Genomic DNA, 57,671 nt, shown 5'->3' with positions numbered 1-57,671 from the left:
TTTGACATAACAAAACTTCCTTTCTTTCGCAATAGCATACAAAAACTTGCGGCTATCGCTCATAGCTTTGTTATAATTATACTACACAATGCTCTTTCTGTCAATTATTTTCACAGGATTTTCAGATATATTTTTCCGAGTAAAAGTGCAGAAATTCCTCAAGGCAAAGCCCGCCTGCGGCAATGATACGAGCGGCTTCAACGCCCACATAACGATAATGCCACGGCTCAAAATCAATGCCGGTCATCTGCTCTTTAAGGCGAGGATAACGAAGGATAAAGCCGAAATCTGCGGCATTTGCACAAAGCCACCGAGATTCAGGCGTCTTGTAAAAATCGTCGCTCACATCATTGTCACCCTCTCTGCCGAGATCCACAGCAAGCCCGGTGTTGTGTTCGCTTGACCCGGGGAGAGCGAGAGTTCTGCCCACCTTTTCCACAGCCTTTTCATAACTCAGACCGCCCCACATTTCGTGAGATACTTCACGCTCCCAAAGCATCTGCTGATATTCAAAAGAGCGATAGGCGGAAATAATTTTCAGCTTTATGCCGTCAGCTTCCGCCTTTTTGAGCAGAAGCCTGAGCCTGTTTCCTGCCTGAGATTCCATAAACTTGCCGTTCACCTCTGTCAACTCCACACGATCATAAAATCCCATATCTATGGGATTGAATTTATCCACAAGCATAAGATAATCCATATACTGACCTCCTTGTCCTGATGGGGAGAAATGTTTTAACTTAGTATATGCAGATGTGTGCGGAGAGTATACACGCTTAATGAGGAATGAGGAATGAGGAATTAGCATAGCTGACCAAAGTTGTACACAAGCATGAGGTAAAAATAAAGCACCGAGCGAAGCGACTTTGCGGCACAACAAACCTGCCCGAATAATCTGTAGGGGCGAACATCGTTCGCCCGTTCTCAGAACTTGTAAAAATTCAGAATTGTAGGGGCTTGGCTCAATTTCGGTTTCACCGAAATGCGACAGCCCGATATTTCTCGCCCGTTGAATTGTTGAAAAATATCACACAATGTCACCCCAAAATAATTTGGCATCAAGGATATGGCAACCACAGCATCGCTCCCCTACACATTTCAAAAAGCGGTGCAAAATTACATCATATCACAAATTGCAGCGTAAAATGCCCGTCACGGCGAGTGACCTATATCCAGCACCCGTCCACTCTGACGACCTGCCCGTGAATGTAATCTGCTCCCTCTCCACTGAGAAAACGCACAACATTCGCCACATCTCTCGGCTTGCCTATCCTGCCTGCCGGTATGTCATCAACTATCACACGAACATCTTCCTCCGTCAGCTCGCCGTTCATTTTCGTGTCTATCATTCCGCAGGATACGCAGTTCACCCTTATACCGCTTATAGCAACTTCCCTCGCCAACGCCTTCGTAAATCCTATAAGCCCAGCCTTTGCCGCCGAGTATGCAACCTCGCAGGAAGCTCCCTTTTCGCCCCATACGGAGGTTATATTTATCACATTTCCACTGTGTTCCCTTATCATCTCAGGAAGCACCGCCCTGCTCATACGCATTACGCCAAGCAGATTAACGTTCATCATCTCGCATAGCTTCTCGTCAGTCATGTCAGTGAAAAGCTCTATATCCGCTGTGCCTGCGTTGTTTACAAGAAGCGTAACAAAGCCCAAACTGTCCCTGACTTCCGCCACGCATTTATCTATACTGTCCTTGTCGCCAATGTCGCAGTAAAAAACCTCTGCACATAAGCCACGCTCTTTAAGCTCAGATACCAAAGCTTCCGCCGCCGCCCTGCCATTCTTGTAGCATACAGCCACCTGCCAGCCGTCCTCAGCAAGCGCCCTGCATATCTCCGAGCCTATCCCACCAGAGCCACCTGTTACCAATGCTGTCTTTTTCATAAAAATACCCCCACAGATCATGATATACTGTAATTATATCACACCTGCGGAGGTTTTTCAACGGCTACTTTTCGTTCTCGTCTACCCATTTTCTCGCCCAGCCTGCATTCTGCTCCTGACGATTGTATACTCTGCCGTTTGGCGCAGTGTAGTTGTCCGTCACAACATATTCCTGATCTGCCGAGATAACGTCATGGGGCTTGTATACCTTCGTTCCGTCTGAAGCCTGCGGGAAACGGCTCTTGTCACGCTTTTTCATGGCTATCACTCTCCTTTTTATGTTATTATTCTGCCCGAGGCTTTTGTGATTATCAGATGAAAAATCTGCATAACAGTTGAAAATATCACGATAACGTGGTATAATCATCTTATACTATTTTTATCGGGAGTATTAAAATGGAAAAATACAACAAACAAAAAGCTATACTCACCGCACTGCTGAAATGGGTGGAAACAGAGTTCTTCGGAATTTTCGTATTTCTCTTTTTTATCGCAGTTGCAAAGCCTTTCGGAGCATTGGCAAATATAATTTTCGGTCTTACAGGACTTCTCACAGTGGTCTGCCTTATGGCTGACTTTGGTCTGAAACAGGGAGAGGAAGCCAGAAATAAGGTCACATTCCACGGTGAAAAGGATTGCCCTAACTATGGCTTCACACTTGGTCTTATTGCAAGCATACCATGCTACATAACAATGATACTGCTGATGATATCAAAATTCAGCGGTTCGTTCAACTTCATGCCTGCCTATAAGCTTCTCGACGCCTGCTTCTATCCTCTTATAGATTGGGCTGCCCACTCCGCCGACGTGAAAGATATGTCCCCGTTTGTTTTCATCATGACCGTCATATTCCCTCTTCTCTATCCATTTGCCACATGGATAGGCTTCAAAATATCCTACAAGCAGATAGACGTAAAAGAGCGTGTGGTCTACAAGCACAAATAAAATCAAGCCTGCCGTATCAGTCCGATACGACAGGCTTTTATCTTTTTTATCGAAAAAACTCAGTTCTCCACTATACATTAAACTATTTCATTACTGAAAATCTATCTCTATATCTTTTAGCGTCACATAGTTTACTCCATTGCAGTTTTTATCGCTTGCAGTGTTTGCGATAAGCGTTATCTTTGCCGTGCCTTTCACGTAGTCGGCACCAATATCCGTCTTGTTGTCATACGTGTAGCTCTCTCCGGCTTTGAGCAAAGTGTTCATGGTGTTTCTGTCGCCATTTTCGCCATAGCTCGTGGAATTGCCCTTACTGTCCTCTGTGGTGATATACTGGTCAGTCGTGAAGTCAAGCGCCATGTCCTTGTCCCAGTTGTTTGTGTAGGTAATATGGCTTATGAACTCGCCTCCGCTTACCTCATAGGAGTATTTCGCCGTGAGCCTGCCGTCCTTTGTTGTAAAGGTATTGTCCCCAACGTCCTCAAAATAGTCGATATATCCAATATCAACTTCGTCAGCCATATCAGAATCGTCCTTGGCAACAGAAGTCACAGCTTTCTCACTAGGGTCAACATCGTCAGCGACCTCAGCGTTTTTCTTTACGTCAGTGTATTCGCAGTTCTCATTGAGCCAGTTTTCAAGCTTTTCTGCCTTTTCACCGCCTATGTCAAATTTTAATACATCTCCTGCAAAAAGCTGAACATACAGATCTCCGTTAGCAGTAAAATAAGCCGTACCGTTGGCGTCAAGTCTTTCTACATAGAAGCTTATTGTTATTCCGCCCTCAATGTAATATTCATCATCATTTGTTACCGACAAATTAATATCAGGGTCGCTCTCATAAGCATCGCCCTCATAGACCGCATTGTATGAACCATTATCGTCCTTTAACAAGTCAAGCAGCTTTGAGATGTCAGTATTAGTATACTTTCTGAGCCTGCCCGTTTCTGCATCATTGTAAGCATAGTCCACATGAGCCGTTTTTTCAAGACTTACGTCATTTATTATGTCATCAAGGGTCATATCGACTTTGTAATCAGGTGAGTATTTCCAATCATCATACCACGCCACAGAGCCGTCATCAAAGACCACCGCCAGATAAACGCTTGGTGACAAGTCCTTTATTGAATAAATATCCGCTTTTGTTGTTTCCTTTTTGTTTGTCTCATAGTTTTCCGTTTCAAGAGTCATGGTGGTGAGCTTGCTGTCAAGAAAAGACTTATCAACATGTCCCATTGAAACATATTCCACATCGTTATATTCAAACGTCTCATATTTTGCATTCATTGCATATTCGTCCCAAGGAACTCTATATGACACTGTTGCTTCCTCGTCTGCCATCTGCTGGTCAGCCGAAGCCTTTGCCTTTATATCTTTGTCCGACCTGCCTGCAAACATCATAACACCCGTCGCCGCAGCGATAACACCGCAGGCCGCCACAGCCGCCCACTTTGTCCATATGGTTTTTATCTTTATGCCGCTGCCGCTCTGTCTGCATTCTTCAATGTAATGCTCGTCAGCATTTTCCAAAGCCTTGAAAATATCCTCTCCTGTTGTTTTCATAAAAGAACTCCCTCCTTTTCAAGCAAAGCCTTTAACTTATTTCTGCTTCTGAAAAGGCTCGCCTTAACTGTGTTCAGGTTCATAGCATACTTTTTTGATATCTCTTTTATAGGCGTTGCAAACCAATATCGCTGGAGAAATATATTTCTGTCTCTCTCCTGCAACTCGCCAAGAAATTCGTTTATAAGCCCCTCAAGATGTCTGCCATCGCAGAGACTCTCGGTGGTGTCATTGTCAGGTATGCACTCGTCAAGCTCCTCCAAGACCGCCGCTATCTCACCTTTTCCACGCTTTGCGGCCTTTGACGCACGATATCTGTCAAATGCGATATTTCTTGTTATCCGCCCGAAAAATGCCGACAGCATTCTGGGTTTCTGTGGCGGAATGGAGTTCCATGCCCTGAGCCAAGTTTCGTTAACGCACTCCTCCGTGTCCTCCCTGACTCCAAGAATATTGTAGCCCACAGAATAACAGTATCCGCCGTATTTTATATCCGATTGTGAAATAGCCTGCTGATCTCTGCTTTCATAAAGCTCAATTATCCTGCTGTCCTCCATTTTTCCGCCCCCTTACATTTAAGCAACACCTCACAAGGCACGCCTAACTTCATTGAAAGTCCTTTCATCTATAATGACGAGATATCCGCCAAAAGGTTTTATGAAAACATAAAATAATTATAACATATGATAAAAAATTATGCAACACAAAAACGGCGTCCCACATCACTATGGAAACGCCGTTTATATGAAGAATGATTTTATGACAACTCGTTAAGAAGATCCATGTACAATTCGTTGTAATCTGTTCTGTTATCCTTCAGGAATGCGATAGCCACACGAGGGTGACGGTTGAGCGCACCTGTGAGCATATAAGGCACGTCATAGCCCCACTGTGAACCTTTTGCCCTCTCCTCAGCAACGTACTTTTCAACAAATTTCAGTGTAGGAGTAAGCTTGTAGTTAGGGTTTCTCAGGAAGCTGAGCATCTGCTCCATGAAGCAGTTTCCTGCACCTCTGCCCATTCCGCTCATTGTAGCGTCCGCAAAGCTTGCGCCGTGAGAAATGCTCTCGATAGTGTTTGCAAAAGCGAGCTGCTGATTGTTGTGCATATGAACGCCCACCTTTTTGCCACTAGCCTCAGCCACCTCGCAATACTGCGCAGTAAGTCTTCTCACCTGCTCTGGGAAAAGTGAGCCGTAGCTGTCAACAAGATAAATAACGTCAACAGGGCTTTTTGCCACAAGGTCAAGAGCCTGTGCGATATCGTCCTCACGGCTTGCAGAAACAGCCATGATGTTGATAGTAGTTTCATAGCCCATATCGTGACAGTAATTTATCATCTCCAGCGCACCAGGCATCTGATGAGTATATGTTGCGATCCTTATCATGTCGATAACGCTCTCACTCTTTGGCAGGATATCTTTCTTGAAATCACATCTGCCAACGTCAGCCATAACAGAAAGCTTCAGAGGGCTGTCATTCTCGCCCACGATAGCTCTGATATCCTCCTCATCACAGAACTTCCACTTACCGAACCCCTTGACGTCAAAAAGCTCCTTAGAAGCCTTGTAGCCGAACTCCATGTATTCAACGCCTGATTTTATGTTAGTTTTATAGAGTTCTTTTACAAACTCGTCTGAAAATCCAAAATTATTTACAAGACCTCCGTCACGGATAGTTGCGTCCAGAAGCTTTATATCAGGACGATATGACATAAGGTCACCTTTCTGATTTATTGTCTTTGCCTGATTTGCCATTGTGATTACTTCCTTTCCAAAAGCAGGTTCTTATCACGCCTGTATAAAATTTATCACTTTAAAGATTTTATGCTTTTAAGCTTTTATGTATTAAAGTATAACACTATTTTTCTTCCCTGTCAATAGCACCAAAGCCCTTTAAACACATTTTTTACATTTTAATAATATTTCCCGTCATTTTACACCCAACTTTTATATACTTCTCCCTATGAAGCTTCTGCCCATTTGTAAAATTCGCCGAAAAATCATCATACGACTTGACAAAATAACCCCCTCAGAGCCACGCTCCAAGGGGGTTTTATCTTTCTGTTCTCTATTAATCCATGACCGCATTAGCAAGCATAAGCTTGATACGGTTCTCCTGATTGACCTTTGTCGCACCCGGGTCATAGTCGATAGCGACTATGTTTGCGTCCGGATAAGCCTGCTTGATAGTTCTTGACATACCCTTTGCAACAATATGGTTAGGCAGACAGCCGAATGGCTGAGTGCAGATTATGTTCTTTGTGCCTGTTTCTGCAAGAGCCGCCATTTCAGCAGTGATGAGCCAGCCCTCGCCCATTTTTACGCCCTGACTGATGTACTTGTCAGCACACTTTCTAAGGTGTTCAAAATCATGAGGCGGCTGGAAAATGCCCTGCTCGTTGATGACCTTTATCTGCTGCTTCTGGAACTTGTAAAGCACGTCATAACCAATGCCGTACATAAGAGTGCGGCTGGTTTTCTTGTCATAAAGCTTCTCGTCGTTGATAGCGTCCGACGCACAGTAAAGCACGAAGTCCAACAGTCCCGGCACATTAGGCTCACAGCCCTCAGACAGCAGAAAATCGTTAAGGTGATTGTTCGCAAGGGGTGAATACTTAACGTATATCTCTCCCACGATACCGACCTTAGGCTTCTTCTCCTTTGTCCTCGGCAGTGCCGCAAAGTCTTTGAGCATAGCATTGTAAATGCTCTTTGTGTGCATATATCTGCTCGGGGTAGCAAACAGCTTTCCAAGCCTGTGCTGCCACCTTGCCAAAAGCTCGTCCGTAGAATTTTTCTCTATCTCGTAAGGCTTGCACTGATTGTACAAAAGCATGAGCATATCACCGTAAAGCACAGCATAAATAAGCTTCATTGCAATGGCAGGGGTGATATCTATGGAAGCGTCCTTTTCAAGTCCGCTGAAATTCAGCGACAGAACAGGTACTTCAGGGAACTGCGTTGACAGCGCCTTTCTTATAAGGTGGATATAGTTTGAAGCACGACAGCCGCCGCCCGTCTGCGACATAAGCAGAGCCGTGTGTTCAAGGTCATACTTGCCGCTTTTGAGAGCGTCCATAAACTGTCCGATAACAAGAAGCGCAGGATAGCAAGCGTCATTATGTGTGTTTTTAAGTCCCTCGTCTATAACGTTTCGTGAGCAGTTTTGCAAAAGCTCCATGTTATAGCCGTATTTTTTGTATATCGCCATGATAAGCTTGAAGTGTATAGGAAGCATATCAGGTATAAGTATAGTGTATTCCTCACGTCTTGACTTGTCAAAACAAGACCTTTTTACTCTGTCCGAGCCTGCGTGTTTTATCTCTTTTCCAGCCATTACATTGCCTCCTTGTCCATTTTCTTCTCAGCATTTGCGCTGGCTTCTTTTTCCTCCAGTGCCGCCGCCAAAGACCTGAGTCTTATCTTAGCCGCACCGAGATTCGTTATCTCGTCTATCTTTAGCTGAGTGTAAAGCTTGCCCTTTTCTTCAAGTATCGCTCTTACCTCGTCTGTTGTAACAGCGTCGATACCACAGCCGAAGGATACCAGCTGAACGAGCTGCATATCATCATTCTCGCATACATACTCTGCCGCTCTGTAAAGCCTTGAATGATAAGTCCACTGATTGAGAACGTCAAGGGCAGGAGTGTCCACCTTCATCGCCACGCTGTCCTCAGTGATGACCGCAAAGCCAAGAGAAGCGATAAGCTTGTGTATTCCGTGGTTTATCTCAGGGTCGATGTGGTAAGGTCTGCCTGCCAGAACGATTATCTTCTGACCCTTAGCCCTTGCCTCAGCGATTATCTCCTGCGCCTTAGACTCGATATCCCTATGGTATCTCACCTGCTCAGAATAAGCCTTGTTAAGCACTCCAAGCACCTGCTTTGCAGTGATGTTATACTTTGAAAGCGCTCTTGCCATTGCCTTTGCAACGTGCTTTTTGATGTTTATGTCAAGATAAGGCATGATGAAATTATCATCATTCAGCTTGTCATTGTTAGCCTTTAGAAGCTCAGGATAATAAGCAACAACAGGACAGTTATAGTGATTGTCCGACTGACCCTCGTCAGCATTGTAGCTCATGCAAGGATAGAAAATAAAGTCCACACCCTTGTCAAGGAGGCTCTCTATATGGCCGTGACAAAGCTTTGCAGGATAACATACCGTATCAGACGGAATAGTTTGCTGACCCTTGTAATATGTATCTCTCGTTGACTCCTCAGACAGCACCACCTCAAAGCCAAGGCTTGTGAGCAGTGTTGAGAAAAACGGCATAAGGTCATAATAAGACAGCGCAAGCGGCAGACCTACCTTTGCAATAGGCTTTGCAGGCTTGTTGTCAGCATAAGAGAGTATCTTGTTATACTTATACTCTATCATGTTTTCCGTTCTGTCGGTTATCTTTATGCCTGCACCCTTTTCACAGCGGTTTCCGGAAGTAAATCTTCTGCCGTCATTAAATCTTATTATAGTAAGGTTACAGTGCGCACCACAGCCACCGCACTGAACGGCTCTTGAATTGTAAGCAAATTCTTCAAGCTGTGCCTTTGTAAGAACGCCTGACTTGCCGTCCCTGCCCTGAGATTTTTCTTTTGCGAAAAGCGCACAGCCGAACGCACCCATAAGTCCCGCAATGGCAGGTCTTATAACGTTTCTGCCAAGCTCCATTTCAAATGACCTGAGCACAGCGTCGTTAAGGAACGTTCCGCCCTGAACGACTATATTCTTGCCAAGCTCGTCAATAGACTTGGCTCTTATTACCTTGTAAACTGCGTTCTTGATGATAGACGAAGAAAGTCCTGCAGAGATATCCTCAACGGAAGCTCCGTCCTTTTGCGCCTGCTTTACAGATGAGTTCATGAACACTGTACATCTTGAGCCAAGCTCCACAGGTGCTTTTGCAAACAGACCGAGCCTTGCAAACTCTGCAATGTCATATCCCATTGCACCTGCAAAAGTCTGAATGAACGAGCCACAGCCTGATGAACAAGCCTCGTTGAGCATAATGCTGTCGATAGCGTTGTTTTTTATCTTGAAGCACTTGATATCCTGTCCGCCGATGTCGATGATAAAATCAACGTCAGGGCAGAAATAAGCCGCCGCCTTATAGTGCGCAACAGTTTCAACTATACCATAGTCAACGCCCAGACCTGCCTTTATAAGATCCTCACCGTAGCCTGTTACCGCAGAAGCCTTTATGTTAAGCTCAGGGGTAGCAAGGCTGTAGATCTCCTCAAGCTTTGAAGCGATTATATCCAGCGGCTGACCCTTGTTTGAGCAGTAGTGCTGATAAAGAAGCTTTCCGTCAGGTGTGATAAGCACAAGCTTTGTGGTTGTCGAGCCTGCGTCTATGCCAAGATAAGCGTCGCCCCTGTAAGTTCTTATATCCTCATATTTAAGGTCAGACTTCTTGTGTCTTTCCACGAAAGCATTATATTCCTCACGGCTTGCAAACAGTGGCTTGCCTACCACGATATTGTCAGTAGCCTTTGCGTTCACTATCTTGTCAAGAGCTTCGTCTATAGTCATTTCCTCCGCCAGCGTGTCAGCATGAAGTGCCGCACCGAAAGCCATATAGCAGGAAGAATTTTCAGGAAGAATAGCGTGTTCCTCGTCAAGGTTCAAAGTAGTTCTGAATGCCTTTCTCAGTGCACTGAGATATGTAAGCGGACCGCCAAGGAAAAGCACCTGACCGCCGATCTTTCTGCCCTGCGCCAGACCCGAAACTGTCTGGTCAACAACAGCCTGAAAAATAGACGCAGATATGTCCTCTTTTCTCGCACCCTGATTGAGCAGCGGCTGAATATCAGACTTTGCGAAAACACCACATCTTGAAGCGATAGGATAAGTCTTTTCAGCCTTAAGAGCAAGGTCGTTCATCTCGTCAGGGGTAACGCCCAAAAGTCCTGCCATCTGGTCGATAAAAGCACCTGTGCCACCTGCGCAAGAGCCGTTCATACGCTGTTCAACGCCCCCTGTGAGGAAGATTATCTTAGCGTCCTCACCGCCAAGCTCAACCACAACGTCAGCCTTTGGATACTTCTTGTTTACAGCGATAAAAGCAGAAAAGACCTCCTGCACGAAAGAGATACCGCTTGCCTCAGCGATGCCAAGACCTGCCGAGCCTGTTATGGCTATCCTGAACTTGTCCTCAGGATAAAGCTCTCTGATAGCACGCAGCTGCTCAGCCACCGTTTCCCTTACCTTTGAAAAGTGTCTTTCATATTTGTTATAAATAAACTCGCCCTCGTCAAGAATTACCGTCTTGACCGTGGTCGAACCTACGTCTATGCCTAAATCATAAATCTTGCCCATAGTAAAAACCTCACTGATTCTCGTTTATACACTCTTAGTTATTATATCACACTTTTTCGCAAATTACAAGCTTTTTATATTAACAAATATGTATCTGAAAACTACCTATAAAGCTAAAACGGGCGAACACTGTTCGCCCCTACAATGCAACTATTACAATGTATGGCAAAATGCGTTCGCCCGTAAATATTCATTTTTTATCTATGCTTATTCCTGCTCTAAAAGGCAATCAGTAAGATTAAGGTCATAGAGATTGTTGTAGGTAGGCTGCTGAACAGGCTCACCTGCAAGTCTGTAGAACTGCTCTGAGCCGTACTTCTTGATGAAGTTTGTGGTGTGGCAATTTATTTTCAGCTCCTCGATAAACTTCTTCATAACATTGCTGTCAGCGCCATAAGCATTCTCAAGGAAGTCAAAAGCGTATTTCAGACCATTCATAGACTGCTGTGTAACGTTGTTTGCGCCATGGAGCAGATTGTTGAAGGAGTTCTGCAAAATAACAGTACAGCGGTTTTTGTTATCTCTTCCCTCGTTCGTACACTTATCAAGATAAGCTTCCAGATTGTGGAGTATCCAGTGCTGGATCTTCTTGTTAGACGGCGAGATATTTCTTGCTCTTACCGCCTTGTCAAGGCTCTTGTTGCAGTCCATGATGTGTTCACTGATTATCTGACGGCATGAAAGACCATTGTTTATCTTCACAAGAATATCTTCCATTCTTGGGTGGATAAGTCTTATCATCTTCTCCATTTGGATACAGCTTCTCATTGTGTATGTGATGCCGTCCATAAGCAGATTCATAAGAGCCACAGCTTCCTCAGTGCCTGCCGCTCTTGCGTCAGCAATGTTCTGAGCAGTTATGCCGCCCTCGAGGATAGCGTCAACGTCATATTTCTCACGATAGTAGTTGAATCTGTCATAATATTCCGCAAAGCCCTTTGAGAACTCTGGGTTCTGTACATACTGAGCAGCCAGAGCGTGGTCAACAAGGATACCGCTCTCCTCATAAAGCTGCATCATTTCAGAAAGGTCCTCCCAGCCACGGGCAGTAACAAAGCGGTAGTTGTTCTTATCGCTTGCGTCTACCATATAATAATGGTCAGGGTGAAGCTCAAGATATGATATGATAGCTGGGTGAACGCCTGCATAGTAAGCATATTCTTTCCAAACGTCGAAATCGGGCTGACACTCGACCCTCTTAACACGGTCGAGAGTAACGATATCGAACTCAGAAACAGACTTGTTGAACTCAGGCGGGTTACCTGCTGTAACAACTACCCAACCTGCCGGAACCTGATGAAGTCCGAAAACCTTATACTGCAAGAACTGGAGCATTGCAGGAGCAAGGGACTCGGAAACGCAGTTGATCTCATCGAGGAAGAGAATACCCTCTTTGATGCCAGTGGCTTCGATAGTGTCATAAAGAGTAGCCACGATCTCACTCATCGTGTACTCGGATATCTGCACGTCAGCACCGGTGTAGTTTCTATGTACAATAACAGGAAGACCGAGGGCAGACTCTCTTGTGTGGTGGGACATGGAGTAGGTAACAAGGTTTACGCCAGTTTCCTGAGCTATCTGCTCCATGATAGCGGTCTTACCGATACCAGGTGCGCCAAGCAGGAACACAGGTCTCTGATGTTCTATGCTAATTCGGTAATCGCCAAATTCGTCTTTAATGAGATAGGCTTGTATTGCATTAAGTATCTGTTGTTTTGCTTCTTTAATATTCATAAACATTTCTCCTCAGTGCAGTCTGAAGCTGTGAACAAAAAGCACTGCACAATTAAATAATCTTACCATTTTATTATAGACTATCTCCAAATTAAAGTCAATAGTCATCACAAGTTTTGTCAGCTTACACAAACAATTGAAAATATTTTAGTTATTCTGTATCAAAGTCATAAAATTTAACTGTTAAAATATTGATATCAGAACAGAATTTTCAACAGACTTTTAAGTTTTTTCAAACGTTTTCGCCCATGCCCCGCCCGACCCCATGACCTCACTGCTCACTTGGTTTTGACATCTCCCAAACAATGTGCTATAATAATAAGGTATAAAATTTTTCTCTCGGAGGTCATATCTATGCTTTATGAAATAAAAAATGATAAACTATCTATCTCAGCCGACACTTTCGGTGCTGAGCTTCACTCTATCAAACTGGACGGCAAAGAATATCTCTGGCAATGCGGCGACGCTTGGAAACGCTACGCTCCTATTCTCTTCCCGTTCATATGCTCCCCTAAAGACCGCACCTACAAGGCAGGCGGTCAGGAATATCACATGGCTGCAAACCATGGTTTCGCCCGTGACAGCGAATTTACATACGCTGGAAGCACCAAAAATTCCGTAAGCTTTCTCCTAAAAGATAATGACGTGACCCTCGCTCAGTATCCTTACCACTTTGAGCTTGAAGTCACCTACTCCATAAAAGGTTCAAAAGTCACCGTCACAAACACAGTAAAAAACACTGATGAAAAGGCTATGTACTTCTATCTCGGCGGTCACCCTGCTTTTATCTGCGATATCCAAGGTGGCAAATGCACAGTTGAGTACGAGAAAAACGAGCATATCGTTCAGCCTATCCCAAACGGCGAGAGGACTATCCTTGACGGTGAAAAGACTATCACTCTCACAAGAGAGCTTTTCGACTATGACGTTATCATGAAAGACCACCCTGCTTCAAAGGCTGTCACCCTGAAAAAGTCTGACGGCGGCTTCGTAAAGCTGTCATTCCCACATTCTGACTGCATTGCAGTATGGACTTCCACAGGCAACCCTGACGCTCAGTTTATCTGCCTTGAGCCTTGGACTAGCGTGCCTGTTTACGAGGACGACGCTTTTGAGGATATCGAAAACAAGCCTCACGCTATCAAGCTTGCACCTGAAGCTGTTTACACCTACAGCTACACCGTGGAGGTGGGCTGATGAGGGCGGTAATACAGAGGGTCACAAGTGCAAAAGTTGAGGTCGAGGGCAAGGTTACAGGCGAGATAGGAAAGGGCTTTCTGATACTTTTCGGAGTAGGCCAGGAGGACACTGAGGCTGACTGCGACAAGCTTGCAGACAAGATATCAAAGCTTCGCATTTTCGCTGATGAGAACGACAAGACAAATCTTTCTATAAACGATGTTGGCGGAGACATTCTTTGCGTTTCACAGTTCACCCTCTATGCAGATTGTCACCACGGCAACCGCCCGTCATTTATCTATGCAGGCAAGCCTGATGAAGCCAACAGACTTTATGAATACTTCTGCAAGGTCTGCGGTGAGAAAATTTCAGGCAAGGTAGAAAAGGGCGTTTTCGGTGCAGACATGAAAGTTTCACTGCTCAATGACGGTCCTTTTACTATCATTCTTGAATGCAGAAACGGAGAGATAATTCCATGAACATACAGATATTCGGCAAGTCAAAATCCTTTGACACAAAAAAGGCTGAACGTTATTTCAAAGAGCGTGGAATAAAGTTCCAATCTGTTGACCTGCCTACAAAGGGGCTTAGCAAGGGCGAGCTTAACTCAGTGCTTGCGGCTGTGGGCGATATTGACAAGCTTATCGACCCAAAGGCAAAGGGAGAGCAGGCAATGCTCATAAAATATCTTGGAAGCACCGAGGAAAAGATAGAAAAGCTTCTTGACTATCCCGAGCTTTTTGCCGCACCTATCGTAAGAAACGGCAAGAAAGCCACAGTAGGCTTCTGCCCCAAGGTGTGGAAAAGCTGGGAATAGCCCTAGATGAAAATACTGTGAAAATTGCCGATATTCGTTGAAAGAAGCTTGAAAGTGTGGTATAATACCATATGGAAGAGTATTTTCAGAAAGAGATGTTTTAAATGGTAATTGATTTTCACGTTCACGCCTTTAATCCAAAGGTAGCGGAAAAGGCCGTTGAAAAGCTTCAGGCTTGCAGTGGAATAACTCCTTTCACAAGAGGCACTGCAGAGGAAACCATACAGCGTTTTGACGAATGGGGCATTGACAAGGGCGTGCTGTTATCAGTGGCAACAAAGCCTACTCAGCAGAGAGTTATAAACGATTGGTGTGCTGAACAAGACGGCGGAAGATTTATAAGCTTCGGTGGAATACACCCTGACGCTGATGACTATGAGCAGGAGATAGCCCACATAAAGAAGCTTGGACTTCACGGCATAAAGCTTCACCCTGATTATCAGGGCTTTATGATAGATGATGAGCGCATGGACAAGATATATGATGCCATTGAAAGAGCCGACCTGCCTGTTATATTCCATTCGGGCTATGACTGCGTTTCCCCTGACCTTATCCACTCCACACCTGAGAGGGCGCTGAACATGATAAAAAAGCACCCTAAGCTCAAGGTCATTCTTGCACATCTTGGTGCAAACATGATGTGGGAGCAGGTGCGTGACGTTTTGGCAGGAGTTGACGGTGAAGTTTATTTCGACACCGCTTTCACAAGTATGTGTCCTGACGAGCTTATGCAGGCTATCGTTGAAAAGCATGGGGCTGACAGGATACTTTTTGCAAGCGACTGCCCTTGGGACAGTTCCTACCTTATAAAAGAAAAGATACTGCGCTTGAACATTTCCGAGGATAACAAAGATAAAATTCTCGGTGGCAACGCAGAAAGACTTCTTGGCTTAAAATAAAATTGTGTAAATTCTGAAAAGAGGATATAAAAAAATGAGATCAAAACTGCTTGCGGCTGTGCTGGCTTGTTCTGCGGTTTTCGGGCTTGCGTCATGTGGGGCAATGCTTCCAGAAAGCTCCTCCGAAACGGAGACCACCACGGGTACTGCCGCCCAGAGAGTTATAGAGACCACAAAGACCGCCACAATGGGCGACGATTATGATGAGGACGATGAGGATTACGAGGGCTACACCACCACCACTTCCGTGACGGCAGGCACACTTGAAAACCCAGACGTAAGCATTGACGAAGGCTACGACCCTGACATAATCGCAACGGCAACAAAGAGGACGACCACCACCACAACCACAACATCTGCCGAAACAAAGGCGACTAAAAAGACCACCACCACAAAGTTCAAAAAGGACGCACTTTTCCCTTTGGGTGATGATGTGAAATACCCTGATTCTATCCCATTTCTTGTAAAGTCAGACACCTCTTATCTTAATCTCAGATATGGTCCGTCAAAGAAATATGACGTGATAGAAAAGATACCTGACGGCAAGACCATAAACGGCTACGGCGAAAGAACAGACGGCGACGGAAACATATGGGTATATGTAAAATATAACAATAAAAGCGGCTGGGTAATGAAAGAGCTTCTCAGCGGCACTGAATAAACGGAGGACAAATAATGGACAGCTTCAAGGAACAGATAGTTCGCAAGATTCCCACAAAGAACGATAAGATACAGAAAATTTTCATCATGATAGCAAGCGTGGCACTTGCCGCACTGTGCTTTATCTTCCCTTTCGGCACACAGTTTTCTGTAATAGGCATTTTTCTTGCCGCCGCCGCACTTTATGGCGGTTATTATCTTACAACAAAACTCGATGTGGAGTATGAATACATTTTCACAAACGGAGAAATAGACGTTGACAAGATAACGGCTCAGCGTTCAAGAAAACGCCTTATCACATTCCGTTGCGGCAGTGCGACAGATTTCGGCATTGCTGACGAGAATTTCTCTGTACCTGAGGGCGCAACACAGGTCCTTGCCTGCGCTTGTGACGATAGCCTTACAGACTACTACATAACATTCAACCACAAAAATCTCGGGCTTACAACTGTTATCTTCACACCAGATGATGATATGCTGGAGCTTATGAAGCCTGCGCTTCCGAGAACACTGAGGAAATAAAAATGAAAATATTTGTCGGAACTGATCTTATTGAGATCGAACGCATAAAAAAAAGCTGTCAGAGCCGACGTTTCTGTGAAAGGGTTTACTCCGAAAAGGAGCTGACCCTTTTTTCACAGAAGAAAAACCCATACGAATCCATGGCGGCGAATTGGGCGGCCAAGGAAAGCTTCGCAAAGGCTTTAGGCACAGGGGTCGAGGGCTTCGCCTTGAACGAGGTGTCATGCTTGCGTGACGAGCTTGGCTGTCCTTATCTGGAGCTTACAGGGAATGCGCTTTTGGCGGCTGAAAATAGGGGGCTGACCTTTGCGGTGTCACTTTCCCACATCAAGGATATCGCTTCGGCAGTGGTGATAGCTTATGAAAAGGAGGATAAAAATGGATAGGATATTGACAGTGGAACAAATGACATTTTGCGAGCATGAGGCTGAAAAATATGGCGTGAGCCTTGCTCAGCTCATGGACAATGCGGCGGCACAGCTTGCGGAGGTCATTGCGAGCAACTCGTCTGCGTCCTCAAAGATAGTGCTTCTTATTGGCAAGGGAAACAATGGCGGTGACGGACTTGTGGCGGCAAATTTACTTGCGGAACAAGGCCTCAAGCCTGCGGTGGTCCTATGCTGTGGCGAGCCTGACACTGACCTCTCCTCGGCAGCGTACGCTAGGCTTGATAAGAGCGTAGAGGTGCTGAAAGCTGAAAATGCGCTGGATTTTATCGAGGGTGCAGACGTGCTTGTGGACTGCATTTTCGGAACGGGTTTTCATGGCAGTTTGCGTGAAAATATCCTGCCAGTGTTCAGAGCTTGTGAAAAATGTGAAGGCATGAAGATAGCCTGCGACCTGCCGTCGGGAGTCAACGCACGGAATGGTCAGGCTGACAAGCTGTCGTTCAAGGCTGACGTGACAGTGACCTTTCATCGTGGCAAGCTGGGTCTTTATTTACAGCCTGCGGTGGACTTTTGCGGTGAAATTCTGGTAAAAGATATCGGTATTGACGAGCGTTGCGAGAATACCCTATACCCTGTTATAACGCCTTTTGACGTAACAAAGGCAAGGGCGGCACTGCCTTTTAGACCTGCTGACGGACACAAGGGCACGTTCGGCAAGGTGGTGAGCGTGGCAGGCTCGGAGAGCTATATAGGTGCGGCAGGGCTTTCAGCAATGGCGGCAATGCGAACAGGCGTGGGGCTTTTTGAGCTTTGCACTGCCAAAAGCGTAGTCAACTCCCTGTCGGCTGGTATGTATGAATGTACATACTCGGCTATGAAAACTGACAAGGACGGCTTTATGGTGGCCGAAAATGCGGAGGCGATACTGAAAAAGTGCGAAAAGGCAAGCTGTTTGCTGATAGGCTGTGGGCTTGGTCACACGGCTCAGACAGAGAAGCTTGTGGCGGAGCTTATTGAAAATGCGGAGATACCCATAGTTTTGGACGCTGACGGAATAAATTCACTTTGTCCGAATATAGATGTACTGTTGAAGAAGAAAAGTACAGTTATCCTCACCCCTCACCCTGCGGAGCTTGCAAGGCTTTGTGGCGTGACGGTAGGCGAGGTCATGTCGGACAGACTTGGGTTTGCATATAGGCTGTCAGAAAAATATGGTGTGACGGTGCTTGCGAAGTCGGCTGACACCTTTGCTGTGGACGGTGGAAAAGTTTATCTTTGCACCGAAGGCACAACTGCGCTTGCAAAGGGTGGCTCAGGGGATATGCTTGCAGGCATTGTTTCCTCCTATGTGGCTCAGGGGTGCAACGCTCTTGATGCGGCGGCACTTGGGTCGTTCACACTTGGCTCGACGGCTCTACTTGCAGGATACAAAAGATCTGAGCGTGGAATCATTGCAAGAGATGTTATTGACGCTTTGCCACGATTTTTGTATGACCTTGAAAACGCCGACTAGGCTGTACTAAAAACAAAGACCTTCTTCTTATGAAGAGGGTCTTTTTTAATGGAGGGCAAAATGAAAAGAACAAAGGCATTTTTTCTCACGATTTTGGCGGTAATGGGCTTATGCTCCTGCGGTGAAAGCACCGAAGTCAAACCCGTAAAGCTGGCAGAGGATTACAAGACCCCAGCTGAGTTCACCATTGACGGCACGGAATACGTCGCAAGCTTCACCCGTGAGGGCGCAGATATGTGGGAGTGTGAGATAACTGCGCCAGAAACTGTCAGCGGTATGGTGATAACCTGCTCAGGAGAAAGCGCACGACTTGAATACAAGGGTTTGACCTACGAAACTGACCGAGGAAACATACCCGAAAGCTCCGCTGTCACAATGACTGCCGCTGTGCTTGACAAGCTTATTTCACAGAAAGGCGTGACGTATCTCAAAAATGACAAGGGAGATATCACCGCCACGGGTCAGATAAAAGGGCAGGATTTTTCGGCTAAAATCAATGGTGGAAAGGTAAAAAGCCTGGAGATATCAGGTGAGGTAAGCGTAAAATTCACATAAAAAAAAGGTGCAGAGAAAATCTGCACCTTTCTTATGTATGGAAATAAATTATTTACCAAAGTTTGCGCAAGCGATAACGTTACCATCCTCGTCCTCAAATCTGAGGTCAGCAATGTAGAAATCAGCCTGGTTTGGAATGCCCCATCTCATAAGTGAAACATACTGTGGTTCAGTTGAGTTTACAAATGTAGCGCCGTCCTTGATACCAGGTCTCATTGTAAGCTCATAGGAACCCCACTCAGAAGTCCACTCAGCCTCGCCGAAGTCATAGAGGTCGTTCCAACTGTTTTCACCTTCACCTGTTGTAGGCTGTGTAACGAATGCACCCATGAAGTTACCAGGAACGAGTGATTTTGTGCCGTCGTCACCTGTGAACTCGCCAACTGCCTTTGTAACTACGTCAGCCTTGATAGTGAAGATCTTCTCAAGATCAGCCTCGTGACCCTCAAAGAACTTCTCCATGTGGAACTTGATCTTAGGGATCTTGTAGTTGCCATTATCCTGATCGAGAGTCTCGACCTTGAGCATTGGAATACCTGCAAGCTCCTCAATAGAGAGATTTACATGAGACTCATCGTTCTCGTAATCCTTCTCAGCGAAAGGTTCAACGATAGAAGCAACGTCCATATCCTTCTTGAAATATACAGAAGCCTCCTCATAGTTCTTCAGAGTAGCTGGCATTTCGGAAATATCCTTTGCAGCCTCACCCTCAGACTCTGTGCCGGAAGCGGCTGTTGAATCAGCTGTTGACTCAGGAGCGGCTGTTGTTGTAGTAGCCTCTGTTGTTGTAGCAGCTGTAGTTGTTGTAGTAGTTTTTGCCTCAGCCTTTGATGAAGAATCATCAGAGCTGCCGCAAGAAGCGAACATAGCACTTGTAAGTGTAAGTGCAAGAGCGCAAGCTAAAAACTTTTTCATTTTAATAACCTCCGTTTAATTGTCATGCTATACACATAGCCTGACCTATATTTACTTTTGTATTATAACATAATTGTCACATATTTTCAATATACTATTTGCACAATTTAAGCACATGATTTCATATGTTTTGCACAGAAATCGTTTACAAATTAGTGCAGGTTACACAAACGAAAAAAACAGAGCTTCCCGAATGACAGAAAGCTCTGTATAAATTCACTTATTCAAGTGTGTTATCTGAGAGAGATTACTTTCTCTTAGAAATAACGATAGCTGCACCAGCAAGTGCTACGCCAGCAAGTGCAAGACCAGCTGTTGCGCCTGTAGCTGCTGTGTTGTCAGAAGCTGCTGCGGAAGATGTAGCTGTTGTAGTTGTTGTGCCAGCCTTTGAAGATGTTGTGCCAGCTGCTGTTGAAGATGTAGCTGCTGCAGAAGACTTGTCGTCCTTCTTAGAATCGTCCTTCTTAGAATCTGTGCCTGAAGGTGTTGAATCAGCTCCAGAGCTTGACTCCTCAGCTACTGGCTTCTTCTGAACTTCCTTCTTGTCCTTGTTAGAACCAGCCTCGAAGAGAACGTTGCCGTCAGCGCCAAGAACCTTCATACCTACAACGTCGATACCCTTAAGGTCTGCTGCCCAGTTGTTGATACCAACTGCTGCGTAATTATCAGCATCGCCGTCTGTTGTTGCGAAAACAGGAGCGTCGCCGAGGTATTCAAGAACGTATGTGCCTTCCTCTTCTGTTGTGTAGCAGAGAGTATCCTTTGGCTTATCGTCCTCAATCCATGAGCCGCCAGCCCAGTCCTTAGCGTTCCAGCCACCAGACTTTGAGTTGAAGTTGATTGATCCGCCACCGCCGATCGTGTTCCAATCGTTGTTATCAACCTTGATTGTGAATGAAGCACCGTAAACAGTTCCAAGGTCAGCAATAGCATCCTTGTTAGGCATATCTTCGTCCTTACCATTGAAGTATACAGCGAAGAGGTCATCCTGAGTCTGTCTAGCGATTTTAAGAAGGTCATCGCTTACGTTGAGCTTTGTGCCTGCTGCGGATGCTGGGATCATTGCCATAGAAGCTACGATAGCTGCTGCTGACATACCAGCGAGAATCTTAGAAATTTTCATCGTTAATCTCCTCCATATGAATATAGTTTTATGAATTGTCATTCAATTCTAGTCTTATTATAGCAGACTTTCTCCCTAAAATCAAGGGGTTTTCACTTTTTTTATTCCAAAAAGTGTTGAAATTTCTAACAATATTGTCACACTTCTTTTGTGCATTAATCACAGAAAACGTTATCATTTTTTGCTTTTTACAACAATTGTCAGTCCTATCTGTCATTGAATCTCTGCAAGAACTGCTTTGTTCTTTCGTTCTGGGTCTGACCGAAAACTTCCTCCGGAGTACCCTCCTCCACGATATAGCCGTCGTCCATAAAGATAACATGATTTGCCACATCACGGGCGAATGCCATTTCATGGGTAACGATGACCATGGTCATTTTCTCTTTGGCAAGCTCTTTTATTACCTTTAATATCTCCCCTGTAAGCTCAGGGTCAAGTGCGGAAGTCGGCTCGTCAAAGAAAAGTATCTGCGGTTTCAAAGCCAATGCTCTTGCGATAGATACTCGCTGCTGCTGACCGCCTGAAAGCTCGCAGGGATAGGACTTGCCTTTAGTTTCGAGTCCCATTTTTTTCAGAAGCTCTTCGCAGTTGGCTTTTGCCTCCGCTTTTGGCTGTTTAAGGACATGGAGAGGGGCTTCCATTATATTCTGATTTACAGAAAAGTGCGGAAAAAGGTTGAAATTCTGGAATACAAGACCTATTTTCAGGCGGATATCCCTGAGGGTCTTAGAGGGTGCATACACCGCCTTGCCATTTTCTGTATGGAACATATTCACGCCGCCAACGTTTATCTCTCCACCGTCTGCTTTTTCAAGCTGGTTTATACAGCGCAGAAGCGTTGATTTACCGCTTCCTGACGGACCTATTATTGCGACTACCTCGCCCACCTCAACGTTAAAAGAAATATCTTTGAGTACCTTAAGGCTGTCAAAGCTTTTAGAAATATTTTTCACTTCAAGAATAGCCATATGAGTTCTCCTTATTTATAATAATCGAATTTCTTTTCGATAACGGCAAATGCCACCGTCACGATAGCGTTGAGTACGAAATAGAATGCGCCTGCGATAAAAAGCGGTGTTATTGAGCTGTACAGATTCATCTGCTGTTTTGCCTTCATTGTTATCTCAGCGAATGCGATAACGTTTGCGAGTGAGGTATCCTTTACAAGGACGATGACCTCATTCGATGTGGCAGGGATAACACGCTTTGTGACCTGGGGCAGGATTATTCTAAAAAATGTCTGCATTTTCGTCATGCCGAGCATTGAAGCCGCTTCGTACTGTCCCTTTGGGATAGCCTCGATACCGCCTCTGAATATCTCTGCGAAATACGCCGCATAGTTAAGGACAAATGCCGTAACAAGGGCGATAAACATATAGTTCTCGTTGTTTTTTATATTGGTAAGCACGTCATATACACCGCCTGTTTTGCCCTGCTTTGCAGCACTTGCGATAATAAGCGGTACTGCATAGTAGATAGCGATTATCTGAAGCATGAGCGGTGTGCCACGCATGACAAGTATATAGAGATTTGTCAGCCACGAGATAGGCTTGAAGCGGCATTTTTTCAGCATTGTCACAAGCACTCCCACAGGTATTGAAAGCACGATGGTCCATGCAAAAAGCTTCAGTGTATTAGGCAGGAACTCCAGCAGGATCTCCGTGACCTTTTTTACTTCCTCAAAAGTCATAAATATTCATTCCTTAACAAAATATTACGATAACACGTCACCGTATCAGCGTATTAATACATTATACTACATATTTTGCGACTTGTCAAACAATTTAGTGAGGAATGAGGTTGAATGAGGAATGAGGAGTGAGGAGTGAGGAGTGAGGAGTGAGGAATGAAGGTATCGCCTGCGGCGATGATTTTTTCATTGCGAACTGCGTTCGCACAATTAACTCACCAACGGTCTTATTAACTTACCTCTTGGAGTATCTCAAACCACAGCTATGCTAATTCCTCATTCCTCATTCCTAATTCCTCATTTGTCATTCCTCACTCCTCACTTTAAATCAGTTCTCTTCGTTTTTCAAGGCAAGCACAGAATCACGAACTTTCGCCATAAGTTCCTCAGGGGTTTCGCCATTAGGATAAATAGGCTCGCCGTAAACGACTTTTACTTTATATTTGCTAAGACGTTTCCAGTTGAAAAGCCTTGGGAGCTTTCTGTCTGGCGGGAATATCTCGTGTCCGCCTTTGATGTAGGCTGGTACTATAGGTACATTGGCTTCGATAGCAAGGACGGCTGCACCGCTTTTGAACTTGCCCATTTCACCAGTTTTGCTTCTTGTACCCTCCGGGTGAACTAGCACACCCCATTTCTGACCAAGCTTTTTACGCAGAGCCGCCATTGTTTCGTCTACTCTTCCGCCCCTGTCAACAGGCACCATACCGCCTATTCTTACTATAAGTCGGCTGGCTAAACTGCCGTTGAAAAGCTCTTTTTTCGCCATACAGCAGAATTTTGCAAAACGCTCGTATCTGAAATTCAGGGTGAGGAAGATAAAATCGAAGTTTGAAACGTGATTTGCACAGATTATATAACCGTCCTTATCAGGTAGATTTTCCTCGTTGGTGACCTTGACTTCATAGAAGGCTGTCACAAGATTTCTGTAAAAGCGGTAAATACGATAGTCTATCTTTTTCTTGTCCAGAGGATAGAGCATTGATTTCACTGTCTGCGGCTTTATGCGGTTTGGGTTTTGAACGAGGGCGATAAGCTTGCCCACTGTCATGTTCTTATCCATACAGCCGTCAACACGCACACCACTGAACTCCTCTATCTCCAATGCAAGCTCGATAGCTGAGAGGGAGTCTATGGTGAACTCCTGCAAAAATTTTGTACTGAGCTTGACTTCATTCGGCTGAACGTGTGCTATTTTTGCCACGGCGTTTCTCACCATTGACGGGATATCCGACGGGTCGATACTATTTTTCGCCTGCTTTGTAAGGCTGTCAAGGTTATCCTCCATGACCATTTTCTTCAGCAGATAACGCTTTGGCTTGCCGATAGCTGTTCTTGGTATAGAATCCACAAAATGTATGCCGCTTAGCTTCATTGCCTGACCTGCGGAGGAGCTTATCTCTTTTAGCTTTTCTTCCGTCTGCTCACGCTTATCCTCAGCACAGACCACAAAGGCGTGTACCTCGTCATAGCTTCCCTCTTTCGCAGGCACTCCGCAGACCACAAGCTCGTCAACGCTCTCGATGCCCCTATAGACCTGTTCGATATCGTCAGGGGCGGCTTTTTTGCCTGTGGATAGGACGATATTTTCTTTACATCTGCCGAGAATGACGATATTTTTATGCTTATCGAACTTTGCAAGGTCGCCAGACTTGAACCAGCCGTCAGGATTGAAAGCTTCATCTGTGGACTTTTTGTCGCCATAGTAGCCTATCATCATATAAGGTGACTTTATGAGAAGCTCACCGCTGCGGTCGATTTTAACTTTTATATCGGGATATGGCTTGCCGCAGGTGTCAGCATAGACGTGCTTGCCATATGTGCCGATAGTTGGTATGCTCGTTTCAGTCGCACCGTAGTTGTTCACAATATTAAAGCCTGTGCCGTAGAAGAAATCAAATGTATCCTTTGACATTGGCGAGCCTGCGGAGCAGAGAAATCTAAGTTCGCCGCCCAAGGCTTTGTGTATCTTTGCAAAGATCTTTTTGCCGCTGTTTATGCCGTAGATCTTACGCTGATGAAGTGCAACAGGAAACATTTTCTTAAAAAGCGCTGAAGATACTTTGCTTGCGTTGATCTGCTGCATTATCTGGGTTTTCAAAAGCTCATAGACCTTTGGCACGCCCGGGAAAACTGTCGGCTTGAAGTTTTGGAAGCCTGCGGAAAGACCCTTTGCGGAGAGAGACTCAATAAAGCACACTGTTCCACCTGTGAGGAGAGGGGCTAAGACCTGTGCAAAAAGTCCGTAGATATGGCTGTTCGGCAGGATTCCGAGATAGCGTTCGTTATCGGTTATGCCATTGCACTGGCAGACCATTTTGCAGGAATTTATCTGAGAATCGTGGGTGTGCATGATGCCTGAGGCTGTCCTTGTCGTACCGCTGGAGAAGATTATCACTGCGATATCAGGGTCGCCTACTTCACCTTGGCGGAGTATATTTTCCCCTGAACCGTCAAGTCTGTCAAGCTGGTTTTGGATATCGAGAACAGGCATATTTTTCACGCTTGTAAGCTTCTTTGCCGCCTTTTGAGAAGCGACAACGCACACAGGCTGTGACTTTTTCACCAGTGCGACAAGCTCTGCCGCAGGAAGCGAATAATCCAAAAGGACGGCTGTGGCGTTTAGCTTTGCACAGGCGAGGAATGCGATATTCCACTCAGGTCTGCCCTCAGAGGCGATGCAGACCCTATCCCCTGCCACAATGCCCATGGCTTTCAGGCGGCTGCAAAAAACATCAGCCTGCTGCAAAGTTTGTCCGAATGTATATTCCTTTGTTTCACCCTCGTCATTCATCATCACGAGAGCGGTCTTGCTATAGCGGTTTATTGCCGTTTTTCTAAATTCATTATAAATATTCATGGCAGTTTCCTTTCCGCACCTCAGACTTTCTGAGAGTTGCCTTTCATTGTATGTTCAAGTGCCTCGACAGCTTTTTCGGAGCTGTCAAGGAGGTTTTTGAGATTTTCCTCACCCAGTGCGTCAACGAACACGCTGAAATATTTTTCAAGACGCTGCTGCTTTTCTTCAATGGACTTTTCACCTTTTGGGAGGAGTTTCACCTGCACACGGCGTTTATCCTCAGGGTCACGCACAAGGCTAACAAAGCCTTTTTTCTCCATTGTGCTAAGAACAGAGGTCACACGCTGACGTGATATCATAAGGTCACGGCTTATGTCTGAGGGGTAGACTATGCCCTCGGCTGTGCTAAGATAGACTATCACTTTGCTTTCACCCTGAAAAAGCTCTGCAAGGTCGTCCATATATCCTGTTTCAAAAAATCGTCTGAAAACTTCTCCAAAACGCTGGGCTGTTTTATCGTTCATTGTTATTCCTCCAAATGTCAAGGCAGTTGATTGTCAACACTGTTGATTATACACCCTGTTGATGAATTTGTCAAGTGCATGGCTTGTTATGGTACAAATGCCCTTGACAAAATGTCTATATCATACTATAATAATATGGTATAAATCTTTCGGCAAATGCCGAGACACCGAAAGGAGGATATGCTTTTCAAAGGTCGAAAGGCATGATCTGGATATGATAAAGGACGTACAGGAAAAAATTCTTCAGTTAAAGAAAGAAAACGATATTTGTATACTTGCGCACAGCTATCAGGCTAAGGAGATAGTAGAGATAGCAGATATTACGGGTGATTCATACAAGCTAAGCGTTGAGGCGCAGAAGGTCTCAAACAAAAACATACTTATGTGCGGAGTGCATTTTATGGCTGAGGCGGCAAAAATGCTCAACCCTGACAAGAACGTATATCTTGCAAATCCATCGGCAGGCTGTCCAATGGCAGAGCAAATGGAACCTGAGATGATAGAAATGATAAAGGCGCAGGAGCCTGACAGAAAGGTAGTATGCTACATAAACACCACAGCTGCACTCAAGAGGGTTTGCGACGTTTGCGTTACTTCCTCGTCTGCGGTGAAGATAGTAAAGAACATGGACGCTGACAAGATACTGTTCATTCCTGACTGCAATCTTGGTGCATTCGTAAAAAAAGCCTGTCCTGAAAAGGATATAATGCTTTTGCAGGGCGGATGTCCTGTTCATGCGTCGGTAACAAAGGCTGACATGATAGCGGCTAAGACGGCTCACCCTGATGCACTGGTGCTTTGTCACCCTGAGTGTATCCCTGCTGTAAGCGAAATGGCTGATTATGTTGGTTCGACTTCTGGAATAATGAATTTTGCGGCTGAGTCTGACGCAAAGGAGTTCATCATAGGCACTGAGATATCTATTGCGGAGCATTTGCAGTACAGATTTCCTGAGAAGGAGTTTTACATACTCTCAAAGAAGATACTTTGTCCTAACATGAAGCTCACCACTCTTATGGACGTTTACAAGACTTGCGAGGGCATCGGCAACGGCGGTGGTTTTGAGATAAAAATGACAGACGAGGAGATAACCTCTGCAAGAAAATGTATCGACGAAATGATACGTCTTGGGGGCTGATATAATGGATAATTACACCATTAAGATAGCAAAAGGGCTTGCAAACAACGCAGACGCCAGGCTCATAAGACAGCAGGTATTCGTTGAGGAGCAGGGCTTTGTGAACGAATTTGACGATATTGACGCTAAGGCTTATCATGCTGTTATCTACACAGGAGGATATCCCATTGCAACAGGCAGGCTGTTTGACGAAAATGGCGAAGCGCACATTGGACGTATCTGCGTGAGAAAGGCATATCGTGGCAGAGATCTTGGCAGTATGATAGTGGAAGCCCTTGAAAAGCAGGCTGAAAAAGTGGGCTACAAGGAAGTCGGCTTATCGGCGCAAACGAGAGTACAGCAATTTTACGAGAAGCTCGGCTACAGGGCATATGGTGATGTTTACAAGGACGAATACTGTCCGCACATTGCAATGAAAAAGACCCTTTCAGGGGAATAGATATGAAAAAGGACGACTTGGGGTCGTCCTTTTTTTGTGGCGTTTAATGAACAAAACAGTTTGTGATTGAAACGAACGAGAGTGGCGGGACGTCGAGGGCGCCGTCCCCTACACAAAAAATTGCGCCGCTCCCCTACATAAATGTATTGATAAAAAACGATAATAATATAAATTTTTGTAGGGGCGAACAGCGTTCGCCCGTTTACCTCAAGATTGCCCACCGCTCGCAAGATATCAATTCGCCCCACAAAAATTGCACATAATTTGCGCACAAAAAAAAGGACGGAATCGCTTCCGTCCTTGATTTTTTTAGCTATTTACTGTTTCCATGATAGCGTCGATTATTTCAGGGAAATACCAGCCGCCCTCGGATCTGTTGAGAAGTCCGAAGTTCTCACCGTTTCCTATTCTTGTGCCGTTATCCCACCAACAGCATGGTACGCCGTACTGCTTTGCGGTGCTGAGATAATCCTTTACACACTGAACTCTCGCTTCTGTATTAGCCTTATTTACAGAGCCGAACTCACCGATTATTACAGGTATTCCCTTGCTGAGGAACACTTCATTGATATCGGTAAAGAGTGTTGTGATAGAAGAGTCGATACTTGTATACTGGTCTGTGCCTGCGGTATCAAGTGCAAATGAATATGGCAGATAAGCGTGGATAGAAACTATTATCTTATCGTCGCCCTGCGGAACTTCCAAAGCCTCCATATTCTGCTTTGTTGATGAAGCGGCATATGGTGTTACCATTATACATCTGTTAGGGTTGTTTCCGCCAGAAGCACGGACAGTTTCAACAAACGCCTTTGCGTACTGATTTACGACCTCTCTTGACTCGGCGTCGCCTATCCACTCGTTGCCCTCGCCTCTAAGTCTAGGTTCATTCACGCCCTCGAAAATGAGGTGCTCGTCATAGCCCTGAAATCTGTCGCATATCTGTTTCCAGAGGGCTTTGAGCTGCTCGACATCTTTATCGGCACGGTCTTTCTTAGGCATATACCACTCCTCGTGGTGGGTGTTGAGGATAACGAACATTCCGTTATCGATACCGTAATCGACAATTTCCTGAACTCTGTTCATCCATGCTTCGTCAACTGTATGGTTCTCGTCCATGTGAGTACCCCATGAAACAGGAAGTCTGAACACGTTGAAGCCTGCGTCCTTGACCTGGTCTATCATCAATTTTGTGGTTTCCACATTTCCCCATGAGGTTTCAGCGTCAAGACCTGAGCCGCCTGTGGCGTCCATGGTATTGCCAAGATTCCAGCCCACTTTCATCTGAGCCACAAGGTCTTTTGCAGTGGTCACTGTCATAGGGTCATTGGTATGCTTCTGAGTATTTTCTGTAGCTGAAGAATCGTTTTCAGCCTTTGAGGAGCTGTCCGAACTGCCACAGGCTGTCATCATTGATACGCCCATTGCAAGGGAAAGCACTGCCGCAAGTAGTCTTTTGATTTTCATATTTTGGTTTTCCTTTCTCACCATATAAAATAATAACATTTATATTTTAGCTCATTAATGTGGATTTGTCAATAGGAATAATAAAATTAGATAAACGCACAAAGTTCTGTTGAAATGTGACTATATATACAAAATTTGTTTTTTGTTATTCATTTTGCCCATTGACAATTATAATCATAAACTGTATAATTTAAACATAGAGTATTTAATTTGAAAATTATATGGGGGGTACAACTATGAAAGCTAAACACGTTGGCATAATAATATGGATAATCGTTGCTGCCGCTTTTATATTTTGCTTTTGGTATTTTGGCTTAAAGAACATAGTTTCTTCTGATGAACCTGAAGATGATGAAAGCGGAATAAATACCTTTAACTACAGCTGTCCCCATGACGATACCTATCAGGAACCAACGCTGAATATGGGAAAATATTATCCAAACGGAGATACAAGCAAAGATTATTTTATAATAGGAGAAAACAACACTCTGAAATACAGCGGAGATTCGGAATATCTTTGCAATAAGCTGTTTACGTTTTATGACGAGACCGCAAAGCAGGATACGATAAAAATGTGGTCTGAAACCAGAACATATACTATTAAAACCTATCACGAAGCAAGAGATCAGATACTAATTGAATTTACAATCGGAAACGATTTACAGCACGAAAAATATAAAGAAGCTTTTGACAGCCCGTTTAAGTATGTTGATGAAAACACATTCGTCGCCGTTGATACTTACATTCGTGTTCCCGACGATTCTGCCGCTGAATCGGAATCTTATTCCGACGATGTTTCGGTAAATGAAAGCAAAATTTCATAGTAAAAAAACTTCAATGGCGAAAAAACGTCATTGAAGTTTTTATTTATGTTTTATGTTTCAGCCGGCTTTTCCGGAATTATCGGGGTAAGCTTTCCGTCACGGAGAAATTCTATATAATCTTCTATGGAATTGATAGGCTCGTCAGTTGCAACGCCGCTGATACGGCCGTCCTCCACCCACAGGTGGTGATTGTCTGTACCGCCTGTTTGCTTAAAGCCGAACTGTTCAGCATACCATTTCGCACGGTCGTTGTATATTTCCTTGCCGTTGCCGCTGTTATAGACCTCAACGCCGTCTATCCATTTCGGCAGGAGCTTTATTTCATGGATATACCAATCTGCCTCACGAAAAGGGTGGGCATGGACTAACACTCCACCTGCTTTATGCACTCTGTCGGCAAACTGATAAAAGCTTATATCACTGATGTTATCATTGGCAAGAAGAAAGTCCTTGTCGATACCATAGGTCAAAAGGTCTGCACCGAAGTAGGAATACTCCAGACCGAAAAAAACTTTCAGACCTATCTTGTCACCCTCTTCTTTGGCATTCTCATAACCCTTGCAGAACTTGTTCACTCTGTCCTCCCAACTGTCAAAGTTGGTGACGGCACAGTTGCCGTTGAAAAAGTGATCGGTGACGATGATCCCGTCATAGCCTAGGGCTTTATAACGCCTTGCCTGCTCTGCTCCGCTTGCAGAGGCACAGGCGCTTCCCTCGGCGGTATGCAGGTGTGTTTCATACCTGAACATCAGAAGTCCACGCCTCTGTTGATGACCTCCATGCACATTCTGCCGTTATGATAAGGGCATTTCCATGGTCCGACTATCTCTTTCCAATCATGTGGCTTATGGTCATAGGAAACCTCGGCATACCACTCTGAGCCTTCTCTCTTGTCGATTATCTCAGCCTTGATATACTCCCACACGCTTCTTGCACTTTCAAGGAACTTCTTTTCGCCGCTGTGCTGATAAGCGTTGATGAAGCCAACAACAGACTCGGCTTCTACCCACCATACACGCTTCTTGTCTATCTTATCGTTCTCACGCTCGTTGTTCAGTGCGCCGTTATCCAGAGCGATGTTCTGGATATTATGAGAGATTTTAAGATCCATTTCAGCAAACTGCTTTTTAAGCTCCTCGTCGCCCAAAGTATCGCAGGCAAGATCCATAAGCCATGTTGCTTCGATATCGTGACCAAATGAATGGATATCTCCCACAAGGTCGAACTTTGTGTCAAAGAAAACTTTCAGAGCGTTAGTTTCAGGAGTATAAACAATATCTCTCATCTGACCAAGCTGGAATTTAAGCCTTTTAGCAACTTCCTCGTTGTGGTCTGCCTTATAAAGCTCGGTATAAGCTTCGATAAGGTGGAGGATAGCGTTCATTGTCTTATCAGCATGCAAGCCATTCTCAGAAAGAGCGTCATTTGATACCAAGTTCCACTGTCTGTCGAAAGCCTCTCTATAGCCGTACTCGTCGAGAGTGTTGTTCTCGATGTCGTGGAAAAGCTTATAGGCAAGCTCAAGAGCCTCTTTGTCACCGCTTGCGTTATAGTAGCATGACAGTGCATAGATAGCAAATGCGATATTGTATGTATGCTTCATAGTGTCGGCAGGCTCGCCCTTATAGTTCATCATCCAATAAACTCCGCCGTACTCATAGTCGATACAGTGGTTTTTGATAAACTCGTAAGCGTGGCGTGCGTTGTCAAGAAGTGTCTTATCGCCCAGAGTGATATACGCTTTTGAATAGAACCAAAGTATTCTTGCGTGGAGGATAACGCCCTTATCAGCCTGCTTATCCAGCTTGAGGTCATAGCTCATAAAGCCGTAAAATCCACCGTTCTCATCATCTCTCAGCTTGTTCCAGAAGGGAATGATATGTCCTGTAAGTTCCTTTTTGACTTCTTCAATTATCATCGTAAAAACTCCTTTTAAAATATATTGTCTACGATTTTTCTATTTCAACATTTCTTTATTTTTTCTATTTCAATATTTTCCTTGCCTCAACATAAAATCTCTTATCCTCGGCATGACCCATGGAGAACGTTTTTCTTGGCAGTGCGCCGTCAACGATAACTGTAGGGAAAAGCTCTTCCTTGCCCATGTCAGGGAGCATAAAGCCTATGGAATTTTCCTTTGCGGAAAGCTCTCTTATGACCTCTGCACCGTGGATATAGTCAACCTTGCCGCCCTTTTCCTTGATATAGCTGTCAAGGAAATTCTGCAATGAGCCGACAGTGAGCTTTGAAGTCGGCTTATGTATATAGAGAGTCTTTTCCGTGCCATTGTCGCAGACAACTATTGCCTGCTCTGACTTTTCCTCGGAAAGCTCAAGAGCCGCTGTCATTTCGCTCATAAGAGCCTTTGTGTCAACATCTGTAACTATTCTATGGATAGCTTCAAATTCAAGTGCAGGCGAATGGAGATTCACTATCTCCACAAGGGCATATCTGCAAAGTGCATTGCTCATGTCCTTATTAGGGTTCTCTCTCTTCTGCTCCTCGTAAAATTCCTTTGCAGTAGCAAGAGAATGGTTGCCGTCACCCATTGCGTAGACAAGAGGTGAAGTTTCCTTAAGACCATACTTTGTATTAAAAGCGTCGATATCACCAAGCTTTTCAAGTGCGGCTATTATCTTTTCCTGCATAGGCTTGTCAATAAGATAGCCTACGATATGACCACCCTTTTTCATAAGGTCAAAGTCATAGAGCTTTTTCATTTCTCCCTTGTGGGCTTCAAGCGGCTCAACAACGCTTTTTTCTGTATCGTCAACGAGTATCATGATATGCGGCAGCTCAACAGGTGCGCCACGTCTTACCTTTATTCTAGGCGGTATTCTCTCCACAACTGTGGCTTCTGTTGCTCTTACGGCAGACTTCGAGCCTTTGCGGTAGTCATACTCTTCAAGGTCGATAGCGCCAACAATGCCCGCTCTGACCTTTCCGTCAGACTGTGTTCTTTCAACGTATATCATAGCGTCCTTATACTCTTCAAAAACGCCCTCGCTGATATAGCTGTCCATATTCTTATGTATGTCGGCTATTCTTTCATCAACGTTATCGTCCTCCAGATAGACCTCAGGCAGGATAAGGTTAAGTGCGCTTTTTGCACCCTCTGTTATCTTTTCCACGTCAGCCCAATACTCAGGCTCAGAGGTATACTGGTCGCAGGCAACCACTGCCCATTTTGACATATCGGCGTTCTTAGGCAGAAGTATATCTGCACTTTTAAATGCTGTTGACATTTCACTACACTCCTATTATTCTTATATCCAAAACAGGACGGCTGTTTTCACCGTCCTGCATATTGTTTTTATTCCTCAGAGCTATTCTCTGCCTGCTCGGCTTCGTCAGCCTGTACACCGTTTCCGGCACCGCAGCAGTTCTTATACTTCTTGCCGCTTCCGCATGGGCAAAGATCGTTCCTGCCCGGCTTCTTAGCCTTTCTTACGGTCATGTTATGATGCTCGCCCGGCTTGAGAACGTCCTCTCTCTTTGGAGCGGCGCTGTTCTTCCTTACCTGAATGGTGAACAACATTCTTACAGTATCTTCACGGATAGAAGCTACCATATCGTCGAACATATCCATACCTTCCATACGATACTCGACTACTGGGTTCTTCTGACCGTATGAACGCAGACCGATACCTTTTTTCAGCTCGTCCATATCGTCGATATGTGCCATCCACTTTGTATCGACAACTTTAAGCAAAACGACTCTCTCTATCTCATGAAGAAGCTCCTGACCAAGGTCTTCCTCACGCTTTGCGTATATTTTCAAAGCTCTGTCTTCAAGGAGGTCAACGATATCCTGCTTTGATATCTCGTCAAGCTCCTGTGGGGTATAGTTGAAGTCGTCCTCAACTGTGATTATGCCCATAAGTCTGTCCTTAAGACCCTGCAGGTTCCAGTTATCCTGAACGTCCTCGTCAGTGATATACATATTTACAGAATCCTCAACAAACTCCTTTATCATGCCGAGGATATTTTCATGGAGATCCTCTCCGTCAAGCACCTGCTGTCTTTGCTTATAGATTATCTCACGCTGTGTGTTCATAACGTCATCGTAGTTAAGGACGTTCTTTCTGATGTTGAAGTTTCTGCCCTCTATCTTCTTCTGTGAAGATTCGATAACACCTGTGAGCATTTTTGACTGGATAGGAGTATTCTCGTCAACTTTGAGAGTGTCCATCATGGCTGTTATTCTCTCACCGCCGAAAATTCTCATAAGGTCGTCTTCAAGTGAGAGGAAGAATGTGCTTTCGCCCGGGTCGCCCTGACGGCCTGAACGTCCTCTGAGCTGATTGTCGATACGTCTTGACTCGTGTCTTTCTGTACCGATGATATAAAGTCCGCCTGCTTCTCTAACCTTTTCTGCAAGCTCCTTTACCTCGTCAGAATACTTTGCATAAAGTTTCTTATACTCTGCTCTTGCAGCCAGAACTTCCTCGTCCTGAGTATTTGAGAAGCCTGCTGCCTCGACAGCCACTTCCTCAGAATAGCCCATTTTCTGGAGGTCTGCAAGTGATTTATACTCAGCGTTACCGCCAAGCATGATATCAGTACCACGTCCTGCCATGTTGGTAGCGATAGTAACAGCACCGTATTTACCTGCCTGTGCAACTATCATAGCCTCACGGTCATGGTGCTTGGCGTTAAGCACTTCATGCTTGATGCCCTTATTTTTCAGCAGTCTTGAAAGATACTCTGACTTCTCAACGGAAACAGTACCAACGAGGACAGGCTGTCCCTTTTTATGGCACTCTATCACCTGCTCGATAACAGCGTTGAACTTGCCCTTTTCTGTTTTGAAAACAACGTCAGGGTGGTCAATTCTGATAACAGGCTTATTTGTCGGTATCTCGATAACGTCGAGCTTATAGATCTCTCTGAACTCGTCCTCCTCAGTAAGTGCAGTACCTGTCATACCTGACAGCTTGCCATACAGACGGAAGTAGTTCTGATATGTGATAGTAGCGATAGTCTTTGACTCTCTTGCTATCTCAACGCCCTCTTTTGCTTCGATAGCCTGATGCAGACCGTCATTGAAACGTCTGCCCTGCATGATACGGCCTGTGAACTCGTCTACGATAAGAACTTCTCCGTCCTTAACAACGTAGTCGATATCCTTTTTCATAACGCCGTTTGCCTTGATTGCCTGATTGATGTGGTGGGCAAGGGTCATATTATCAGCGTCCATAAGGTTTATAACGTTGAACGCCTTTTCTGCTTTCTTAACACCGCTCTTTGTAAGAGTTGCGGTCTTAGCCTTTTCGTCGATGATATAGTCGCCGTCCAGAAGGTCGTTATCTGCCTTATCGTCCATTTCAACAACTGTAACAGGCTTCAGGGTCTTTGCAAATCTGTCGGCAAGTGAATAAAGCTTTGTTGACTTGTCGCCCTGACCTGAAATGATAAGCGGAGTTCTTGCTTCGTCTATGAGGATAGAGTCCACCTCGTCCACGATAGCGAAAGCGTGCTCTCTCTGAACCTTATCTTTCTTATAGATAACCATGTTGTCACGGAGATAATCAAATCCGAACTCGTTGTTTGTACCATATGTAATATCAGCGTTATAAGCTTCCCTCTTCTGCTCCTTGTTCATGCCCGTAAGCACAACGCCGATAGAAGTGTTCAGGAAGTGGAACACCTTGCCCATTTCCTCAGACTGGAACTTAGCAAGATAGTCATTTACTGTTACAACGTGAACGCCCTTTCCTGTAAGAGAGTTAGCATAAGCCGCCAGACAGGCAACGAGAGTTTTACCTTCACCTGTTTTCATTTCGGCGATACGTCCCTGATGAAGAACGATAGCACCGATTATCTGAACAGGGTAAGGCTTTTTGCCAAGCACTCTGAACGCAGCTTCACGGCAAACCGCAAGAGCGTCAGGAAGAACGTCATCAAGAGTTGAAAGCTCGTCCAGCTTGCCCCTCAGAATGGCAGTCTGTCCGCCCAGCTCCTCGTCAGACATATCGGCATACTTACTTTCAAGCTCGAGTACCTTATTCTTTATAGGCTCGATCTTGGCAAGCTCTTTTTTAGAATAGTTGCCGAATATTTTATCAAATAATCCCATGTTTCAATCCACCTTTATTTATTTTCCTGCCAGAATTTACGGCAGGAAAAAGTTAAAAAATATACTATGCTATAAATACACTATTATATTATACAATATCCCCTTTTAAAAGTCAAGCAATTTATGTAACGTTTTACAAACAAAAAACGACGGACAGTGTTTTCTCACTGCCGCCGCACCAATGGACTATTTCTGCATTAGCCTGTATTCGCTGATACCTGTCAGCACTGTAAATGCCACCTGACGCTGATAGTCCTCGTTCTCCAATTTCTGAGCCTCTTCGGGGTTTGAAAGAAAACCGCACTCTATCATCACCGCAGGATTTTTGGTATTATTAAGTAGATAAAGCTCGTCGCCTACCGGCTTAGTTTCTCTGGTATTGTCAGGCTGTAAAAGGGAAACGAACTGCTTTTGCATCACTCCCGCAAGCTTTTCACCCTCGGCATTGTCTTTAGAATAGAACATCTGCGCACCGCTGTAGCGGCTGTCGGTAAACTGATTTTGGTGTATGGAAACTGATATGCCATCGGAATATTTCGAGAATATGGCAAGGCGGTTTTTCATATCGGACTTTTTCTGCTCCCCAAGCCCCTCTGTGCCTTTGTCATAGATAGAGATATCGCTTTCACGGGTGCAAACAACATCATAGCCGAGAAGCTTCAGACCGTCACGGAGGCTTTCCGCCACCGCAAGGTTTATCCCCTTTTCAGGCGTGCCGTCAACGGATACACAGCCTCCGTCCATACCGCCGTGACCTGGGTCGATTACCACCACAGGCTTATCCATGGTCGTTTTCACCGCCCCACCTGTCATGACGGCTTCACCGTTGTTTTTGCCATACCAGCACACTGCCGCAAAGCCTGCTATCACCACGCAGCACAAAATATTCTGCAATCTTCTGAACATATATCCGCCCTCCTAGTTTTTGTCCTTTGTACAAGTTATGCGGACAAAGGACGGCTTATGCAAAAAAAAATCACCGCACCACGAGAGGGTACGGTGATAAAATATTCAGCACACAGATAATATGCCAATATACGGGTGAACGCTGTTCACCTCAGCATATATTAGGCTGAAAAGACTATTTCTTTTTACGCTTTGCACATATCGCCAAACCTGCTCCAGCGGCTATTATTGCGGCTATAACGCCTGCCGCCGCACCTGTTGACGGATTTGTTGACGAATCGGTATTATAATTCTTTGAAGCCTGAGAGCCTGCTGTTTTGTCAGGGTTAGAAATATCATTTGAAGTGTTCTTCTTTTCTACATATGTAAAGCTTGCTCCGCCCACAACGTCCCCAAGCTTATAATCGTCATATGACTCTGCAAGGGTGCCTTCATTATTAGGAACTTTGTTTTCGCCCATGGTGCTTATTGTTACAGAAAGCTCATCATAGTCGCTGTTAAGTTTTGCAAGATACGCCTGAAACTCCTCTGATGTGGCTTTCTTTCCCTCGATGGTGTATGAAGTCATGCCTTTTTTGCTGTCATATTCTGCGGTGCAGATATCAGCGGTGAGACATTCACCAAGACAGCTAAAAAGCTTTCTCACTGCGTAATGCTCCTTGCCGTCCTCTGCATATCTATCCTCTGAGAGGTATGTTTTTTCGCCAGTCTGCTTGTTTACATAAGGCTTGAAGCCGAAGCCGTTCTCACCGTCGCCATGGTCGTTCGACACATTGGTATCCGCCAAAAAGCCTGCATTGCCCATACCGATAACGTCATAAAGCCTTAAAGCAGTACCTTCATCTAAGAGGTCTGCAATACCGCCGATAACAAAGTCAGGAACGCCGTCAAAGTTTAAATCCTCAAACCAACTGTTATAGCTCCAATCAACATCATCAGCAATTTCAGAAGGAACGTCAACCATCATCTCTTTAAGAAGATCGTACATCTCGACTATTACGCTTGTCATATCGTCCTTTTTGTTCTCCGCCGTCATGACAACGCAGTTATACTCGTTATACATTTCCAGAAGCTTATCAGCGTCAGCATTTGCAGTTTCATCTGATGTCAGCTCTGTATTTTCCACTTCAAGAGGGATAAATCTGCTGAGGGTGGATTTATAGTTATAATACTCGCTCTCGCTGACCTCTTTGCCGTCTGTTTTGTAAACAGTGCTGTCAGTTTCCAAATCGTATTCTTCCGAGCAAAGCTCCTTTTCAGTAACGCCTTTTTCAGGGTCAAAGGTCATAGTTTTTATCTTATCGTTACTTGAAAAATATGATACCTCCCCTGTATAAAGATCTCTGTAAGGCATATAATCAAAGCCCATAAATCCCGGAAAATACTGTCCGTCTGCAACAGTGTCATCTATCTTTATCTCCTTACCGTCCTTGGTAAGAATAGAATAATGTCTGTCGCCGTCAGCCATTTCACCGCCTATTATAAACTCAGGCACACCGTCAAAATCCAGATCCATGAACCATGAGCCATAGTCGAAGTAGGTCTTATCGCCGTCTGCAACACTGTCCATACTCTTTAAAATATCAGGCAGCTTGCCGTCTATGAAATTGACGAAGTCTTCTCCTGCGTCCTTATCAAGAACATAGGAAGCGTCTGCCGAAGCTGTAGTGAACATCATGCTCGCTGACATAATGACCGCAATTGCCGCCGCACTTATCTTTTTTATCATACATATCACCCCAAAAAATAGTTTTCATACATATACCTACTTAATATTTCATACATATACCTACTTAATATATAACATATATCAAATAAAAAGTCAAGAAAAAAACTGACCAAAGCACACACTTTGGTCAGTTTATCACTTTTTAGGAAAGGGTATTTAGCAATATTGTATTATTGCAGGTCGCCTCTGTTAAATTCTGAAAGCTCAAGACCCTCGTTTCTTTCAAGCGCCCAGCGGATATTCCACTCGCTTGTGAAAAGAAGCAGATAGTTGTCACGGAAGTCCTTGACAAGCTTTGTGTCACTTGAAAGCTTCAATGTCTTAGGGTCGATATCCTTGTTATCTATCCAGCGGATATAAGAATAAGGCAGACCCTCTTTGAAGAGGTCAACGTTGTACTCATTTTTCATTCTGTATTCAAAAACTTCAAGCTGAAGAACGCCCACAACGCCCACGATAACTTCTTCCATACCGCTGTCAGGCTCATGGAATATCTGTATCGCACCCTCTTGTGCGATCTGTGTTGTACCCTTTACGAACTGCTTTCTTTTGAGGGTATCCTTCTGACGGACTCTCATAAAATGCTCAGGTGCAAAGGTCGGGATAGACTCGAACTCGAACTTTTTCTTTGGCGAGCAAATCGTATCACCGATAGCGAAGATACCTGGGTCAAACACACCGATTATATCTCCTGCATAGGCCTCGTCTATTATCTCTCTTTCCTGAGCCATTATCTGCTGAGGCTGAGAAAGTCTGAGCTTTTTATTACCCTGAACGTGGAGAACTTCCATATCCTTATCGAACTTGCCTGAGCAGATACGCAGGAAAGTGATACGGTCACGGTGAGCCTTGTTCATATTAGCTTGTATCTTGAACACGAAAGCCGAGAACTCAGGGTCGAACGGATCTATGATACCGGCAGAAGAATTTCTCGGAGTAGGAGAAGTTGTCATTTCGAGGAAGTTTTCCAAAAACGGCTCGACGCCGAAGTTTGTAAGAGCAGAGCCAAAGAACACAGGCGAAAGCTCACCCTTTCTCACCTTTTCGATATCAAACTCATAGCTTGCGCCATCGAGAAGCTCGATATCATCGCAGAGAGTTGAGTGGAGATCCTCGCCGATAAGGCTGTCAAGTGACGGGTCGGAGAGGTCGACTTCTGTAGCTGCCACCTGATGCTGTCCACCGCTTGCCTCAAAAGAGATTATATGCTTTTTATCTCTGTCATAAACGCCCTTAAACTCTTTGCCTGAGCCGATAGGCCAGTTCACAGGATAGGTCTGGATACCAAGTTCAGACTCTATCTGCTCCATAAGATCGAAAGGATTTCTGGACTCACGATCCATTTTATTTACGAAAGTAAATATAGGGATATGGCGCATAACGCAGACCTTGAAAAGCTTTCTGGTCTGATTTTCCACACCCTTTGAAGCGTCTATTACCATTACGGCTGAGTCTGCAGCCATAAGAGTACGGTAGGTATCCTCAGAGAAGTCCTGATGTCCAGGAGTATCCAGAATATTAATACAATAATTTTTATACTGAAACTGCATAACAGAAGAAGTTACAGAGATACCTCTTTGTTTTTCTATTTCCATCCAGTCTGAAACAGCATGACGGGAGTTCTTTTTACCTTTTACAGCACCTGCCTGAGCTATCGCACCACCATAAAGCAGAAATTTTTCCGTAAGAGTTGTCTTACCTGCGTCAGGGTGGGAAATTATCGCAAAAGTACGGCGGCGTTTGATCTCATCTTCAAGCTTACCCAAAATTATTCCTCCATATTTCATTGCATTTTTAAACATACCTTGTTAGTATAGCACAGTATCGCTGAAATTGCAAGAGATTTTTTATGAAGAAAGCGGCGTTTGTAGAATGAGGAGTGAGGAATGAGGAATTATGGTATCGTCTGTCGGCGATAAATTTTTTGATAGGGGCGAACGCTGTTCGCCTGCTTCTTGTTTGCCCATACATTCCTGCGATATCCACACATTATTTATGTTTTCACAAACCATGTAGGGGACGCTACTTTGCCGTGCCGCAAAATCGCTTCGCTCTTTGCGGATTTTACGTTGTGCAGGAAACAACAAAAGCGGTGCAGGTCTTATTCTTCGATACTTATTTGTTTAGTGATTTAGTTTGTATTTCTTCTTTTCACCTCTGCACCGCTTAATCGGCTTGCGCCGAATGAGGCTCTGCCTCAAACTCCGCTAGGGACTCTGTCCCTAGACCCTGCAATGGGTTTCACCCCTTGACCCTGACCAGGGGCGTGCCCCTGGACCTTTTGCTCGCTTCGTTCGGTGTTGGCTACCCCACTCTGTTCGGCGCTGTCATTCCTCATTCCTCATTCCTCATTCAGCCCCACTCGGTGCGGCGCTGTCATTCCTCACTCCTCACTTAAACCGCTCCTCACTCCTCACTTAAACAGCCGTTGACATTCTCCACAAACTATGCTAAAATCAAAGTGTAAGCAAATAACTATCAAACCTACAAAGGAGGCTGTTTTATGAAAGATCTGCTCGAACTTATGAAAACCAGAAGAAGTGTACGAAAATACAAGCCTGACATGATACCTCAGGACGTTCTCGACCGCATCATACTAGCAGGAACTTATTCCGCCACAGGAAGAAACTTGCAGTCACCTATTATCATTGCTGTCACCAACAAGGAAATGCGTGACAAAATTTCTGAGATGAACAGAAAGATAGGCGGCTGGGCTGAGGGCTTCGACCCGTTCTACGGTGCGCCTGTTATTCTTATTGTACTAGCTGACAAATCCTGCCCGACTTACATTTATGACGGAAGTCTTGTTATGGGCAATCTTATGCTTGCCGCTCACAACGAGGGCGTTGGAAGCTGCTGGATACATCGTGCAAAGGAAGAATTTGAGTCTGAAGAAGGCAAAGAGATCCTCCGCAGCCTTGGCATCGAGGGCGAATACGAGGGCATCGGTCACTGCGCACTCGGCTACACTGAGGGTGAATATCCCGAGTGCCTCAAGAGAAAAGACAATTGGGTATACTATATCAAATAATCCTGACAAACTATCTAACAAAAAACGGAGCGGTCAAAGCCGTTCCGTTTTTTGTTCTTATTAATGAGCTGTCACGTCAGAAAATTCTATACCGACCTGCTTGCCCTCATATGTTGCGGAATACTCAAACGTTGTGCCAACAACTGTCGCCTTGCCATTGCTGTCTATCTTGAGCTTGCACTTCGGAAGCTTCTGGATATAAAGCTGTTTTGTTTCCCCAGGATAGTTGTTGTCATATATCTGAAGGATATATTTTCTGTGGCAATCAGAATCCTGAATAAGTCCGATAGCGTTCACTGTATGAATATCGTCTATAGTTGTAACAACTGGTATGCCAAGGCTGAGCTGGTCTTCAAGCTTTTCAAAGCCATTACTGTCGTTGTTAAGGTTATACTCTGACGAAGAATCGTCCCACTGGAGGGCGTTAAGTCTGTAGAGTGCCTTTGCGAACTCTGCGTCATTTGAGGAATAGCCACCCCTTATTTTGTCAATGCCGTTTGCTATATCCATATCAAGCAGCTCCACCTTTTTCCAGCGGAGATTGCCGCCTGATATTTTCGTAACGTCCTTTACCCAGCCCTTGTTCTTGCTGTCATACTTATAGTCATCATTAAGGGTGAGAATATCCCCTGTGCAGGAATAGTCGAGATACTTTGTAACGTCTGAATATGTGCCCGCAAAAAGGTCTGAGGTTATCTTGCTAAGCGGCACTCTTTCGTCATACTGTTTACCGAAGTCTGTTCCGCTTATGTCATAGCCTGCGGCATTCACCTTTATGTCGCTCTTATCTGACGGAGCGATATCCCCAAGAGAAGTCTTTACATTTCCGAGATACCAATCTCTTGCCATAACAGCCATGCCGAAGTCAACACTTGCGGTAGTTGTTGTTCTGAAATTCTTGAATGAGAAGCCGTTCACCTTTGGGTCAAAGCCTGTGTTGTAAAGTGAATAACCTCTTACGTTATCGTCAGCGTTTGTGTATGTAACGATATCATAGTTCAGTGTAGTAACTATCTGCTTGTAAACGTCATTGAGGGCGTTTGCGTCGGAAGCTGAGTAATACTTTCCGCCTGTGGAATAAGCAAGCTCCTGAAGCCAATCTCTGTCAACATCTCTGCCAAGACCAACTGTGAGAACGATTATGTCCTTATCCTTTGCAGTATTTGCAAGGCTTGAAACGCTTGCAGGATTAAACTCGTCAGACTCGCCGTCTGTGAGCATCACGATGATATTTCTGTATTTTCCACCGGAAGTTGCCTTGAACTCGTCCATGCACTTTTTAAGAGCCGTCTGGCTGTGAGTGCCGTTAAATATCTCTTTCTCAGACTTTATCTTATCGAGAGCTTCCGTAAGCTTCGTCTTATCATCAGTGAAGTCTACCATCTTTTTGTAGCTTCCTGTGAACTTGCAAATGCCGACCTGATAGTGGCTCTCAAACTTGTCGATAAGATTCTTTGCAAATTCAAGACGCTTGAAGTCAACATCATTCTCAGAAGAAGTTACACACTGCTCCTTTGGATACATAGAGCCGGAGTTATCAACGAGGAAGCAGATCCTTGTTGTGGCTTCATCGTTTACAGTTTTCTCAACGCCTACCACATAAGTGCCAAGCTCTGTAAGAGAAGCAGAAACTGTCTTTTTGCTCTTGTCTGCCTTTGAATCCACCTTTGTGTAAAGGGTCGAGCGTGAATCAAATCTCAGCACTGTAAGGTCATCAAATGAATATCCCATTTTACTCAGCTTTGCAGAGTCGATATCGAAAGTTATCTTTGCCGAGTTGAACTTATAGTCAGAATAAGCGTCATAAGCCTTTGTGACGATACTTGCATTTGAAGAGATACCAAAGAGGTCAAGTTCAACGAGGGTCGCACTGGCAGCGTTTGCGTCGCCCTTTATTTCAAGGCGGCAGTCCCCTGCATTTTTTTCCACTGTAAGCTCTCTTTCAGCGTCATTGGTCTTTCCGTCAGACTTTGACTCTCTCGGATTTGTGCCTGCCATAAGCTCATAGCCGTCAAGAAGACCGTCGCCGTCAGTATCGGCTTCAATAGGGTTCGTGCCTAGCTTTGTCTCATCGCCGTCGCTTATTCCGTCATTGTCAGTATCCTCGCTTTGAAGGTTAGTGCCATGACGTACCTCATCGGCATTCTTTATGCCGTCACCGTCCCAGTCCTGATCGTCAGAAAACTCCGACTCCTTGAAGGTAGTGCTTATATCAAGCTTTGTTATGACCGATTTCGCCATGGCGATACGGTTATTTTCCCTTATTTTCAGGCCCACGACAACACAGGCAGCCACAAGGAATGCAAGCACTATACACAGCACCAGCAACGCTATCTTCTTTTTGCGCTTTCCTCTGTTCATGCTCTGAACAAAATCATTCGTATCAGAAAAATTTGCTTTCATAAATATTAATTCCCCTTATCAGATCACATATTTCACGATATTAATATTTTAGCATATATGTGCCTCATTTGCAAGCAAAATAGCCTAGAATAATTCACAAAATAAACTGTTCTTTTTTGTTTACAAACAGTATATCTTACCAAAACATTAACAAGATAATTCTTTTATTATTAACCTAAAATAAATTAAAACCTTCTTTTCCCACAAAAAAGGGCAGCCCCTCCCGGAGCTGCCCTTCGGCATAATACTATCACTCTTCTGTAACAGTATTATAAATAACGTTCACAACGAAGTCCTTGTCATAATCTACCTGCAAGATAGAATCAGGCTCAAGCTCGTCTGCAATGATCTTCTTTGCGATAAGAGTTTCGATACGTCTTTGGATAAACCTCTTGAGAGGTCTTGCACCGAAGTTCTGGTCGTAGCCCTGATTTACGATAGCTTCCTTAGCGGCGTCTGTTACCTCTATGCTGAGCCTCTTGTCTTCAAGACGCTTGCCAAGCTCTGCAAGCATAAGGTCAACGATCTTGTATATCTCCGTCTTCATAAGAGGCTTGTAGTAGATTATATCGTCAAGTCTGTTAAGAAACTCAGGTCTGAACTGCTGTTTCAGCAGAGCGTCCACCTTGTCCCTTGCTTCCTGAGATATCTCGCCCTCAGGTGTGATGCCCTCAAGGATATAAGGAGAACCAAGGTTTGAAGTGAGGATTATGATAGTGTTCTTGAAGTCAACCGTTCTGCCCTGTGAGTCTGTGATACGTCCGTCGTCAAGCACCTGCAAAAGGATATTGAAAACGTCAGGGTGAGCCTTTTCGATCTCGTCAAGAAGAACTACTGAATAAGGCTTTCTTCTTACAGCCTCGGTGAGCTGACCGCCCTCCTCATAGCCTACATATCCCGGAGGCGCTCCGATAAGACGGCTTACGCTGAATTTCTCCATGTACTCCGACATATCTATACGAACGATATTGTTCTCGTCGTCAAACAAAGCCTGTGCAAGAGTTTTTGCAAGCTCTGTTTTACCAACGCCAGTAGGACCGAGGAAAAGGAACGAACCTATCGGCTGATTTGGATTTGCGATACCGGCACGAGATCTCATGATAGCCTCAGACACACGCTCAACGGCTTCGTCCTGACCGATAACTCTCTCGTGGAGGATATCAGGCAGGTGGAGAAGCTTCTCACGCTCGCCCTCCATAAGCTTTGCAACAGGGATACCTGTCCAGCGACAGATTATCCTTGCGATCTCTTCCTCTGTTACCTTATCTCTTAGCAGAGTGTTCTTTGTCTTTGACTTCTCTGCTTTCTCTTCTTCCTCGGCAAGCTGCTTCTGCAAGTCAGCCATTCTGCCGTATTTCAGCTCTGCAAGCTTGTTAAGGTCATATTCACGCTCCGCTCTCTCGATATCCTTTGAGCATTGCTCAATATCCTCACGGAGCTTCTGCACCTTAGAGATAGCAGACTTCTCATTCTCCCATTTAGCTTTCATCTCATTGAACTGCTCACGCATTTCTGAAAGCTCTTTCTGAACCTCATGGAGATGTTCAACTGCAAGCTTATCAGTTTCCTTTTTAAGGACAGTTTCCTCTATCTCGTGCTGGAGTATCTTACGTCTTATCTCATCAAGCTCTGTAGGCATTGAGTCCATTTCCGTTCTGATGAGTGCGCAGGCTTCGTCCACAAGGTCGATAGCCTTATCAGGGAGAAATCTGTCTGTGATATATCTGTTTGAAAGAACAGCCGCCGCAATAAGCGCCTGATCCTGAATTTTTACGCCATGGAATACTTCATATCTCTCTTTAAGTCCACGAAGTATAGAGATAGTGTCCTCAACTGTCGGCTCGTCAACCATAACAGGCTGGAAACGTCTTTCAAGAGCGGCGTCCTTTTCGATATACTGACGGTACTCGTTAAGAGTCGTTGCACCGATACAATGGAGTTCGCCCCTTGCAAGCATAGGTTTGAGCAGGTTGCCTGCGTCCATTGCGCCGTCTGACTTTCCTGCGCCAACGATATTGTGAAGCTCATCTATAAAGAGGATTATCCTGCCCTCAGACTTCTTTATCTCCTCAACGACTGCCTTGAATCTTTCCTCAAACTCGCCTCTGTATTTTGCGCCTGCGATAAGCGCACCCATATCAAGTGAGAAAACCTGTCTGTCTTTCAGACTGTCAGGCACATCTCCGCTGACGATACGCTGAGCAAGTCCCTCTGCAATGGCGGTCTTACCAACGCCAGGCTCACCAATAAGGCAAGGATTGTTCTTTGTTTTTCTTGAAAGTATCCTTATAACGTTTCTTATCTCGCTGTCTCTGCCGATAACAGGGTCAAGCTTGTTCTGTCTTGCAAGCTCCACAAGGTCCTGACCGTACTTTTTCAGCACGTCATAGGTTTCCTCCGGATTCTGGCTCGTTACCTGAGCGTTGCCTCTTACAGCTTGAAGAACTTTCAGAAACTTTGTTTTTGTTACCCCAAAGGTCTTGAAGATCTCTTTTACTGCGCTGTTAGGACTGTCCATTATGCCCATAACAAGATGTTCAACTGAAACGTATTCGTCCTTCATTCTTGAAGCTTCCGACTCGGCTTCCGCAAAAGCCTTGTCAAGGTCGCTTGAAATGTATACAGAGTCCTGCGCACGTCCGCCTACCTGTACCTTAGGTATATCGTCAACTGCTCTTGTAAGAGCCGCCTCTATATTTTCAGGGGCGATATCCATTTTTACAAAAAGCTGCGGCACAAGACCGTTTTCCTGTGAAAGCAAAGCCAGCATAAGGTGCTGCTGGTCAACAGCCTGATTTGAGTTTCTTGAGGCAATGCTCTGCGCTTCCTGCAAAGCTTCCAATGATTTCTGTGTCAATTTCTGAGCGTTCATAAAATTACCTCCCTTATCATCTTAAAAAGATATATGCTCACAGCAGGCGGAATGCTCCGCCCACCGTTTAAAGAACGACAACGCCTTTTTTCAGATATCCTTCATACATTTCAGATACCTTTCTTGCCGCCGTTTCAGGTTCTGCGGCGTTGTCAAAGTAAAGCTGAATACAGCTGTCCATACAGCTTATATAATCACCGATAGCGTTCGCTATATCCTCGTCGGTCAGCTCCGACTGAGGCGGTGCGTAAAAATCTCTTGTAAATCTGCCCTCGGCTGTTTCATAAGGCACGCCAGTAGTGAAAAGATACGAAAGATATTTTTCTTCGAGCCTTGCCCACAGCTTAAAAAAGCTGTCAAGCATTGAAATGAGCTGTGTGCTCTGAGTTCTGAAAGATACTTTCAGCCTGCCCACCTTTCCGTGAAAATCTCGGCTCAGCTCTATGCTGTATCGTATGGTCGGCTTATATTTATATCTCAAAGGACTTTTTATAGACATCATAGCGTCAGAGGGCTGATTAAGAGTCTGAAACCTGCTGTCCATAAGCTGTTCTATTTTAGAGAATATCTCACGCATTCTTTTTTCAGGGGTGAGAAGCTGAACACGCTCTGCCAAAATCTGATTTATCAGATTTGAACGGCTGGTATTCATGGAATATGCCAATCTGTCGATAGCCTCCACCACATCGTCTGCAAGCACCAGACTATACACGCTCTTGTTCACTTTGCTCTCATTCCTTTCTTTAAGGCGTTCCCATATGGCGTCGCCTTTTATCACTGTACTTATTATACCACATTCTAATAATTTGTCAATAGGATTATATAATTTTAATTACGAATTATATAGATGCACAATAGAATGTATGTTCTGCACCTCTAATTTGTGCAGTTTTATTGAAAACTTGTCAAAAGTGTGATATAATAACAGATACCAAGTTGGAAAGGCGTGATAAAAATGCTCAAAGGCGTTATATTTGATATGGACGGACTAATGATAGATACGGAAAAGCTGCTCACAAGGTTTTGGTGTGAGGCGGCGAATCATTACGGCTATCCAATGACAAAGGAACACGTTCTGGGCATACGCTCTCTTGCAGCGAAGTATGCTATCCCACATCTGAAAGGCATTTTCGGAGAGGATTTTGATTACTACAAAGTTCGTGGAAAGCGTATCGAGCTTATGAACGAGTTTATCAGGCAAAACGGCATAGAAAAGAAAAAGGGGCTTGATGAGCTTCTTGACTATCTTGACAGCACAGGGCTGAAAAAAGCCGTTGCCACTGCCACCGACCTACAGCGCACCACGCTGTATCTCAGCTCTATAAATATCATTGACAGATTTGACAAGCTTATCTGCGGAAACATGATAGAAAACGGCAAGCCTGCCCCTGATATTTATCTCGCCGCCGCAAAGGAGCTGGGGCTTGACCCTAGCGAGTGCATTGCCCTCGAAGATTCACCAAACGGCATACGCTCCGCCCACACCGCAGGCTGCAAGCCTGTTATGATACCCGACCTTTCACAGCCTGACGAGGAAACAAAAAAGCTTCTGTATGCCTGCTGTGATGACCTTTCCAAGGTCATAGGTGTGATACAAAAGCTTGTGTGATATGATATATTCTGTCAATCCATGTAGGGGCGAACATTGTTCGCCCGCTTTTTGTAAAAACGCTATAAAAATTGATACAATGTTACACGAATTGACACAAACGCTACATAGGGATAGTAAAACCTATAGCTTTATCACTTCGACGGGCGAACTGACTACACTGGTTTGCAAAATAAAATACAAAAATGCGGATACCTCCACGATATCCGCATTTATTTTTTATCCTATCTAATTAATCCTCGACCTCAGAAACAGAAGACGTGTCAGTGTCCGTCTTGCTGTCCTTGTCTTTATTATCAGAAGCCTTGCCGCCCAGATACTTTTCATAAATAGCTATCTGATCCTCAACAGACTTCAGCTCGTCCTTAGACTTTGTTGTAACACAAATATATGTGTGTCCGTTATCATCAAGTATAGTTGAAAGGGTGTACTTTGCTTCGTCGGTGAAGCCTGTCTTTCCGCCCTCGATGCTTATGCCGTCGTCAGCCTCGCCGTCACCGTCACAATCCACATAGTAGCCCTCAATTCTCTGTGCAACAATGCTTGTAAGCTCGATACCGTCCTTGTGCTGTTTTGTCTTTGAAGTTGTGTACTTTGTTGCTGTAAGCACTTCACGGCAAGTTTCGTTATCCATAGCCGCCTTTGTGATAACTGCGATATCCTGCGCTGTGGAATAATGATTTTTGTTGTGCAGACCGCTTGCATTCACAAACTTCGTGCCAGTAAGACCAAGCTCCTGGATCTTAGCGTTCATAAGCTCAACGAACTTCTCCTCTGAGCCTGCAACTGCGTTTGCAAGACCTGTTGTGCCGTCAGCACCGCTCACAAGGATAGCTGAATAAAGCAGGTCTTTCATTGTAACAGTTTCCCCGGCTTCAAAGCCTGCTCTTGATGCGTTGTCCTCGATAAGAGGGTCGATATCATCGCTTGTGAACTTATATGTAGCGTCCATATCCTGAATATTCTCTGCGGCTACAAGAAGCGTAAGCATCTTTGTAAGAGAAGCAGGATATACCTTTTTCTCGTAATTATAACCTGCAACTATCTCGTTTGTGTCAGCGTCAACAAGTATAGCTGAGTTTGCTGTCATACCCTTTATATTTATATCCTGATAATTTGCAGACTTCACAGGATAATTGCTCACAGGCTCTTCCACAACTGATGAAAGGTCGTCAACCTCTGAAACCTCCTCAGAAGAACTTTCCTCAGGTTTGCTGTTCACCTTAACAACTGCGTCTGCCACCTTGCTTGCCTGAATGGTATATCTTCCTGTCACCACCAGTGCCGCCGAGCCAACAGCCACAAGCATTATAACTATAAGCACAGCAACTATAGCTGCACCGCCCTTTTTGTTTGTCCTCTTCATTTTTACAACAATTCCTTTCCTAGTGCTTATACTGCACCTATCTCCTCTTTTTCTTCCTTATGACCATATTTCGCTTCATACTCGTTAAGAGTATCGTGACAATATTTAAGTATATCTCTTCTCGTCACAATACCTATAAAAACTTCCCTGTCATCAATAACAGGCACAAAGTTCTGATCCATTGAAAGAAGTATCAGATCCTCGATAGTAGAATAAACATAGACGGGCTTCATTCTAACACGCCTTGTTATCTCGCTTATCTTATATTTTTCCAGCTCACGCATATCCTGAATGCCATTATTGAGCATGAACCACAGAAAGTCGCCCTCTGCAAGGGTCTTTACATATCTGCCCTCACGGTCGATAACAGGCACAGCGGTAAAGCCGTGATTTTTCATTTTCTCAAGAGCCTGCCTTGCCGTGTTGTCATCATAGACAAAATCCACGCAAGCCTTCGGCTTCAAAAACTTTAGTATATTCATTTATATATATCCTCTTGTAAGCATACATTTTTATGCGGTAAAGACCGCACCTATAATTATACCAAAAAAACGCATACAAGTAAAGCATAGAGAGGGCATTTTCCGCCCTGCGTTTTCAACAAATCTCCACGCTGAAATTGTGCATTTTGACTTACTGCTGTGCAGACTTGTAGCCGTATGTGTAAACAATGCTCACAAAGCTGTCATAGGATATGGTCTTAAGATCGTCCGTCTGATATCCCCCTGCACTGAGATCGTCTGTTGTAACGCCTGCTTTGTTTAAGATACCCTGACAATAGCCAAGCCTCTGATCCTCTGACATACTGTCAAAGTCCACAAGACTTGTCGCCTGAGATACGTCAAACAGGATGTCGTCAGCTTCCCCCGAAAGCTCGTCAACAGTGTATTCTGAAACTGTATCATCTGAGCCTTCAATGGTAAAGGTCTGCGTGTATTTTTTTAAGCTTCCGTCAGATTTATCAAAATACAGGTCGATAGCAGTAATGTACGTGTCGCCCGTATAAGTGTACTCCTCAATATCGAAATCATCAGCCTCATCACTGTTTATATGACCATAGGTTCTCGGCAGGTTTTGCTTGACTATGCTTTCAAGAACGCCGTCAAGCTCCGTCACGTCTGACTTGTGATAAACACCGGTCACGTTATCGTAATCATATCCTGCTCCGTCAACATAGATAAATCCGCTGGTGCCTATATCCGATGTGACTTTCAGATAGATGTTTCCGCCCTTTTTGGCTCTTACTACCTCCTGCTTTGAGCCGTCGGCCTCTGTGCAGGTCGTTTTCAGAGTGTAGTCACCGTCAAAGATCGCAGCAGTTTTTTTAATAAGCTCACCCTGCTCGTTCAATACCTTGCTATCCGCATCACTCTCGTCACCCTTGCTGTCCTCAGACTTTGCGCTGTCGGCATTGTCGGCTGTTGAAACGTTCGCCTTGCTCTCTGTGGCAGAAGAGCTGTCCTTACTATCCTTTGAACAGCCCGCTGCACACAAGCATACCACGCAAGCGCAGAGAGCCGCACATATTTTCTTTATATCCATATGTAAATATCCTTTCAGACCATGTACTATATTTCTTTTTCAAGACAATACTGCTCTTAACATTATACACCCCTTAAACTTTTATGTCAAGAGATAAGGCATAGCGTAAAGATCGGTGAGTCATTTGCTATTTTACCTTATTTACGCACATAAAAAACACAAAAATCACCTATCAATGTATACTGTGAGTTCATGCTTTTTTCACAAAAGTCTGATATAATATTTGGGTATTCTGACGAAAGAACACCTAAAGAAGAAAAATATATGTGAAAGAGGAAGTAAAAATGGAAGCAGGTCTGATAATCGGAAACCAAATAATAATAATGTTCATTATCCTTATTGTAGGCGCATTTTGCTATTTAAAAGGGATAATCACAAAGGACGGTACAAAACAGTTGTCCTCATTCGCACTGAATATAATCAATCCTGTGCTTATATTCATGTCCTATCAGTCAAAATATGACAAGACCCTTGTGCATGGATTGCTGTGGTCTTTTCTGCTGTCAGCGATATCCTATGCAGTGACTATCTTGCTCACCTATGTTCTTATAAGAAAAAAGACTCCCGACCTTGCGGTGGAGCGTGTTTCGTCAATATATTCAAACTGTGCATTCATGTGCATACCCCTTATAAACGGCATTTACGGCTCAGAGGGCGTTTTGTATCTTACAGCGTATCTTACGTTCTTCAACGTCCTTATCTGGACGCACGGACTTATGACAATGAAAGGCGAGCGTGACTTTTCTTCTCTTGTGAAAGCCCTTATCTCACCGTCAGTTATAGCCGTTGTGATCGGTCTTATTTGCTATCTTACAAATATCAGACTGCCGAAAGATCCTGCAACAGCTTTGCAGTACATAGCAGATATGAACACGCCTATCGCCATGGTGATAGCAGGTGCAACAGCCGCACAGACCAACGTTTTGAAAGCCCTTCAAAACCGCCGTATCTACTACGTTTCACTGTGCAAGCTCATAATACTCCCTGTGGCAGGCTTCTTTGCAATGTGGATACTTAATCCTCCTCCGATAGTTCTTATGACAGTTACAATAGCCGCCGCCTGCCCTGCAGCGACCATGTGTACAATGTTCGCTGTAAACCTTGACAAGGACCCTAAAACAGCCTCAGAGATCTTTACAGTCACCACTATCCTCAGTGCTGTAACTCTGCCGCTTATAACTATCTTTGCCGACAGAATTACATATCATATTTAAAGTCAGCCTAAGCAAACATATCCATATAAACAAAAAGACCTGTCAGCATTTCGCTGCACAGGCTGTGAAAAGATAAATAAGCTACGCTCTGCAATGCTTTCCGAAAACCTCGGAGAGCATTTTTTTATCACTCTTTTTGCTGCACCGCAGGTAATTCTATAAAAAGCCTGCCGCACACACTGATCCCCTTCATGACAACACCGTTCAAGATATTTCAAACGTCTTGCCTTTATAATTTTTTATCCACCCATAGTATACACCTTACTTCATCGGTGCCTCGGATAATAAAAGTATAACATATAATCAATTCACTGTCAATATTTCTTTGAACAAATAGCATATAAATTGTATATTTCAATAAAACAACCAGAAAATTTATAGCGTTTTACACAAAATTGTCAGAAAGCATTCTCAAACAAGACACAATTTCTCCGCTATTTTACTTTTTTCTGCAAAATATTATCCTCCGCCCTCATAAAAAATCTGTATACATCTCCAAGAGAAGCAAGGTCACTGCATACTGTGTCCAGCAAGTTCACGTTGAAAAGCATCTTGGGGTCTTCACTGTCAAAGCTTACACCGATATCCTTTTTATTGAGCCACAAAGCGTCCTCACGGCTGGCATTTGGAAAATGGTCACGCTTATACTCGTCACCGAACAAAACGAACTTGCTGTTGTCTTTCAGCGCCTTGTAAGCCTTTTTATATTCCTGCGCCCCTGCAAGTATCATCACCCTCATTTCGTCCATGCTTTCTCTGTCGGTTTTGTAATATCCACAACCATAGCCGAAGCCATGGGTAGAGATATAGAAATAAAACTCAGGCATGGGGTGATATTCGCTTTTGTCACGCTGGCATTTCAAAGAACACCACACGCTCTCTCTGAATATCGGTCCGCCCTTATTGTAACGTGCGTCTTTGTAAAGCCTTGATATCTTTTTCGTATTGCATACTATCCTGCTGTCAATATCGTTCATTATGGGCGTTAGCGCAGTGATAAGCTCCGCAAAAGGCTCTTCTATGAGCCTGTGATAATCCGCCTTATGCTCCTTGAACCATTCCTTACTATCTCTCGTATGATTTTCAAACAAAAAGCCGATAGCTTCTTCACTAAATAGCATTTTTCTCTCTCCTTGATGTTTCTAAACTTATTATAGTATATCACGATTTGCATTTTTAATCAAGAAAAAAGAGCCTGCCAAAGCAAGCTCTCTTCCAAATGGATTTTATGAATGAAGTCCCATTTCGTAAGCGGTTTTCATGTGTGCACTGCTCTGCACTTCGCCCTTGTCCCACACGCCTGTGCCGTAAAGGATACCCTTTTCAACTGCCCCGTCAAGACAGTCAAGAGTAAATCCCCTTATGCTCTCAACTGTCTTTTCAAGGTTAGCGGCATTTGTATCAGCCGCAGTGAGTATATAATACACTTCTTTATTTACCATTTCAGTGTATCTCGGCACTGTTCTGTCAATGAGTGTCTTGAGCTGAGCGTCCATGGTGTAGAAATAAACAGGCGTTGCAAAAACGATAACGTCAGCGTTCACCATTTTGTCCATTATCTCCGCCATATCGTCTTTCTGCACGCACTTGTGAGTGCTGTTGCAAACGCCGCAGCCTGTGCAGTAGTTCACCTTAAAGTTCCTGAGAAATATTTTTTCCGCCTTGTGTCCTGCCTGCTGTGCACCCTTTATGAACTCATCGCAAAGCACGTCGGAATTTCCGCCCTTTCTAGGGCTTGCGGATATAACAAGTATATTTTTCATATTATCACCTCAAATATCAAAGTGTCTTTATAACGTCATCGGCTATCTGCTCAGGAGTAAGATGATTTTCTTTCAGCACCTCGGCAGGGTCATAGCGGTCATAGAACTTCTTTTCAAGACCAAAGCAAAGGGTCTTTACATCACTGTCGCCGTAAAATCTTGCTATCTTCTCGCCAAAGCCGCCCTCAAGAACGCCGTCCTCAAGAGTGATAATGGTCTTGTGGTCAGCCTTGAGGCTTTCAAGCATTTCCTTGTCAATGCCTGTGATGTAGTAAGGGTTTATTACAGTAGCCTTGACACCTGTTTTTTCCTCGATAAGCTTTGCGGCTTCAACGCCCAAGCCGTAGAATGAACCAAGTGCGATAACAGCCACCTGACTGCCCTTCTGTGTCATCTCATACTTGTTGAGCTTTGAAAAATCCTTTGTGAAAGGCTTGCCGTCTGAGACAAGGCTTGCAGGAACTCTTATTGCAACAGGGTACTCGTTTTGGTCAAGTGACCAATCCAGCATTGCAAGATATTCTTCCTTTGTTACAGGTGCAAGATAAACAAGCTCAGGGATATTTGATATCATCGGTATATCGTAAATTCCAAGGTGAGTAACGTCACTCATGCCGTAAACCGAAGCCGCAAAAACAGCTATTGTAACAGGACTTTTATTTATGCAAACGTCCTGAGAAAGCTGGTCGTAGGTACGCTGTAAGAACGAGCTGTAAACACCGTAGAAAGGCTTTCCGCCGTTCTTTGCTATACCTGAAGCAAGTGCCATTGCGTGTTCCTCTGCAATGCCCACGTCCATAAACTGCTTGCCTGCTTTCTTTCTGACATCAGGAGTGAAGCCGAAAACCGTCGGAGTAGCGGATGTTATAGCACACACGGACTTGTCAGCCTGCATTTTCTCAAGAAGATAATTGCAGGTAACAGTTCCGTAATCCTCGCCCTCAGAATCGTAAAGGGACTTGCCTGTTTCAGGGTCGAACGGCATATGCCAGTGCCATGTTTCCTTATCCTTTTCCGCAGGAGCATAGCCCTTGCCCTTTTGTGTTACAATGTGAACGGCAACAGGCTTTTTGCTGTCCTTTACGCCCTCAAAAGCCTCAATAAGCGAAGAAATATCGTTGCCGTCCTTAACGAAAACATAGTCAAGACCCATTACCTTGAAAAGGTTACATTCAGCCTTGCCCTCGGTATCACGAAGAAGCTTGAGATTTCTGTACATACCGCCATGGTTTTCTGCGATAGACATATCGTTATCGTTCACAATGATTATGAAGTTTGTATCCATTTCCCCTGCAAAGTCGATACCCTCCAGAGCTTCGCCACCGCTGAGAGAGCCGTCGCCTATAACAGCGATAACATTGCCCTCCTCGCCCTTGAGATCTCTAGCCTTTGCAAGACCGCTTGCAAGGCTCACAGAAGTGGAAGTATGGCCAACCGTAAAAATGTCATGCTCGCTCTCCTCCGGGTTTGTGTAGCCTGAGATATCATCGAACTTGTCAGCGTCAAGGTAGGACTCCTTTCTGCCTGTGAGCATTTTATGTGGATAGCTTTGATGTGAAACGTCAAAAACTATCTTGTCCTTAGGAGATTCAAAAACATAGTGCATTGCGATAGTGGCTTCCACCATGCCGAAGTTAGGACCAAAATGTCCACCATGCTTGCTGAGCCTGAAAAGCAGAGCCTTTCTCATTTCCTCAGCCAGCACTGTCATTTCATCAACAGTGAGCTTTTTAACGTCAGCAGGTGAGTTTATTTTTTCAAGATACATTTTCATTTCCTCCTGTTTTACTTATAATTTTTCTTAGCTTTAGCTTACTTATATTGTACCATCTGGAGTTAGCTCTAAGTCAACAGGTTGTAGAGATATTTTACATTTTATTAACAATCAACCTAACAAAAAAAGCACGGTCATGTGCCGTGCTTAGTATATTTCTCTTGAAAAAAATTAATGCCGTGCTATAATTATAGTATCACCAATATCACACCGGAAAGGTCTTGAAAGCATGAAATACAAAGTTATAGACATAAGCGAAGAGGATTACGGCTGCGAGGGCATACCGGAGGACAGCGAACTCATGTGCAGTGTTTTGATCGAAAGCTCTGACGGCACACAAAAATGGTTGAAAATAGCTGACCGATATCTCAGAGAAAACAACATTGATATAGGCAGTGTCATCACCGCAGACTAGCCTGCCTCCCCTGGAATATCACGCATTATCCACGCAAGCTGTTCTTCTGTAGGTTCTTCTATCTCATAGCCGTTGACATTGTCGCCCTTGAAACAGTTTTGATACAGCTCCACCCATGCAAATGTTGACAGTTTGCAATCAGAATAGATTTCTTTTTCACCTTTGTACGGCAGATCTTCAGGATAGTAGGTCTTGATAATAGGATTTCCATAAGGGGTGCAGTCCTCGAACTTATCCTTATCGCTCTCAAAAGTGTCTTTACAGCACACTCCCCTCAATGAGTATCTTGCCACAAGATACTTTTCACCCTCCTCATCAGGGTTCTTTTTAAAATCAATCTGCGCCAGCTCGACAATAGCTTCTGCGGCGTATATAGGACAAGGAATTAAATATCCGTTGTGAAGCTCAAAGATCTTGTCATTGTAATGAAAAGTCTTTCGCTTTTCGATAGTGCCATATTCTGCATACTGAAAAATATTCAGCTCAGGGGCATCGGAGTAATAGTCGGTGACAATTTCCCCTGCCTTACTGCGGAAATAGCGTTGTTTCTGCGCTTCGAGCTGGTTCGATTCCACATTTTCATCAGAAAAATAATTGTGTTCAAATTCGTCGATATCCTCAGTAAAAAACGAAGCTGTGCCGCTTGTGCATGAGGGACAGTTCGCGTCAAACAAGGTTATTTTGTATATCATATGAATTTCCTTTCCTAGAAGCAGTGCCAAGCATTTCGGTACTGCTTTTATTATATCCTATTATTTTCCCGTTTGAGGTAAATAAGACTATTTCTCTTTGTCGCAAAGGAGAAAATATTCGCTCATGAGTTTGGCAAGGTGCAACTAAACTCATATCTTAAATCAACATCATAATTTTGTAAATAGTTTTATTTATAAATTGCAAGTAATTTGTATCTTTATGCAAATTGATACTGCAAAATTTGTAGCAGATAAACAAAAAAGTCGCAGACAAAACGTCTACGACTTAGAAAACACTCTGGCAGGGGCAGAAGGATTCGAACCCTCGGCACGCGGTTTTGGAGACCGCTGCTCTACCAACTGAGCTATACC

The 57,671-nt window shown here is 44.4% G+C and carries 51 protein-coding genes (1 of these 51 running past the window's edge); 17 read left to right on the top strand and 34 right to left on the bottom strand.

Translation table 11 applies throughout. The features are described from left to right. The 4 genes from AB5Z01_RS00255 to AB5Z01_RS00240 all read right to left on the bottom strand — a co-directional run. Positions 1–8, bottom strand: partial view of a hypothetical protein gene (locus AB5Z01_RS00255; RefSeq protein WP_022287719.1) — the 5' end (the start) only. It extends 145 nt beyond the left edge of the window; the window shows 8 of its 153 coding nt (coding positions 1–8); its start codon is at positions 6–8; the stop codon falls past the left edge of the window. Between the two features lie 113 nt (positions 9–121). Further along, complete coding sequence (locus AB5Z01_RS00250; RefSeq protein ID WP_022287720.1) at positions 122–697, bottom strand: M15 family metallopeptidase; 576 nt, start codon at positions 695–697, stop codon at positions 122–124. A 466-nt stretch (positions 698–1,163) separates the two neighbouring features. Beyond that, on the bottom strand, positions 1,164–1,895 hold the full coding sequence (gene fabG / locus AB5Z01_RS00245; RefSeq protein ID WP_256320326.1) for a 3-oxoacyl-ACP reductase FabG: 732 nt from the start codon (positions 1,893–1,895) through the stop codon (positions 1,164–1,166). A gap of 64 nt (positions 1,896–1,959) precedes the next feature. Then, positions 1,960–2,154, bottom strand: coding sequence for a hypothetical protein (locus tag AB5Z01_RS00240; protein WP_287214736.1), 195 nt, complete (start codon positions 2,152–2,154; stop codon positions 1,960–1,962). A gap of 137 nt (positions 2,155–2,291) precedes the next feature. Here AB5Z01_RS00240 and AB5Z01_RS00235 point away from each other — a divergent pair, with 137 nt between their 5' ends. After that, the gene (locus tag AB5Z01_RS00235) at positions 2,292–2,840 is read left to right on the top strand and encodes a hypothetical protein (RefSeq protein WP_302510925.1); all 549 of its coding nucleotides are present in this window, start codon (positions 2,292–2,294) and stop codon (positions 2,838–2,840) included. A gap of 90 nt (positions 2,841–2,930) precedes the next feature. On the opposite strand, the gene AB5Z01_RS00230 is transcribed toward AB5Z01_RS00235, so the two are convergent. The 6 genes from AB5Z01_RS00230 to AB5Z01_RS00205 all read right to left on the bottom strand — a co-directional run bounded on the left by AB5Z01_RS00230 (position 2,931) and on the right by AB5Z01_RS00205 (position 12,453). After that, positions 2,931–4,403 (bottom strand): hypothetical protein, encoded by a 1,473-nt coding sequence (locus AB5Z01_RS00230; protein ID WP_368365181.1) that lies wholly within the window; start codon positions 4,401–4,403, stop codon positions 2,931–2,933. After that, complete coding sequence (locus AB5Z01_RS00225) at positions 4,400–4,960, bottom strand: RNA polymerase sigma factor (RefSeq protein WP_117863449.1); 561 nt, start codon at positions 4,958–4,960, stop codon at positions 4,400–4,402. Before AB5Z01_RS00225 ends, AB5Z01_RS00230 begins: the two co-directional genes overlap by 4 nt. Before the next feature lie 200 nt (positions 4,961–5,160). Then, on the bottom strand, positions 5,161–6,159 hold the full coding sequence (locus tag AB5Z01_RS00220; protein ID WP_368365180.1) for an aldolase catalytic domain-containing protein: 999 nt from the start codon (positions 6,157–6,159) through the stop codon (positions 5,161–5,163). 316 nt (positions 6,160–6,475) lie between these two features. Beyond that, positions 6,476–7,741, bottom strand: coding sequence for a 2-hydroxyacyl-CoA dehydratase (locus AB5Z01_RS00215; RefSeq protein ID WP_287214742.1), 1,266 nt, complete (start codon positions 7,739–7,741; stop codon positions 6,476–6,478). Continuing rightward, a complete protein-coding gene (locus AB5Z01_RS00210) occupies positions 7,741–10,719 on the bottom strand; it encodes an acyl-CoA dehydratase activase-related protein (RefSeq protein WP_287214744.1) in 2,979 nt (992 codons plus the stop codon). The genes AB5Z01_RS00215 and AB5Z01_RS00210 overlap by 1 nt, the downstream gene beginning before the upstream one ends. A 207-nt stretch (positions 10,720–10,926) precedes the next feature. Continuing rightward, positions 10,927–12,453, bottom strand: a complete 1,527-nt coding sequence (locus AB5Z01_RS00205; protein ID WP_022287729.1) for an AAA family ATPase — start codon at positions 12,451–12,453, stop codon at positions 10,927–10,929. A gap of 354 nt (positions 12,454–12,807) precedes the next feature. Between AB5Z01_RS00205 and AB5Z01_RS00200 the strand changes: the two genes are divergently transcribed. From AB5Z01_RS00200 to AB5Z01_RS00160, 9 genes are all read left to right on the top strand, one after another. After that, a complete protein-coding gene (locus AB5Z01_RS00200; protein WP_118159061.1) occupies positions 12,808–13,650 on the top strand; it encodes an aldose 1-epimerase family protein in 843 nt (280 codons plus the stop codon). Further along, positions 13,650–14,111, top strand: a complete 462-nt coding sequence (gene dtd / locus AB5Z01_RS00195; protein WP_117863443.1) for a D-aminoacyl-tRNA deacylase — start codon at positions 13,650–13,652, stop codon at positions 14,109–14,111. Before AB5Z01_RS00200 ends, dtd begins: the two co-directional genes overlap by 1 nt. Next, on the top strand, positions 14,108–14,449 hold the full coding sequence (locus AB5Z01_RS00190; RefSeq protein WP_287215265.1) for an arsenate reductase family protein: 342 nt from the start codon (positions 14,108–14,110) through the stop codon (positions 14,447–14,449). Before dtd ends, AB5Z01_RS00190 begins: the two co-directional genes overlap by 4 nt. A gap of 104 nt (positions 14,450–14,553) precedes the next feature. Continuing rightward, positions 14,554–15,348 carry an amidohydrolase family protein gene (locus tag AB5Z01_RS00185; RefSeq protein WP_117863442.1) on the top strand — a complete coding sequence of 265 codons (795 nt, stop codon included), beginning with the start codon at positions 14,554–14,556 and terminating at the stop codon, positions 15,346–15,348. 247 nt (positions 15,349–15,595) lie between these two features. Next, the gene (locus AB5Z01_RS00180; RefSeq protein WP_118156922.1) at positions 15,596–16,009 is read left to right on the top strand and encodes an SH3 domain-containing protein; all 414 of its coding nucleotides are present in this window, start codon (positions 15,596–15,598) and stop codon (positions 16,007–16,009) included. A 14-nt stretch (positions 16,010–16,023) separates the two neighbouring features. Then, complete coding sequence (locus tag AB5Z01_RS00175; protein ID WP_117857854.1) at positions 16,024–16,530, top strand: DUF6106 family protein; 507 nt, start codon at positions 16,024–16,026, stop codon at positions 16,528–16,530. Between the two features lie 2 nt (positions 16,531–16,532). After that, a complete protein-coding gene (acpS, locus tag AB5Z01_RS00170) occupies positions 16,533–16,916 on the top strand; it encodes a holo-ACP synthase (RefSeq protein WP_022287736.1) in 384 nt (127 codons plus the stop codon). Continuing rightward, positions 16,909–18,432 carry an NAD(P)H-hydrate dehydratase gene (locus AB5Z01_RS00165; RefSeq protein WP_242994526.1) on the top strand — a complete coding sequence of 508 codons (1,524 nt, stop codon included), beginning with the start codon at positions 16,909–16,911 and terminating at the stop codon, positions 18,430–18,432. The genes acpS and AB5Z01_RS00165 overlap by 8 nt, the downstream gene beginning before the upstream one ends. Before the next feature lie 60 nt (positions 18,433–18,492). Further along, positions 18,493–18,987 (top strand): hypothetical protein, encoded by a 495-nt coding sequence (locus AB5Z01_RS00160; RefSeq protein ID WP_147338150.1) that lies wholly within the window; start codon positions 18,493–18,495, stop codon positions 18,985–18,987. Between the two features lie 48 nt (positions 18,988–19,035). On the opposite strand, the gene AB5Z01_RS00155 is transcribed toward AB5Z01_RS00160, so the two are convergent. The 6 genes from AB5Z01_RS00155 to AB5Z01_RS00130 form a co-directional block, all read right to left on the bottom strand. Then, positions 19,036–19,902 (bottom strand): hypothetical protein, encoded by an 867-nt coding sequence (locus AB5Z01_RS00155; RefSeq protein WP_287215271.1) that lies wholly within the window; start codon positions 19,900–19,902, stop codon positions 19,036–19,038. Between the two features lie 247 nt (positions 19,903–20,149). Further along, positions 20,150–21,025 (bottom strand): NPXTG-anchored protein, encoded by an 876-nt coding sequence (locus tag AB5Z01_RS00150; RefSeq protein ID WP_287215273.1) that lies wholly within the window; start codon positions 21,023–21,025, stop codon positions 20,150–20,152. Positions 21,026–21,231: 206 nt separating this feature from the next. After that, positions 21,232–21,993: an amino acid ABC transporter ATP-binding protein gene (locus tag AB5Z01_RS00145; protein ID WP_117863439.1), complete on the bottom strand. Its 762-nt coding sequence runs from the start codon at positions 21,991–21,993 to the stop codon at positions 21,232–21,234. A gap of 11 nt (positions 21,994–22,004) precedes the next feature. Beyond that, entirely contained in the window at positions 22,005–22,715 is a 711-nt protein-coding gene (locus AB5Z01_RS00140) for an amino acid ABC transporter permease (RefSeq protein ID WP_041337372.1), read from the bottom strand. 328 nt (positions 22,716–23,043) lie between these two features. Next, the gene (locus AB5Z01_RS00135; RefSeq protein WP_368365179.1) at positions 23,044–25,575 is read right to left on the bottom strand and encodes an AMP-binding protein; all 2,532 of its coding nucleotides are present in this window, start codon (positions 25,573–25,575) and stop codon (positions 23,044–23,046) included. Positions 25,576–25,595: 20 nt separating this feature from the next. Beyond that, complete coding sequence (locus AB5Z01_RS00130) at positions 25,596–26,039, bottom strand: MarR family winged helix-turn-helix transcriptional regulator (protein ID WP_117891553.1); 444 nt, start codon at positions 26,037–26,039, stop codon at positions 25,596–25,598. Positions 26,040–26,253: 214 nt separating this feature from the next. On the opposite strand from AB5Z01_RS00130, the gene nadA reads away from it, so the two are divergent. Then, on the top strand, positions 26,254–27,177 hold the full coding sequence (nadA, locus tag AB5Z01_RS00125; protein WP_046439472.1) for a quinolinate synthase NadA: 924 nt from the start codon (positions 26,254–26,256) through the stop codon (positions 27,175–27,177). A 4-nt stretch (positions 27,178–27,181) separates the two neighbouring features. After that, the gene (locus AB5Z01_RS00120) at positions 27,182–27,616 is read left to right on the top strand and encodes a GNAT family N-acetyltransferase (RefSeq protein ID WP_368365178.1); all 435 of its coding nucleotides are present in this window, start codon (positions 27,182–27,184) and stop codon (positions 27,614–27,616) included. Positions 27,617–27,925: 309 nt separating this feature from the next. Here AB5Z01_RS00120 and AB5Z01_RS00115 read toward each other — a convergent pair whose 3' ends face one another. After that, positions 27,926–29,080, bottom strand: coding sequence for a glycoside hydrolase family 5 protein (locus tag AB5Z01_RS00115; protein WP_368365177.1), 1,155 nt, complete (start codon positions 29,078–29,080; stop codon positions 27,926–27,928). A gap of 236 nt (positions 29,081–29,316) precedes the next feature. Between AB5Z01_RS00115 and AB5Z01_RS00110 the strand changes: the two genes are divergently transcribed. Further along, complete coding sequence (locus AB5Z01_RS00110; RefSeq protein WP_287616088.1) at positions 29,317–29,904, top strand: hypothetical protein; 588 nt, start codon at positions 29,317–29,319, stop codon at positions 29,902–29,904. Between the two features lie 50 nt (positions 29,905–29,954). On the opposite strand, the gene AB5Z01_RS00105 is transcribed toward AB5Z01_RS00110, so the two are convergent. The 7 genes from AB5Z01_RS00105 to AB5Z01_RS00075 all read right to left on the bottom strand — a co-directional run bounded on the left by AB5Z01_RS00105 (position 29,955) and on the right by AB5Z01_RS00075 (position 40,384). Continuing rightward, on the bottom strand, positions 29,955–30,653 hold the full coding sequence (locus tag AB5Z01_RS00105; protein WP_368365176.1) for a histidinol-phosphatase: 699 nt from the start codon (positions 30,651–30,653) through the stop codon (positions 29,955–29,957). Continuing rightward, a complete protein-coding gene (locus AB5Z01_RS00100) occupies positions 30,653–31,822 on the bottom strand; it encodes an AGE family epimerase/isomerase (RefSeq protein ID WP_041337365.1) in 1,170 nt (389 codons plus the stop codon). The genes AB5Z01_RS00105 and AB5Z01_RS00100 overlap by 1 nt, the downstream gene beginning before the upstream one ends. Before the next feature lie 64 nt (positions 31,823–31,886). Continuing rightward, positions 31,887–33,149 (bottom strand): DUF1015 domain-containing protein, encoded by a 1,263-nt coding sequence (locus AB5Z01_RS00095; RefSeq protein ID WP_332009145.1) that lies wholly within the window; start codon positions 33,147–33,149, stop codon positions 31,887–31,889. 68 nt (positions 33,150–33,217) lie between these two features. Then, positions 33,218–35,983 (bottom strand): preprotein translocase subunit SecA, encoded by a 2,766-nt coding sequence (gene secA / locus AB5Z01_RS00090; protein WP_332009147.1) that lies wholly within the window; start codon positions 35,981–35,983, stop codon positions 33,218–33,220. A 186-nt stretch (positions 35,984–36,169) separates the two neighbouring features. Continuing rightward, entirely contained in the window at positions 36,170–36,889 is a 720-nt protein-coding gene (locus AB5Z01_RS00085; protein ID WP_046441586.1) for an N-acetylmuramoyl-L-alanine amidase, read from the bottom strand. A 175-nt stretch (positions 36,890–37,064) separates the two neighbouring features. Continuing rightward, positions 37,065–38,618, bottom strand: a complete 1,554-nt coding sequence (locus AB5Z01_RS00080; protein WP_368365175.1) for an NPXTG-anchored protein — start codon at positions 38,616–38,618, stop codon at positions 37,065–37,067. A gap of 170 nt (positions 38,619–38,788) precedes the next feature. Beyond that, the gene (locus tag AB5Z01_RS00075; RefSeq protein ID WP_022287650.1) at positions 38,789–40,384 is read right to left on the bottom strand and encodes a peptide chain release factor 3; all 1,596 of its coding nucleotides are present in this window, start codon (positions 40,382–40,384) and stop codon (positions 38,789–38,791) included. 737 nt (positions 40,385–41,121) lie between these two features. On the opposite strand from AB5Z01_RS00075, the gene AB5Z01_RS00070 reads away from it, so the two are divergent. After that, a complete protein-coding gene (locus tag AB5Z01_RS00070) occupies positions 41,122–41,649 on the top strand; it encodes a nitroreductase (protein ID WP_195220916.1) in 528 nt (175 codons plus the stop codon). Between the two features lie 60 nt (positions 41,650–41,709). Here AB5Z01_RS00070 and AB5Z01_RS00065 read toward each other — a convergent pair whose 3' ends face one another. The 3 genes from AB5Z01_RS00065 to AB5Z01_RS00055 form a co-directional block, all read right to left on the bottom strand. Then, positions 41,710–44,052 carry a VWA domain-containing protein gene (locus AB5Z01_RS00065; RefSeq protein ID WP_287215290.1) on the bottom strand — a complete coding sequence of 781 codons (2,343 nt, stop codon included), beginning with the start codon at positions 44,050–44,052 and terminating at the stop codon, positions 41,710–41,712. A gap of 250 nt (positions 44,053–44,302) precedes the next feature. Then, positions 44,303–46,924, bottom strand: coding sequence for an ATP-dependent chaperone ClpB (gene clpB / locus AB5Z01_RS00060; RefSeq protein WP_022288264.1), 2,622 nt, complete (start codon positions 46,922–46,924; stop codon positions 44,303–44,305). A gap of 67 nt (positions 46,925–46,991) precedes the next feature. After that, the gene (locus AB5Z01_RS00055) at positions 46,992–47,702 is read right to left on the bottom strand and encodes a hypothetical protein (RefSeq protein ID WP_287215292.1); all 711 of its coding nucleotides are present in this window, start codon (positions 47,700–47,702) and stop codon (positions 46,992–46,994) included. A gap of 177 nt (positions 47,703–47,879) precedes the next feature. Between AB5Z01_RS00055 and AB5Z01_RS00050 the strand changes: the two genes are divergently transcribed. Beyond that, complete coding sequence (locus tag AB5Z01_RS00050; protein ID WP_195220914.1) at positions 47,880–48,533, top strand: HAD family phosphatase; 654 nt, start codon at positions 47,880–47,882, stop codon at positions 48,531–48,533. A gap of 232 nt (positions 48,534–48,765) precedes the next feature. Here AB5Z01_RS00050 and AB5Z01_RS00045 read toward each other — a convergent pair whose 3' ends face one another. The 3 genes from AB5Z01_RS00045 to AB5Z01_RS00035 all read right to left on the bottom strand — a co-directional run bounded on the left by AB5Z01_RS00045 (position 48,766) and on the right by AB5Z01_RS00035 (position 51,441). Then, positions 48,766–49,899: a D-alanyl-D-alanine carboxypeptidase family protein gene (locus AB5Z01_RS00045; protein WP_051706897.1), complete on the bottom strand. Its 1,134-nt coding sequence runs from the start codon at positions 49,897–49,899 to the stop codon at positions 48,766–48,768. A gap of 26 nt (positions 49,900–49,925) precedes the next feature. Then, positions 49,926–50,381, bottom strand: a complete 456-nt coding sequence (locus AB5Z01_RS00040; RefSeq protein WP_117863422.1) for a CBS domain-containing protein — start codon at positions 50,379–50,381, stop codon at positions 49,926–49,928. A gap of 151 nt (positions 50,382–50,532) precedes the next feature. After that, positions 50,533–51,441, bottom strand: a complete 909-nt coding sequence (locus AB5Z01_RS00035; protein ID WP_287215293.1) for a hypothetical protein — start codon at positions 51,439–51,441, stop codon at positions 50,533–50,535. Positions 51,442–51,725: 284 nt separating this feature from the next. On the opposite strand from AB5Z01_RS00035, the gene AB5Z01_RS00030 reads away from it, so the two are divergent. Further along, positions 51,726–52,655 (top strand): AEC family transporter, encoded by a 930-nt coding sequence (locus AB5Z01_RS00030; RefSeq protein WP_287215294.1) that lies wholly within the window; start codon positions 51,726–51,728, stop codon positions 52,653–52,655. A gap of 434 nt (positions 52,656–53,089) precedes the next feature. Here the strand turns inward: AB5Z01_RS00030 and AB5Z01_RS00025 are convergent, their stop codons facing one another. The 3 genes from AB5Z01_RS00025 to AB5Z01_RS00015 all read right to left on the bottom strand — a co-directional run bounded on the left by AB5Z01_RS00025 (position 53,090) and on the right by AB5Z01_RS00015 (position 56,186). Next, positions 53,090–53,776: a DUF2461 domain-containing protein gene (locus AB5Z01_RS00025; RefSeq protein ID WP_368365174.1), complete on the bottom strand. Its 687-nt coding sequence runs from the start codon at positions 53,774–53,776 to the stop codon at positions 53,090–53,092. Positions 53,777–53,881: 105 nt separating this feature from the next. Then, positions 53,882–54,418: a flavodoxin family protein gene (locus AB5Z01_RS00020; protein ID WP_022288256.1), complete on the bottom strand. Its 537-nt coding sequence runs from the start codon at positions 54,416–54,418 to the stop codon at positions 53,882–53,884. Between the two features lie 16 nt (positions 54,419–54,434). Further along, complete coding sequence (locus AB5Z01_RS00015; RefSeq protein WP_332009153.1) at positions 54,435–56,186, bottom strand: 1-deoxy-D-xylulose-5-phosphate synthase; 1,752 nt, start codon at positions 56,184–56,186, stop codon at positions 54,435–54,437. 235 nt (positions 56,187–56,421) lie between these two features. Here AB5Z01_RS00015 and AB5Z01_RS00010 point away from each other — a divergent pair, with 235 nt between their 5' ends. Beyond that, the gene (locus AB5Z01_RS00010; RefSeq protein ID WP_046441573.1) at positions 56,422–56,607 is read left to right on the top strand and encodes a hypothetical protein; all 186 of its coding nucleotides are present in this window, start codon (positions 56,422–56,424) and stop codon (positions 56,605–56,607) included. Here AB5Z01_RS00010 and AB5Z01_RS00005 read toward each other — a convergent pair. After that, positions 56,604–57,299 carry a hypothetical protein gene (locus tag AB5Z01_RS00005; RefSeq protein WP_287215299.1) on the bottom strand — a complete coding sequence of 232 codons (696 nt, stop codon included), beginning with the start codon at positions 57,297–57,299 and terminating at the stop codon, positions 56,604–56,606. The two genes, AB5Z01_RS00010 and AB5Z01_RS00005, sit on opposite strands and share 4 nt — an antisense overlap. Positions 57,300–57,671: the final 372 nt, after the last annotated feature.

The organism is Ruminococcus sp. RTP21359st1_H3_RTP21359_211015, assembly GCF_040909065.1.
Taxonomy (GTDB): domain Bacteria; phylum Bacillota; class Clostridia; order Oscillospirales; family Ruminococcaceae; genus Hominimerdicola; species Hominimerdicola aceti.
This window is presented reverse-complemented; position numbering and strand designations above follow the sequence as displayed.

Coding starts and splice junctions, on each gene's coding strand:
- AB5Z01_RS00155 (WP_287215271.1), bottom strand. CDS start 19,902: ATGAAAAAGTTTTTAGCTTGCGCTCTTGCACTTACACTTACAAGTGCT.
- acpS (WP_022287736.1), top strand. CDS start 16,533: ATGAAAATATTTGTCGGAACTGATCTTATTGAGATCGAACGCATAAAA.
- AB5Z01_RS00080 (WP_368365175.1), bottom strand. CDS start 38,618: ATGATAAAAAAGATAAGTGCGGCGGCAATTGCGGTCATTATGTCAGCG.
- fabG (WP_256320326.1), bottom strand. CDS start 1,895: ATGAAAAAGACAGCATTGGTAACAGGTGGCTCTGGTGGGATAGGCTCG.
- AB5Z01_RS00240 (WP_287214736.1), bottom strand. CDS start 2,154: ATGAAAAAGCGTGACAAGAGCCGTTTCCCGCAGGCTTCAGACGGAACG.
- AB5Z01_RS00250 (WP_022287720.1), bottom strand. CDS start 697: ATGGATTATCTTATGCTTGTGGATAAATTCAATCCCATAGATATGGGA.
- AB5Z01_RS00120 (WP_368365178.1), top strand. CDS start 27,182: ATGGATAATTACACCATTAAGATAGCAAAAGGGCTTGCAAACAACGCA.
- AB5Z01_RS00150 (WP_287215273.1), bottom strand. CDS start 21,025: ATGAAAATTTCTAAGATTCTCGCTGGTATGTCAGCAGCAGCTATCGTA.
- AB5Z01_RS00050 (WP_195220914.1), top strand. CDS start 47,880: ATGCTCAAAGGCGTTATATTTGATATGGACGGACTAATGATAGATACG.
- secA (WP_332009147.1), bottom strand. CDS start 35,983: ATGGGATTATTTGATAAAATATTCGGCAACTATTCTAAAAAAGAGCTT.
- AB5Z01_RS00215 (WP_287214742.1), bottom strand. CDS start 7,741: ATGGCTGGAAAAGAGATAAAACACGCAGGCTCGGACAGAGTAAAAAGG.
- dtd (WP_117863443.1), top strand. CDS start 13,650: ATGAGGGCGGTAATACAGAGGGTCACAAGTGCAAAAGTTGAGGTCGAG.
- AB5Z01_RS00065 (WP_287215290.1), bottom strand. CDS start 44,052: ATGAAAGCAAATTTTTCTGATACGAATGATTTTGTTCAGAGCATGAAC.
- AB5Z01_RS00165 (WP_242994526.1), top strand. CDS start 16,909: ATGGATAGGATATTGACAGTGGAACAAATGACATTTTGCGAGCATGAG.
- AB5Z01_RS00010 (WP_046441573.1), top strand. CDS start 56,422: ATGAAATACAAAGTTATAGACATAAGCGAAGAGGATTACGGCTGCGAG.
- AB5Z01_RS00025 (WP_368365174.1), bottom strand. CDS start 53,776: ATGCTATTTAGTGAAGAAGCTATCGGCTTTTTGTTTGAAAATCATACG.
- AB5Z01_RS00040 (WP_117863422.1), bottom strand. CDS start 50,381: ATGAATATACTAAAGTTTTTGAAGCCGAAGGCTTGCGTGGATTTTGTC.
- AB5Z01_RS00190 (WP_287215265.1), top strand. CDS start 14,108: ATGAACATACAGATATTCGGCAAGTCAAAATCCTTTGACACAAAAAAG.
- AB5Z01_RS00225 (WP_117863449.1), bottom strand. CDS start 4,960: ATGGAGGACAGCAGGATAATTGAGCTTTATGAAAGCAGAGATCAGCAG.
- AB5Z01_RS00095 (WP_332009145.1), bottom strand. CDS start 33,149: ATGTCAACAGCATTTAAAAGTGCAGATATACTTCTGCCTAAGAACGCC.
- AB5Z01_RS00070 (WP_195220916.1), top strand. CDS start 41,122: ATGAAAGATCTGCTCGAACTTATGAAAACCAGAAGAAGTGTACGAAAA.
- AB5Z01_RS00105 (WP_368365176.1), bottom strand. CDS start 30,653: ATGTTCAGGTATGAAACACACCTGCATACCGCCGAGGGAAGCGCCTGT.
- AB5Z01_RS00035 (WP_287215293.1), bottom strand. CDS start 51,441: ATGGATATAAAGAAAATATGTGCGGCTCTCTGCGCTTGCGTGGTATGC.
- AB5Z01_RS00015 (WP_332009153.1), bottom strand. CDS start 56,186: ATGTATCTTGAAAAAATAAACTCACCTGCTGACGTTAAAAAGCTCACT.
- AB5Z01_RS00230 (WP_368365181.1), bottom strand. CDS start 4,403: ATGAAAACAACAGGAGAGGATATTTTCAAGGCTTTGGAAAATGCTGAC.
- AB5Z01_RS00145 (WP_117863439.1), bottom strand. CDS start 21,993: ATGGCTATTCTTGAAGTGAAAAATATTTCTAAAAGCTTTGACAGCCTT.
- AB5Z01_RS00175 (WP_117857854.1), top strand. CDS start 16,024: ATGGACAGCTTCAAGGAACAGATAGTTCGCAAGATTCCCACAAAGAAC.
- AB5Z01_RS00210 (WP_287214744.1), bottom strand. CDS start 10,719: ATGGGCAAGATTTATGATTTAGGCATAGACGTAGGTTCGACCACGGTC.
- AB5Z01_RS00085 (WP_046441586.1), bottom strand. CDS start 36,889: ATGTTCAGAAGATTGCAGAATATTTTGTGCTGCGTGGTGATAGCAGGC.
- AB5Z01_RS00140 (WP_041337372.1), bottom strand. CDS start 22,715: ATGACTTTTGAGGAAGTAAAAAAGGTCACGGAGATCCTGCTGGAGTTC.
- AB5Z01_RS00135 (WP_368365179.1), bottom strand. CDS start 25,575: ATGAATATTTATAATGAATTTAGAAAAACGGCAATAAACCGCTATAGC.
- AB5Z01_RS00205 (WP_022287729.1), bottom strand. CDS start 12,453: ATGAATATTAAAGAAGCAAAACAACAGATACTTAATGCAATACAAGCC.
- AB5Z01_RS00160 (WP_147338150.1), top strand. CDS start 18,493: ATGAAAAGAACAAAGGCATTTTTTCTCACGATTTTGGCGGTAATGGGC.
- AB5Z01_RS00045 (WP_051706897.1), bottom strand. CDS start 49,899: ATGAAGAGGACAAACAAAAAGGGCGGTGCAGCTATAGTTGCTGTGCTT.
- AB5Z01_RS00130 (WP_117891553.1), bottom strand. CDS start 26,039: ATGAACGATAAAACAGCCCAGCGTTTTGGAGAAGTTTTCAGACGATTT.
- AB5Z01_RS00030 (WP_287215294.1), top strand. CDS start 51,726: ATGGAAGCAGGTCTGATAATCGGAAACCAAATAATAATAATGTTCATT.
- AB5Z01_RS00005 (WP_287215299.1), bottom strand. CDS start 57,299: ATGATATACAAAATAACCTTGTTTGACGCGAACTGTCCCTCATGCACA.
- AB5Z01_RS00020 (WP_022288256.1), bottom strand. CDS start 54,418: ATGAAAAATATACTTGTTATATCCGCAAGCCCTAGAAAGGGCGGAAAT.
- nadA (WP_046439472.1), top strand. CDS start 26,254: ATGATAAAGGACGTACAGGAAAAAATTCTTCAGTTAAAGAAAGAAAAC.
- AB5Z01_RS00200 (WP_118159061.1), top strand. CDS start 12,808: ATGCTTTATGAAATAAAAAATGATAAACTATCTATCTCAGCCGACACT.
- AB5Z01_RS00235 (WP_302510925.1), top strand. CDS start 2,292: ATGGAAAAATACAACAAACAAAAAGCTATACTCACCGCACTGCTGAAA.
- AB5Z01_RS00185 (WP_117863442.1), top strand. CDS start 14,554: ATGGTAATTGATTTTCACGTTCACGCCTTTAATCCAAAGGTAGCGGAA.
- AB5Z01_RS00100 (WP_041337365.1), bottom strand. CDS start 31,822: ATGATAATTGAAGAAGTCAAAAAGGAACTTACAGGACATATCATTCCC.
- AB5Z01_RS00220 (WP_368365180.1), bottom strand. CDS start 6,159: ATGGCAAATCAGGCAAAGACAATAAATCAGAAAGGTGACCTTATGTCA.
- AB5Z01_RS00115 (WP_368365177.1), bottom strand. CDS start 29,080: ATGAAAATCAAAAGACTACTTGCGGCAGTGCTTTCCCTTGCAATGGGC.
- AB5Z01_RS00110 (WP_287616088.1), top strand. CDS start 29,317: ATGAAAGCTAAACACGTTGGCATAATAATATGGATAATCGTTGCTGCC.
- clpB (WP_022288264.1), bottom strand. CDS start 46,924: ATGAACGCTCAGAAATTGACACAGAAATCATTGGAAGCTTTGCAGGAA.